The organism is Marinobacter profundi, from assembly GCF_002744715.1.
Lineage (GTDB): Bacteria > Pseudomonadota > Gammaproteobacteria > Pseudomonadales > Oleiphilaceae > Marinobacter > Marinobacter profundi.
In genome coordinates, this window is sequence record NZ_KZ319368.1 from 171,193 (window position 1) to 228,636 (window position 57,444).

Annotated in this window: 54 protein-coding genes and 1 tRNA gene (1 of these 55 only partly in view); 12 read left to right on the forward strand and 43 right to left on the reverse strand. The window is 58.0% G+C overall.

Annotated features, from left to right (window positions below; all coding sequences use genetic code 11):
- Together CLH61_RS18280 and CLH61_RS03740 are read left to right on the forward strand one after the other, a co-directional pair.
- Positions 1–228, forward strand: the final stretch of a protein-coding gene (locus tag CLH61_RS18280; RefSeq protein ID WP_143752069.1) for a hypothetical protein. The gene continues 816 nt to the left of window position 1, outside the view; 228 of the gene's 1,044 nt are visible here — the last part of the coding sequence; its start codon lies off the left edge, out of view; its stop codon occupies positions 226–228.
- A 143-nt stretch (positions 229–371) separates the two neighbouring features.
- Positions 372–1,547, forward strand: coding sequence for a glycosyltransferase family 4 protein (locus tag CLH61_RS03740; protein ID WP_099613378.1), 1,176 nt, complete (start codon positions 372–374; stop codon positions 1,545–1,547).
- A gap of 4 nt (positions 1,548–1,551) precedes the next feature.
- On the opposite strand, the gene CLH61_RS03745 is transcribed toward CLH61_RS03740, so the two are convergent.
- From CLH61_RS03745 to CLH61_RS03870, 27 genes are all read right to left on the reverse strand, one after another.
- Entirely contained in the window at positions 1,552–2,667 is a 1,116-nt protein-coding gene (locus CLH61_RS03745) for a CapA family protein (RefSeq protein ID WP_170003592.1), read from the reverse strand.
- On the reverse strand, positions 2,660–3,817 hold the full coding sequence (locus CLH61_RS18285; protein WP_170003595.1) for a phenylacetate--CoA ligase family protein: 1,158 nt from the start codon (positions 3,815–3,817) through the stop codon (positions 2,660–2,662). The genes CLH61_RS03745 and CLH61_RS18285 overlap by 8 nt, the downstream gene beginning before the upstream one ends.
- Positions 3,818–3,979: 162 nt before the next feature.
- Positions 3,980–4,975, reverse strand: a complete 996-nt coding sequence (locus tag CLH61_RS03750; RefSeq protein ID WP_099613380.1) for a polysaccharide deacetylase family protein — start codon at positions 4,973–4,975, stop codon at positions 3,980–3,982.
- A gap of 12 nt (positions 4,976–4,987) precedes the next feature.
- The gene (locus CLH61_RS03755) at positions 4,988–5,881 is read right to left on the reverse strand and encodes a glycosyltransferase family 2 protein (RefSeq protein WP_099613381.1); all 894 of its coding nucleotides are present in this window, start codon (positions 5,879–5,881) and stop codon (positions 4,988–4,990) included.
- A 3-nt stretch (positions 5,882–5,884) separates the two neighbouring features.
- Positions 5,885–7,225: a phenylacetate--CoA ligase family protein gene (locus CLH61_RS03760; RefSeq protein WP_099613382.1), complete on the reverse strand. Its 1,341-nt coding sequence runs from the start codon at positions 7,223–7,225 to the stop codon at positions 5,885–5,887.
- Positions 7,222–8,337 carry a glycosyltransferase gene (locus CLH61_RS03765; RefSeq protein WP_099613383.1) on the reverse strand — a complete coding sequence of 372 codons (1,116 nt, stop codon included), beginning with the start codon at positions 8,335–8,337 and terminating at the stop codon, positions 7,222–7,224. Before CLH61_RS03765 ends, CLH61_RS03760 begins: the two co-directional genes overlap by 4 nt.
- Positions 8,334–9,464 carry a glycosyltransferase gene (locus CLH61_RS03770; RefSeq protein ID WP_228152515.1) on the reverse strand — a complete coding sequence of 377 codons (1,131 nt, stop codon included), beginning with the start codon at positions 9,462–9,464 and terminating at the stop codon, positions 8,334–8,336. Before CLH61_RS03770 ends, CLH61_RS03765 begins: the two co-directional genes overlap by 4 nt.
- Before the next feature lie 10 nt (positions 9,465–9,474).
- Positions 9,475–10,152 (reverse strand): FkbM family methyltransferase, encoded by a 678-nt coding sequence (locus CLH61_RS03775; protein WP_099613384.1) that lies wholly within the window; start codon positions 10,150–10,152, stop codon positions 9,475–9,477.
- Between the two features lie 3 nt (positions 10,153–10,155).
- On the reverse strand, positions 10,156–11,313 hold the full coding sequence (locus CLH61_RS03780; protein ID WP_099613385.1) for a glycosyltransferase family 2 protein: 1,158 nt from the start codon (positions 11,311–11,313) through the stop codon (positions 10,156–10,158).
- A 20-nt stretch (positions 11,314–11,333) separates the two neighbouring features.
- Positions 11,334–12,281, reverse strand: coding sequence for an XrtA system polysaccharide deacetylase (locus tag CLH61_RS03785; RefSeq protein WP_099613386.1), 948 nt, complete (start codon positions 12,279–12,281; stop codon positions 11,334–11,336).
- Positions 12,282–12,316: 35 nt separating this feature from the next.
- A complete protein-coding gene (locus tag CLH61_RS03790) occupies positions 12,317–13,558 on the reverse strand; it encodes an outer membrane beta-barrel protein (RefSeq protein WP_099613387.1) in 1,242 nt (413 codons plus the stop codon).
- A gap of 79 nt (positions 13,559–13,637) precedes the next feature.
- Positions 13,638–14,561, reverse strand: coding sequence for a P-loop NTPase family protein (locus CLH61_RS03795; protein WP_228152516.1), 924 nt, complete (start codon positions 14,559–14,561; stop codon positions 13,638–13,640).
- Positions 14,558–16,090, reverse strand: coding sequence for an XrtA system polysaccharide chain length determinant (locus tag CLH61_RS03800; protein ID WP_099613388.1), 1,533 nt, complete (start codon positions 16,088–16,090; stop codon positions 14,558–14,560). Before CLH61_RS03800 ends, CLH61_RS03795 begins: the two co-directional genes overlap by 4 nt.
- A 54-nt stretch (positions 16,091–16,144) precedes the next feature.
- On the reverse strand, positions 16,145–16,789 hold the full coding sequence (locus tag CLH61_RS03805; protein ID WP_099613389.1) for an XrtA/PEP-CTERM system exopolysaccharide export protein: 645 nt from the start codon (positions 16,787–16,789) through the stop codon (positions 16,145–16,147).
- A 62-nt stretch (positions 16,790–16,851) separates the two neighbouring features.
- The gene (locus CLH61_RS03810; protein WP_099613390.1) at positions 16,852–18,267 is read right to left on the reverse strand and encodes a TIGR03013 family XrtA/PEP-CTERM system glycosyltransferase; all 1,416 of its coding nucleotides are present in this window, start codon (positions 18,265–18,267) and stop codon (positions 16,852–16,854) included.
- A gap of 205 nt (positions 18,268–18,472) precedes the next feature.
- On the reverse strand, positions 18,473–19,234 hold the full coding sequence (locus CLH61_RS03815; RefSeq protein ID WP_099613391.1) for a PEP-CTERM sorting domain-containing protein: 762 nt from the start codon (positions 19,232–19,234) through the stop codon (positions 18,473–18,475).
- A 209-nt stretch (positions 19,235–19,443) separates the two neighbouring features.
- Positions 19,444–20,163: a lytic transglycosylase domain-containing protein gene (locus CLH61_RS03820; RefSeq protein WP_407657549.1), complete on the reverse strand. Its 720-nt coding sequence runs from the start codon at positions 20,161–20,163 to the stop codon at positions 19,444–19,446.
- 192 nt (positions 20,164–20,355) lie between these two features.
- Complete coding sequence (gene prpF / locus CLH61_RS03825; protein WP_099613392.1) at positions 20,356–21,534, reverse strand: 2-methylaconitate cis-trans isomerase PrpF; 1,179 nt, start codon at positions 21,532–21,534, stop codon at positions 20,356–20,358.
- Entirely contained in the window at positions 21,531–24,155 is a 2,625-nt protein-coding gene (gene acnD / locus CLH61_RS03830) for a Fe/S-dependent 2-methylisocitrate dehydratase AcnD (RefSeq protein ID WP_099613700.1), read from the reverse strand. Before acnD ends, prpF begins: the two co-directional genes overlap by 4 nt.
- 5 nt (positions 24,156–24,160) lie before the next feature.
- Entirely contained in the window at positions 24,161–25,291 is a 1,131-nt protein-coding gene (prpC, locus tag CLH61_RS03835) for a bifunctional 2-methylcitrate synthase/citrate synthase (RefSeq protein WP_099613393.1), read from the reverse strand.
- A 33-nt stretch (positions 25,292–25,324) separates the two neighbouring features.
- Positions 25,325–26,212, reverse strand: a complete 888-nt coding sequence (prpB, locus tag CLH61_RS03840) for a methylisocitrate lyase (RefSeq protein ID WP_099613394.1) — start codon at positions 26,210–26,212, stop codon at positions 25,325–25,327.
- 49 nt (positions 26,213–26,261) lie between these two features.
- Positions 26,262–26,942, reverse strand: a complete 681-nt coding sequence (locus tag CLH61_RS03845) for a GntR family transcriptional regulator (RefSeq protein ID WP_099613701.1) — start codon at positions 26,940–26,942, stop codon at positions 26,262–26,264.
- Positions 26,943–27,077: 135 nt separating this feature from the next.
- Positions 27,078–28,661: an OpgD/OpgG family glucan biosynthesis protein gene (locus tag CLH61_RS03850; protein ID WP_099613395.1), complete on the reverse strand. Its 1,584-nt coding sequence runs from the start codon at positions 28,659–28,661 to the stop codon at positions 27,078–27,080.
- A 66-nt stretch (positions 28,662–28,727) separates the two neighbouring features.
- Entirely contained in the window at positions 28,728–30,755 is a 2,028-nt protein-coding gene (gene mdoH, locus CLH61_RS03855; protein WP_265734784.1) for a glucans biosynthesis glucosyltransferase MdoH, read from the reverse strand.
- Between the two features lie 46 nt (positions 30,756–30,801).
- Positions 30,802–31,062 carry a hypothetical protein gene (locus CLH61_RS03860; RefSeq protein ID WP_099613397.1) on the reverse strand — a complete coding sequence of 87 codons (261 nt, stop codon included), beginning with the start codon at positions 31,060–31,062 and terminating at the stop codon, positions 30,802–30,804.
- A gap of 62 nt (positions 31,063–31,124) precedes the next feature.
- Positions 31,125–32,678, reverse strand: coding sequence for a glucan biosynthesis protein G (locus tag CLH61_RS03865; protein WP_099613398.1), 1,554 nt, complete (start codon positions 32,676–32,678; stop codon positions 31,125–31,127).
- A gap of 96 nt (positions 32,679–32,774) precedes the next feature.
- Positions 32,775–34,082, reverse strand: coding sequence for a ShlB/FhaC/HecB family hemolysin secretion/activation protein (locus CLH61_RS03870; protein WP_099613399.1), 1,308 nt, complete (start codon positions 34,080–34,082; stop codon positions 32,775–32,777).
- A 58-nt stretch (positions 34,083–34,140) separates the two neighbouring features.
- On the opposite strand from CLH61_RS03870, the gene CLH61_RS18530 reads away from it, so the two are divergent.
- Complete coding sequence (locus CLH61_RS18530; RefSeq protein WP_228152517.1) at positions 34,141–34,593, forward strand: hypothetical protein; 453 nt, start codon at positions 34,141–34,143, stop codon at positions 34,591–34,593.
- Entirely contained in the window at positions 34,475–35,308 is an 834-nt protein-coding gene (gene galU, locus CLH61_RS03875) for a UTP--glucose-1-phosphate uridylyltransferase GalU (RefSeq protein WP_228152542.1), read from the forward strand. The genes CLH61_RS18530 and galU overlap by 119 nt, the downstream gene beginning before the upstream one ends.
- A 40-nt stretch (positions 35,309–35,348) precedes the next feature.
- Here the strand turns inward: galU and CLH61_RS03880 are convergent, their stop codons facing one another.
- Entirely contained in the window at positions 35,349–35,765 is a 417-nt protein-coding gene (locus tag CLH61_RS03880) for a helix-turn-helix domain-containing protein (protein WP_099613401.1), read from the reverse strand.
- 234 nt (positions 35,766–35,999) lie between these two features.
- On the opposite strand from CLH61_RS03880, the gene CLH61_RS03885 reads away from it, so the two are divergent.
- Positions 36,000–36,959, forward strand: coding sequence for a DMT family transporter (locus tag CLH61_RS03885; protein WP_099613402.1), 960 nt, complete (start codon positions 36,000–36,002; stop codon positions 36,957–36,959).
- Positions 36,960–36,990: 31 nt separating this feature from the next.
- Here CLH61_RS03885 and CLH61_RS03890 read toward each other — a convergent pair whose 3' ends face one another.
- Entirely contained in the window at positions 36,991–38,739 is a 1,749-nt protein-coding gene (locus tag CLH61_RS03890) for a bifunctional protein tyrosine phosphatase family protein/NAD(P)/FAD-dependent oxidoreductase (protein WP_099613403.1), read from the reverse strand.
- Between the two features lie 281 nt (positions 38,740–39,020).
- Between CLH61_RS03890 and CLH61_RS03895 the strand changes: the two genes are divergently transcribed.
- A tRNA-Val gene (locus tag CLH61_RS03895) sits at positions 39,021–39,097 on the forward strand.
- 66 nt (positions 39,098–39,163) lie between these two features.
- Here CLH61_RS03895 and CLH61_RS03900 read toward each other — a convergent pair.
- Positions 39,164–39,685, reverse strand: coding sequence for a lipocalin family protein (locus CLH61_RS03900; RefSeq protein WP_099613404.1), 522 nt, complete (start codon positions 39,683–39,685; stop codon positions 39,164–39,166).
- A gap of 129 nt (positions 39,686–39,814) precedes the next feature.
- Here CLH61_RS03900 and CLH61_RS03905 point away from each other — a divergent pair, with 129 nt between their 5' ends.
- Positions 39,815–40,636 (forward strand): RluA family pseudouridine synthase, encoded by an 822-nt coding sequence (locus CLH61_RS03905; protein WP_099613405.1) that lies wholly within the window; start codon positions 39,815–39,817, stop codon positions 40,634–40,636.
- Here the strand turns inward: CLH61_RS03905 and CLH61_RS03910 are convergent.
- The 5 genes from CLH61_RS03910 to CLH61_RS03930 form a co-directional block, all read right to left on the reverse strand.
- Positions 40,630–41,400, reverse strand: coding sequence for an HNH endonuclease family protein (locus CLH61_RS03910; protein ID WP_228152518.1), 771 nt, complete (start codon positions 41,398–41,400; stop codon positions 40,630–40,632). The two genes, CLH61_RS03905 and CLH61_RS03910, sit on opposite strands and share 7 nt — an antisense overlap.
- Before the next feature lie 217 nt (positions 41,401–41,617).
- A complete protein-coding gene (locus CLH61_RS03915) occupies positions 41,618–42,166 on the reverse strand; it encodes a winged helix DNA-binding protein (RefSeq protein WP_099613406.1) in 549 nt (182 codons plus the stop codon).
- A gap of 66 nt (positions 42,167–42,232) precedes the next feature.
- Positions 42,233–43,537, reverse strand: coding sequence for a TRAP transporter large permease (locus CLH61_RS03920; protein WP_099613407.1), 1,305 nt, complete (start codon positions 43,535–43,537; stop codon positions 42,233–42,235).
- Between the two features lie 4 nt (positions 43,538–43,541).
- Positions 43,542–44,081, reverse strand: coding sequence for a TRAP transporter small permease (locus tag CLH61_RS03925; protein ID WP_099613408.1), 540 nt, complete (start codon positions 44,079–44,081; stop codon positions 43,542–43,544).
- 38 nt (positions 44,082–44,119) lie between these two features.
- A complete protein-coding gene (locus CLH61_RS03930; protein WP_228152519.1) occupies positions 44,120–45,094 on the reverse strand; it encodes a TRAP transporter substrate-binding protein in 975 nt (324 codons plus the stop codon).
- A 344-nt stretch (positions 45,095–45,438) separates the two neighbouring features.
- Here CLH61_RS03930 and CLH61_RS03935 point away from each other — a divergent pair, with 344 nt between their 5' ends.
- From CLH61_RS03935 to CLH61_RS03945, 3 genes are read left to right on the forward strand one after another with little or no spacing between them, the layout of a single operon-like run.
- Complete coding sequence (locus tag CLH61_RS03935) at positions 45,439–46,176, forward strand: 5-oxoprolinase subunit PxpA (protein ID WP_099613410.1); 738 nt, start codon at positions 45,439–45,441, stop codon at positions 46,174–46,176.
- Entirely contained in the window at positions 46,176–47,012 is an 837-nt protein-coding gene (gene pxpB / locus CLH61_RS03940; RefSeq protein ID WP_099613411.1) for a 5-oxoprolinase subunit PxpB, read from the forward strand. The genes CLH61_RS03935 and pxpB overlap by 1 nt, the downstream gene beginning before the upstream one ends.
- Entirely contained in the window at positions 47,009–47,968 is a 960-nt protein-coding gene (locus CLH61_RS03945) for a 5-oxoprolinase subunit C family protein (RefSeq protein ID WP_228152520.1), read from the forward strand. The genes pxpB and CLH61_RS03945 overlap by 4 nt, the downstream gene beginning before the upstream one ends.
- A 25-nt stretch (positions 47,969–47,993) precedes the next feature.
- Here CLH61_RS03945 and CLH61_RS03950 read toward each other — a convergent pair whose 3' ends face one another.
- The 5 genes from CLH61_RS03950 to dapA are packed head-to-tail and all read right to left on the reverse strand — an operon-like array spanning position 47,994 to position 52,603.
- The gene (locus CLH61_RS03950; protein WP_099613412.1) at positions 47,994–49,001 is read right to left on the reverse strand and encodes an NAD-dependent epimerase; all 1,008 of its coding nucleotides are present in this window, start codon (positions 48,999–49,001) and stop codon (positions 47,994–47,996) included.
- A 45-nt stretch (positions 49,002–49,046) separates the two neighbouring features.
- Positions 49,047–49,784 (reverse strand): TIGR04219 family outer membrane beta-barrel protein, encoded by a 738-nt coding sequence (locus tag CLH61_RS03955; protein WP_099613413.1) that lies wholly within the window; start codon positions 49,782–49,784, stop codon positions 49,047–49,049.
- A 53-nt stretch (positions 49,785–49,837) separates the two neighbouring features.
- Positions 49,838–50,551 carry a phosphoribosylaminoimidazolesuccinocarboxamide synthase gene (purC, locus tag CLH61_RS03960; protein ID WP_099613414.1) on the reverse strand — a complete coding sequence of 238 codons (714 nt, stop codon included), beginning with the start codon at positions 50,549–50,551 and terminating at the stop codon, positions 49,838–49,840.
- A gap of 44 nt (positions 50,552–50,595) precedes the next feature.
- Positions 50,596–51,672: an outer membrane protein assembly factor BamC gene (gene bamC, locus CLH61_RS03965; RefSeq protein WP_228152521.1), complete on the reverse strand. Its 1,077-nt coding sequence runs from the start codon at positions 51,670–51,672 to the stop codon at positions 50,596–50,598.
- A gap of 55 nt (positions 51,673–51,727) precedes the next feature.
- Entirely contained in the window at positions 51,728–52,603 is an 876-nt protein-coding gene (gene dapA / locus CLH61_RS03970; RefSeq protein WP_099613416.1) for a 4-hydroxy-tetrahydrodipicolinate synthase, read from the reverse strand.
- A 74-nt stretch (positions 52,604–52,677) separates the two neighbouring features.
- Between dapA and CLH61_RS03975 the strand changes: the two genes are divergently transcribed.
- Complete coding sequence (locus CLH61_RS03975) at positions 52,678–53,145, forward strand: peroxiredoxin (protein ID WP_099613417.1); 468 nt, start codon at positions 52,678–52,680, stop codon at positions 53,143–53,145.
- A gap of 82 nt (positions 53,146–53,227) precedes the next feature.
- Here CLH61_RS03975 and CLH61_RS03980 read toward each other — a convergent pair whose 3' ends face one another.
- On the reverse strand, positions 53,228–54,301 hold the full coding sequence (locus tag CLH61_RS03980; protein WP_099613418.1) for an AI-2E family transporter: 1,074 nt from the start codon (positions 54,299–54,301) through the stop codon (positions 53,228–53,230).
- Positions 54,302–54,331: 30 nt separating this feature from the next.
- Complete coding sequence (locus CLH61_RS03985; RefSeq protein WP_099613419.1) at positions 54,332–54,559, reverse strand: sulfurtransferase TusA family protein; 228 nt, start codon at positions 54,557–54,559, stop codon at positions 54,332–54,334.
- A gap of 171 nt (positions 54,560–54,730) precedes the next feature.
- Here CLH61_RS03985 and CLH61_RS03990 point away from each other — a divergent pair, with 171 nt between their 5' ends.
- On the forward strand, positions 54,731–56,164 hold the full coding sequence (locus CLH61_RS03990) for a M48 family metalloprotease (RefSeq protein WP_211289060.1): 1,434 nt from the start codon (positions 54,731–54,733) through the stop codon (positions 56,162–56,164).
- A 15-nt stretch (positions 56,165–56,179) separates the two neighbouring features.
- On the opposite strand, the gene nadA is transcribed toward CLH61_RS03990, so the two are convergent.
- Positions 56,180–57,241 (reverse strand): quinolinate synthase NadA, encoded by a 1,062-nt coding sequence (nadA, locus tag CLH61_RS03995; RefSeq protein WP_099613421.1) that lies wholly within the window; start codon positions 57,239–57,241, stop codon positions 56,180–56,182.
- Positions 57,242–57,444 lie beyond the last annotated feature (203 nt).

Sequence of the window (57,444 nt, forward strand, 5' to 3'; positions counted from 1 at the left end):
GTTGAAATATCAGACTCGCCTACTTGGAACCCAACGAGCCATCGTGAGGTTCTGAATGTAAATTCGTGGTCTGATCAGTCAATTGATGTAACCTTCAATCTATACGCTCATAAGGCCAGCTCTTCCCTATATCTCTACGTAATTGATAACAATGGAAGCGTGAACGCTAATGGATTCCAGCTTTGCGAAAAATGCCCAAGTCAAGTTCAATCCATTACGATAGAATAGAATAGTACGCTAAGATATTTATACGAACCATAATTTGGCTATTGTCAGATTTTTTGGATACAATCCAATAATTTCTGGGCTAACGTGCCTAGACGAATCACACCTATTTCTTCAGCTGGATGTAAAGGGAAAGACGCGAAAAGATGAGATGCAATATCGTTTACAAGGAGGATTATCCATGGGACGTAAGAGTCGAGAAACTGGCGAAAGCCTTATCTGAAAATGGGTACGACGTTACGATTACGTGTCAGAATAAAAAGCAGAACAAACAGAATGAAGTTATTGATAATATATTTGTTTCGCGTCTGCCACGGACACATTTTTTGCCACCCTTCATGCAAAGATTGGTCAACTTTCCAGTATGGTTTAACCCGATTTGGATATACTCAATATATAAAAATAGCCGAAATCTAAAAGGAGGTATTATCATTGTTAGAGACCTTCCTTTAGTATATTCGGGAGTCATTGTAGCCAAATTGGTAAAGGCAAAATTAATTTTTGATATGGCTGAATGCTATCCTGAGATGTATGCATCATCTCAGAAATTTTCTAAGCCCTCTTTTTTGGAAGGACTAATCAAGAATCCAAAGCTCGCAGCCAGGTATGAAAAATCATCACTAAGAAACGTTGATCAGACACTAGTCATGATTGAAGAATCCAAGGTGAGAGCAACCAAGATTGGAGCGCCCGCAGATAGGATCACAATTGTTAGTAACACCCCATTCTTAAATAAATTCCAGGGAATTTTACACCACCACTCGGGAACAAGACTGAAGATCGTTTACGTTGGCTTTCTAACAAAACTTCGCGGCCTGGACATTCTTATTCGGGCAGTATCAGAATTTATTAAAAATGGACATTCTTCTGATGATATTCAAGTAGATATTGTTGGTACTGGTGGAGAGAAAAACAACCTAATAGAACTATGCGAGCAATTGAATGTAACATCATCCGTAAGAATTCATGGATGGCTGGACCAAAGCGACGTCGATAGGTTAATGCAAGAATCAAATGTTGGTGCGCTAACTTACAGAGTTTGTGGCCATTGGAACAACACGATACCGAATAAGATATTTGATTATATGCTTGCCGGTATACCAGTCTTAGCGACGCCGGTAATTCCTATTGAACGTATAATAAACGAAACTGGTTGTGGGATCATCTGTATAGACCAGGATCCTTTCGATATTGCTTTAAAATTAGCTCAACTTAGGGATTCTAATGTAAGAGAAGACTTAGGTAAGAAAGGCTATCAGGCGATCTTAGAAAAGTATAATTGGCAAAAAGATATAGAACGCCTAATCAAGGCAGTTCAGTAAGCCGTTAATTTCCAGACAGCCTCCTAATCAATGTTCTAAACACTGACTGAAATAGGAATATTAACGGATATTTATAAGAGTTCCTAATGAAATAACGGTAGCTCGAATACCTGAATTTATTTTCTTCATTACGGTATCGTTGCGTATATTCTTCTTTAGATAAATGCACATAATCGTGATCCAGATAGCGTTGCCATGATAAAAGCCCATCGATAGTTTTTGTTTCATTCCCTGATGCAGTCCGGACACAGCCGTTTTCATTCACAATTACCGGAACATAATCAAATCTGGGCTCATCCTTTTTGGAAAGTACAACATTCGCTATAATGGAGTACTTGGTCTTTCTAGACCAGAGATCAAAGATAAAATTTCCCAACGAGTAAAAAATCAAACCATTTTTATAACGTTCAACTGGCTGTAAAACGTGCGAATGATGACCAAAGACAACGTCTACACCATTATCAATAAGGTTGTGTGCTAACTGAACTTGGTCCAAACTCGGATAGTCGAGGAACTCCAATCCCCAGTGAATTGAGCATATCAAAAATCCGGAACAACTAGCTCGTAATTTTTTTACTTCCTCTAATAAAGACTTCGGATCTGAACGCAAACTATAGGGAACAAGCCCGTCTACCCACTCTTCCGGTCGTGTAGATACTGCAAAAATGAAGCTTTCATTTCCATCACCATGCTTATGTATATAAGGTTTAGTTATACCCTTGCCATCATCAACACCAATTGACGGAATTCCAGAATCCTCGAGCTCAATTAACATATCATTAAATGCGTCCACTCCATGCTGCATGGAATGATTATTTGCTACACCTAGCAGATTAATACCAGCCTTCTTTAACAAACTAAGATGCGCGGGATTTCCACGCATCTCGTAAGATGGAAGCCAATATTTTTTTAGGCCTTTGTCTGAGGTAACAGTTTCTAAATTACCAATAGTTATCTCGGATTTCCTTAAGTGACTGGAAACGTCTGAAATCACCTTATCTAGATGCCGAGAAAAAATACTTCGCATTCCGTGACCGGCACAAACAGGGTGGTCACCTAAGGAAATATCGCCTACCGCAGAAATTTTCAAGGTGCTTTCAGATATGGTTTTATCAGTCATTTTTCTGCGCCAGACGCTGAATAAAATAGCTCTTTTTCTTTGCAACGATATTTTCATCGAGATCAAAAATATACTCTGCATCAATATCTAAGTTAACTTTGTCATAGAGAGCTTTCTTCAGATAACTACAAAGATCCTCAGTACCAAGCTTCGGCGAAGGGTCCGTAGTTATTAACACTTTTCCAGCTTTTTCCTGAATAACCTGGAAATTGAAGTATTCATTTCGCTCTCTGAGATATCTGTCAAAAATATAAGCGAACTCAACACTATGAAAGCGTTCACCATTTTTTGAAAACACAAATTGATTAGCTGAACGCCCCTCAATTCCTGTAATCACTGATTTACTTCCAAAAGTTCCGCAGTTCTCGGATTGTAATTTTATGATGTCACCTAATTTGTACCTAACAAGTCCTTGTGACGCTCTGGATATATCAGTAACTAGGCAACCATCATCAGACTCTTCTACGACAAGCCATGGATTCACGAGATGTCGGTGCCCCATTCGACAGTCAAATGCTATGACGTCAAATTCTGTAGACCCATATTCTTCAATTACCGGACAATTAAACGCTTCCGAAACCATAGCTTTTTGGAAAGGAGTTATATTCTCTGCAGTGCAAATAACACATTTTATTCCCTTTGGGCTCAACTTCAATTCAGATAACGCCTTGGACGCCTCTATAACTAATGATGAGTAACCATAAACATAGTCCGGACACCATGCTATCAATCTTTTAACAACCTGATGTGAGTTTTCTCCCTCAGGCGTGAACAATTTACGATTCAATAAGAAATTCTTTAGTTTTCCTTTAATATCGGCGTTCCCTCGCCCCCATATTCTTGCTTCTCTGTGGCCCAGACTTATTCCATGATGATTGAAACAGTACTCCCTAACGGCTAACATTCTCTCAAGTTCATTACTAGAAAGTGTGATGAAAGTAGGTTTTCCTGTTGTTCCTGACGTATGTCGTGAAAACCCCTTCCTTAAAGAACCCCTTGAAGATAGGTCCCGTTTCGAAAATATTTCCTTGCCCATTACAGGGGCAGATCTTATATCTTCCAGTCTTAAAATAATATTAGTTGAATTATCATGATTTGCCTTCGCGATCAGCTCTTGGTTAAGAATTTCGTTCCTGGATACTTCATTCATGCTCCAATATTTATCGACGATCTTACGATAACGATCAATATTAAGCCCCATGACCTTATAAGTAGTTTTAGTGAGATAATATCTTAAATTCCGGAGTAACCTTCCCACAAACCAACCTCTGATACCACTTGTTTCTAGATTTATATATTAGGTAAATGGAATCTAAATATAAAACTTCAATGCAGAACTAAGATAGGTCATTCCATATAAATTCTTTTCAAATTGCTCACTATCTGTCGATGCAGCATATCGCGTCACTTCCCAACGATCAGACAGCGGATCTTTGCTTGTGTAAGCCGCCAAAGCAAACTCATACCCCGCTATAGCCACTTCAGACTTTATCTCTGAATTTATATCTATACTTCGTCCATTGGGATAACAGAATGACTTAGGGGACAAATTGAGATTCTTTTCTATTAAACTCTTTGATAATATTAGTTCGGCCCGCAATTGAGCACGACTTAGCTTTGTCAGAATGGGGTGACTATGTGAGTGGCTCCCAACCTCTAATCCTTCAGAAACCATACCACTTATTTCCCCCCAACTCAGTGGCCGATATTCAGCAGGAGGTTTTTCAGGCTTCTTGATTCCAGCCTGGGAAAAAACCGAATCAATTAATCTCAACTTTTCATCATTTGATATTGACAGACAGTAATCTGCTATCCGATCCCACGCCTGAAGTCCATCATCGCACAAAATATATTTATCCGACATTCCTGGAACATCAATCCGGAAACCTTTCGGCACTTTCTGCAAAACATACTTTAACTGGTCAGGCCATAACCAGATATCATTGTTAATAAAGCCCGTCGTAACAAACAGCGTTGCCGGAGCGTTCTCCTCTTTCAATATTGGAAATGCATAATCAAGGAAATCATGATAGCCATCGTCAAAAGTTATTACTGCAGAGTAATTTGGTACTTCACCTCGGTCACTGAGATGAATTAGCTGGTCCATCGAAAGAAGGCTAAAAGATTTTTTTATAAGCCTAACCTGTGATCTAAACTGCTCTGCTGACAACTTTCCGTGATCGCCATCTCTTGAGATTCGGTGATACATAAATATACGAGGGTGTTTCCTTGTCAGATACCGCGAAACGGAAAACCCACCTATATTGCGAGTCAATAGATATATAATTTTATTAATTCTTTTATTCATATCTGACGACTTCTAAGACCGAGCTCTATTTAACAGAAGCTTCGCAAGACTCTTCCATCCAAAGGTATATCTCCAATCATACTTCATTCCTGTAATTATATCTTTTAAAGGCTCTGAAAATGCATTTTCTGCAGCAGCGATATGCATACCCCGACTGATATACATATCTGATTTCGCTCTTGCCAATGTGTGTTCTGGTAGAGCTTCAGGATTGTTTTTAATAAATTTATTAAGGACAAGGAAGGCATTCTCATATCGCCCTCGATAGTTTCGCGACATTTGTCCAGGCCATACTCTGTATTTATAGGTTCTCCGCGGAACATAGAGGAATTTCCAGTTTATTGAATATCTCAACCATAAATCCCAATCGATCCCCATTGGTAGATTTTCGTCAAAGCAACCATCGTTATCGACGCAGGACTTACGTATGACGGCTGTTCCGAATGGGACGAAATTCTTTATTATTAAATGCTTTGTGACGTTCCCGCTATGCCGCTTATACGGCTGCGCTTTAATTAAGGGACTTCCGAGGTTGTCAATGTAGGAGACGTCGCTATACACAACGCCGACTCCGGGATCGGAAAAGTATTCCATCTGTAATTGCAGCTTATCGGGGGTCCACAGATCGTCTGCATCACAAAAGGCAATAAATTCTCCAGCAGCTTCATGTATGCCGCGATTTTTTGCCCTAGGCTGACCTCTATTTTCCGTTGATATATAGCGCACCCGACTATTATCAGCGAAACTCTTCATTTTTCGGGGTGTATCATCGGTAGACCCGTCATCTACAACAATAATTTCGAGGTTTTTCCATGTTTGAAACAACACTGAATCAATTGCTTCCGGGAGATACTGCCCCATGTTGTACGTTGCAATAACGACGCTTACCAGCGGTTCACGGTCCATAGGCTAAATCCTGCATATCGAAAACCGATATTTTCCGGAAGGGTCTTGTTCAATTCGCGTTACATCCCTAATGGTCACCTTAGTCTTTTCCCCAAAGACGCCAGTCATAGCGCCTCGCAGTTCAAAGTCGGTTTGTTCGTTGTAATCCCTGCCCCTTACTCGGTTAATTACAACCTCTTGTTCGCTTTCCTGAATAAGCTGCATCTGCTCAATGCCCGGGACTTTCGTAAGGGTCCGTTCCACCAATGATATGCCGGCGACCTGCCCCCCATCAGGAAGCTTCAGAAAATCAGCCACCCTCCCCTCAAGGCGTTCGAGGATGGGTAGCCCACGGCCACAACTACATGCCCTCTCGCGGTATACCCCGACATCCTCCACTCGATACCGAATGAGCGGCATCGCAAAATTATTAAGGTCCGTCACCACGATCTTCCCCGGCTCACCAGGTTTGACCGGTTTGTTATCACCGTCCAAAAACTCCACGTACACATGGGGAATATTGAGATGCATGCCATCGTGTCGCTCACACTCACACGCAATCAGCCCCACCTCTTCACAGCCATAGCGGTTGGTTACTGCGCAATCGAACACCTGTTCAATCACCTTGCGTTCGTGGTCCAGCAACATCATTGAGGTGGCCACAATTCCCTTGGGTCTGAGGTCGGTTATGCCCTGATCGCGGAGGTAGCAGGCAAAGATAAAAATTGAATGGGCGTGTCCGAACACGGCTCCGGGTTGCTCCTCTCGCCAACGCTGAACGAAATCGCCCATGGTGGTGTTGTTGAGGTTCATGGTGTCCAGGTAGATCGTGCGGTCCAGCAGGTGATGGCGAAGCTTCTGTTTCAAGGTCTCCGCGACCGGTGGATTGCCCCACACGGCAGCTTTTTTCATTCCCAGATCCCACCCTGACCAACGATCCGCCAGCAGCTGAGCTGCGTTTCTGCGTTCCTGGCAGGCTTCGTCGAAGAACAACTGCAAGGAGACGCCGGTTGAGCCGCCCGTTTTTGCGCTTACCAGTTGGGCTCGATCGAATTCATCGCTTATGAACCGATCCAGGTTGTTTCGGATATCCGATTTGGTGGTGACCGGAATCCGCAGCAGGTCATCGTGATTCTGGAATGTGGCCGGCGATATTCCGTGGGCGTGGAATAGATCCCGGTAAAAAGGGCTGTGTTCAGCTGCATAAGCCAGCAGCTTCTGCAGTCGCTCCCACTGCAGCATTCGCAGACGATCAGTGGGCCACCATTGTTGTTTCTCGAGTGCCTGCCATTCTCTCAGCCGCTGGCTGCGGTCTTTGATGTCCCACAGAGGGTAGAATAGGTGGCGGGACAGTGACTCCATCATGCTTCGGCCACCCTTGGTTCAACGTTTTGATACAGTCGGATGTGTTGATTCAGCATTGCTTCCAGCGAGTAACGCCCAAACATTTGCTCCCTGTTAGCTCGCCCCATGGTTTCTCGCTTGATCGGGTCGTCAACCAGGGTAAGGAGTCGATCCGCTAATGAGGTGACATCTCCAACATCGTACAGATAGCCATTTACGCCCTCGGCGATGATTTCCGGGTTACCGCCAGTGTTACTGCAAACGACAGGCTTTCCGCAGCGCAGATACTCGATGATGGCGTTGGAGAATCCCTCGGTTTCAGAGCAGAGCGCGGCAATATCGAACTCACTGATATAGCGCTCCGGCTCCGGCTGGCTTCCGAGAAATCTCACCAGATGAGCAATGCCCAACTGCTCTGCAATTTGGAGATAAGGCGCCTGATCGCCGCCGCCCACAACCCGCAGTTCCACGTTGCGGCCTAACTCGTTGAGCCGTGCCACGGCTTCGATCAGATCGCCAATGCGCTTGATGGGCCGCAGGTTGGCAACGATGCCTATGACGCAAGGTTGCTCCTGTGCGGCCAAGCTCGTTAACTCATCCTGGTTGGACGCATCGGTTTGAATGTCGTTTGGGTAGCCGTTGTAAATGACGTGAAGCTTGGATTCAGGCACACCTTCAAGCCGCGCTGTAATTTCAGCCACCGCCTTGCTATTGCAGACCACGCCATGGACAAACCGGTCCGTCAGCCTCAGCGCTCTCAGGTAAAGTCCCGAGTACCAGAACCCCATATCACGCCGGGATATCAGGGATTTGACACCCGCGAGGCGCATCATGGGTGGGCAGATCACGGAAGCGTCGTTGAAAAAAACATGCACAACCCGGTAGCCATCCTCTGCCAGACCGCGGGCATAGCGGTAGACCGTCCACCAGCTGCGGGGATTGGAAATACTGGCAACACCCAGGTGTTCTATTTCAACCGGGAAAGCATCGCTCCTGCTGTAATCGGTCTCCCTGAAGACCGCGAAGCGTACGTCCCACCCTTTTTCCTGCAGGCCTTCCAGCAGCTTGAGTACCTGGCTTTCGGTGCCGGCGTAAGGGTTGTCGTAGCGGTCCATGATGATGGCGAGTTTCATGCCAGAACCTGCTGGTAGATCTGCAAGTATTTCTCGGCCATTGCTCGACTTGAATAATTCTGGCTGATGCGCTGCGTCGACCACGTGACTTGCTCACTCACATTGATGGTATCCGCAAGTACCTCTGTGAGCTCTTTTGTCAGCGATTGGGTCGCATCAATCCGTAATACTCTTCCCCCCAGGCCGTCACCCAGTACCGCTCGGATTTCGCCAACATCGGACGCAACAATTGGAAGTCCCACTGTCATCGCCTCCAGCAAGGTTATCGGCAACCCCTCGGTGAAAGAGGGAATGCACAGAACATCACAACGTTGCATGATCGCAGGAACATTCTCCAGGTAGCCTGGCATCAACACAGCTTCTCGTAGGTCCAGGTCCGCTATTCGGTTCTCGAGGGCTTCCCTCTGCTGGCCTTCACCAACAATCAGGAGACCGGATCCGGGGAATACTTCGCGAATCTCGGCAAAGGCATCCACCAAGCGATCAAATCCTTTTTCACGGGATAACCTGCCAACACCGAGAATGACGGGCTTGTGACGTTCAAAGAATGAGGTCAGGGTCTCCCGCAAAGGTTCTGAAGATCGTCGTCGAATGGATGCGGGATCCAGCCCGTTGGGGATAACACACGTACGAGAGGAGTTAGCGATCGCGGTTGGAACCTGTGTTTTCATTGCACCTGAAACCATTACCACCTTTCTCATTTGTCCAAGAACCAGCCGGTCTACCAACTCATAGAGCCATGCCTTGGTGAATCTGGGCGCTCGAACGTATCCATGAAGCGTCGTAACCAGCGGAATCTTTCGTATTGCTTCCGGCCAAAGTCCCATCAAAACGTTGAATTTGTAGCCGTGAGAATGCATCAGTTGGAACCCTTCGGCCTGGGCCCATTGATATATTTCCCTCGCCCCCATAAGGTTAAAACCCGATTTCATCCGCCAGTTAACAACTGGAATACCTCGCGCCCGTGCTTCGCTTTCGAGTGGCTTTTCAGACTGGCCCATCTCCCCGGCACTCAAGATCAGCGGGGATATACCACGGTTCATTTGTTCCTCGGCCAAGGCAAGTAGCATCTTCTCTGCCCCGTAAAGCCCGCCACTGTCGATAAGGTGCAACACTTTGAGTTCCAAAATTGCGGTCCTACAGAGGAAACAAGTCCAGCTTTTCACCGGGAACAAAAAATTTGTTGTGAGATCCCTCGATAAACCTGAGGCTGTAATTCTCAAGCACACCTACCAGCGCCCAGGCTTTCTCTTGTGAAAGCTCGGCCATTACAAAGGGGCGATGGGCATTGATGACCCCAATCGAACTTTTGATGATCTCTTCATCACACCCTTCGGCATCGATCTTCAGAAAATCCAGGCTCCAGCTTTCAGGCAGAAAACTACGCAAGGGGAACGACATCACATGAATGTCACCTTCCGGAACCATATGGGATTGAAAGAGATTCTCTTCCGGAATTGTGAAGTCCACTTCCTGTGTATCAGTTGATACTGCGCCGTTAACCAACGTGACATTCTGAGCGGCACTGGCCGTGACATTGTTCGACAGCAGGTCGAATGTTTCCGGTATTGGTTCAAACGCAATTACGCGCCCCTTTGAGCCCACCAAACTGGAAAAGAGAAGCGTGTAATAGCCGACGTTTGCTCCGATATCGACGACTTTTGCCCCTGGCGGGATAATGTTTTTCAGGACGTCGTACTCGAGCTCTTCCGAACGGAATTCCCCCTTTCTGATCTGCCGGCGGTAGTAGTTAATCTTTAAAAGGCGTACTACTCCCTTGGGTAAACGCTTTGCTTGTTCCCTCAACATGCCCATCAACTACCCCTTCCTCGGCTTCCAAACCACCCGCTTCTCCCCCCGCAAGAACGCCAGCACCGCTTTCAGCGACGCCACGTTCAGCAGCAGGAAGTAATAGGGCACGGAGTACAGCGGGCCGAAATTGCGGCCGGCGCTTTCGTTTTTGCTGCCGATCCACGCCAGCCCGTAGAGGGCTACCAGGCCGAGGAATGCCAGCGGGTAGATGCCGCCGCGCGGCATCAGTAGCAGGGTGGCCAGGGTGAAGGTGGCCAGCGGGATGAAGGCCAGGTAGCGGAGCAGCTTGTGGGAGATGAGCTGGAGGGCGAAGAAGCCGTGGCGGAGCGGGTTCATCAGGGCGGCCATGTCTTTCAGTGCCCAAAGTGCCCGCAGGCTGACCCTTACCCGCATGCTGAATTCGCTGGTGCTGTCGCTGAGCGCGGGCTCTTTCAGCAGGGCGCGGGGCTCGTACACCACGCGGTAGCCCTGCTCCACCACTTTGAGGGGCTGGACAAAGTCGGGCAGCTGGTCGGGGTTAAGGGGTCGGTACAGGGCTTTTCGCATGGCGTCGATGCCGCCATCCACACCGATGATGGAGCCGGTTCGGGTTTCCTGTTCCCGCAGCCAGTTCTCATACTTCATATAGGCGCTACAACCATCGCCGACCAGGTTGCCCGCGTCGTTGACGTAGACCATCTTGCCGGTGACGTAGCCGACCTCCGGATCGGCAAAGTTGCTGACGAGGTAACGGATGGCGTCCGGATCCCACTGGGAATTGGCGTCGGAGAACAGGAGGATTTCGCCGGATGCTTCGGGGACCAGGGTGTTCAGTCCGGCGGTTTTGCCCTGGCGGGGCACCTGGCGGAACAGGCGGACCGGGATGGCGGAACCCGCGGCAACGTTGCGCACGATGTCGTCGGTGCCGTCGTCGGAGTCGTCGGAGATCACCAGGAGTTCGAGCCGGTCGGCGGGATAATTCTGGGCCAGCTTGTTGCGGAGGGTAGCTTCGATTTCTGCGGCTTCATTGAAGGCGGCAATCAGCACCGATACCCGGGGTGTCTCGCCATCGTGTGCGCGCACCGGCTCCGGGGCCAGGCGCGCGGCGAGCCGCACGAGCAAGGGGTAGCCGGCGTAGATGTACACCAGCAGAATCAGTGACATCCAGAACAACGCGTACAACATGGTAAACCGTCCCTGAGGCGTTACAGCGTCTTGAGTAGGTGAGAGTCTGAGCGCGGACGATCCTGTCCGTGCTCCTGTGTCCGAACTTGAGGCGCCCTTTCCGCCTGCGGTTCCTCAGCATCCAGCACGCCGTACCCCCTCAGTACCTCGCTCATGGTGGTGAAGGAGAAACGCTGCAGTAACCGGGTCAGGCGCTGCTCACACACTTCGAGGTTGTTATAGTGGCGGAACCGGGACAGCCACTTCACCTTGAGCCGGGGCTGGCCGGGGTCGACTTCCCAGGGGTGCAGATAGAACACAAAGGGTTGCCCCTGGCGGTTGATGGAGCCCAGCCCCCACTGGCTGAACCAGTAGGGAAACAGGCGAAAGTACCCCCCGCCGGCGATCGGTAAGGTATAGCCGGGCAGTTTCAGGGTACTGAGGGGAAATTCCGCCAGCTCGTAACCGTTATCGGTTGTCAGGCGGTACGGCCAGCGGGGGGCATCGGGCATGCCGTAGCGGTCGTGGTGGACCGGGAAGATGGAGGAATCCCAGGTGAAGCCCTCTTCCCCCAGAATATCCAGCGCCCAGCGGGATTGCGCTGTAATCGAGTAGCTCGCCGCCCGGTAACCGGTGACCGGCTCACCAAGGATATCTTCCAGAATTGCCTTGGCCCGGTGGGTTTCTTCCCGGAAGACGTCCGGCGCCTGGTTGTAGATCAGTTGATGGCTGTAGCCGTGGCTGGCGACTTCATGACCGGCCGCCCGGATTCGCCGCACCAGTTCGGGGGAACGTTCAGCCACCCAGCCCAGGGTGAAGAAGGTTGCGTGGGTATCGAACCGGTCGAGCAGTGCCAGCAACCGGTCAGTGTTGGCCTCTACCCGGTACTCCATGGACTCCCAGTCGTCCCGGCGCACGGCTTCAGCCAGCGCCGCCACCTGGAAGTAATCTTCCACATCGATTGTCAAAGCATTGCGGATGCTGTCCATTGCGCCCTTCCCTGGCCCGGTTTGTCTGTTCCGTATCAGCGGAACTGGTAACTCAGGCCGAGCAAAATCCAGTTTTCGTCATAGTCACGGGTCGTGGTTTCGCTTTCCCGCCGCTCGTGACCGATACTGCCATTCGCGGTCAGTTTCTGGCTCAGCTGATAGTCCAGACCCACTGTCGCCTTGACGAGATGGTCGTTGGAATCGACCTCGCCACCGTAGTCATAGAAGTCGTACCCCAGGCCCGCCGTGAAGCCGACAAACTGGGTAACCGGTCGGCGGTAGCGGCTGCTGACGCCGGCACGGTAATCGGTAAGGTCGGTCAGGATGTAATCGGTGCGGGCCCCGTAGCCGGTCACCCCCACGGTACTGCCGTCACTGAACTGTTTGTCCAGGGAGCCGCGAATCGCGGTTACTTCCACCGGTGCGGTCTGTTCGAGATTGAACACAAACGGCCCGAAGCGAATGTCGTAGTCGGAGGTCTGGTCGGTCAGCTCCCGACTCGCCTTGAGTGAAGCGCGGGTGGTGGGGTTGATGTCACGGACCAGCTCCAGATCACCAACTATGCCGTCGCTTTTGCGGGTGATGTTGTTCAGCCGGCTTTCCAGCTGGCTCATGCCCAGGGAACCGCTCACACGGGTTGCCGCCCACTGCTTGGCAAAGGTAGCGGACAGCGTATCGCGGTCTATTTCCTCGCCGGTATCCAGCTCTGCACGGTCGGCCGAGGCCGACAGGCCTGCCGTCAGGGTCGGATCAATCAGGTGGTTCCAGGCCGCCGAGGCAACATAGCGGTCACTGTCCGGCTCTGTGGACTCGCTGTAATCGGTCTGTTCGTAGTGAGCACGCAGCACCATTTCATCGACCTGGCTGAGGCGGAAGTTCAGCACCGGTCCGGTGCGGAAAATATTCTTGCGGGTGCGGTTCTCCGGGGTGTCGCCGGCGCGGGAATCTTCGGTGACGTCCCGCAGGTGGTCGGTCAGCTCCCACTTCAGGTTATCGTTGATCTCACAGTCACCAAGAAAATCCATATTGGTGTAGGTTTCGTTGTCGTAGGTATCATCCATCCAGATGCCGTACCCGAAACGCGAGGCCAGTGAGGCATTGCAGGTCCCAGGATCGCTTTGGTAGGCAAGCCCGATGTTTACCCGGTTCTCGATGTCGCTGGTTTCATTGGAGGACGACAAGGTGGCGTTGTCGGAATACCGGCTTTCGAGGCCCCCGGTGATACGCAGCGGCTCCGCAGCTGCCAGCCCCGGGACGCTAGCGACAACCCCGGCCATCAACGCCGGCCATGACCCGACTCTCAGGGCCCGCCATGAAAAGAGGCGCAACGAGCACAAGCTTACAACTCCCGTTTGGCTAACCATTGATCACGGCTCCCACGAATTTTTCCGGATGAAAGGCAACGGCCGCCTCTTCTGCCATCCCGGGCGTGACCTTGCCATGAGGTACGACCAGCATGGCGTAATCGCACAGTTCACTGAGGATGCGGGCGTCCGGGGATTCGCTGATCGGCGCGGTATCGAGAATGATGAAACGGTCCGGGTACCGGCGCCGCACCGCCTGGATGAACTGTTTCATCCGGAACGAGGTAAAGAACTCCGCCGGAATCTCCCGCCGGCTGCCAGCGGGAATCAGCCGCAGCCGCGGGATTCCCGTAGGGTACAGAATGCGGGCAATGTCGTAATCCGGATCATCGAGGAAGTCCGTCAAGCCGTGTTCCGGCACAATATCCAGGGTGGAATGCAGCGTCGGCTGGCGCAGATTGCAGTCAATGATCACCGCGGTTTTGGCCTGGTCAAAGGCGAACGCAGCGGCAAGGTTCAGCGCCACGAACGAGCTGCCCGCCCCGCTGGTGGCGCCGCTGACCACCAGGGTGAAGTTGTTGCCGCCTGAGGCCTCCAGCAGCCGGGTACGCAGGTCGCGAAAGCGGTTGACCAGTTGCCGGTTGGACGACTCCGGATAGATGATCCGGCGTTCATCCAGGTCGTCGCGGGTCAGCTTGCGGGGCTCCTGCATCCGCACGATCTGCTTGCTGATGACAAAACGGTCGACGGCGCCGGGACCGAGTTCCAGCGAGCTGGGCACCAGCATGCGCGAATCGTCCCACTCCGAATAGGGCACGCCATCGCCACCAACGCTGCCGTTCACCTCTTTCGAAGGTTCATCCTTGCGGCGCACCCAGTAATTACTTTCCCGGCTGCGCCCGTTGGTCTCGTCCCGGCCTGCCACTTCGCCCACGCTGGCGCTGCCCGCGCCATCCTGCTTCTTTTGCCCGGTCATCCGATGACTCCCATCATTGAGCCCACTGCTATGGCGATGTATACCGCCGCCACCAGAACCACGCAGACGATCACCATACTGGTGACCCGGCGTTCGCGCCGTCGCTCGAACGGTGTTTTTACCTCGGGAAGGCGTACCAGCACTGGCAGCCCGACCGTTTCTTCCAGCTGCTGACGCGCCCTGACCCGTGGGTCAATCTGCAGCAGACCGGCAATCAGCCCAAACGGCGCAAGCAGGCCGAGAAACAGGCCGCCCACGGCGAAGGTGGCGAACTTCGGCCCACTGGCACCGCGGGGGAACTGGGCAGACTCGTTGATGCGGTAATTCAGGCCCTGGCCTTCCACGTCCAGGTGCATGGAGACCCTGGCCCGTTCCCGACGTTTCAACAGGTCGTCGTAGATCTGTTTGTTAACTTCCATGTCGCGGGTCAGCTCGGCGTATTCCGTCTTGTTACCCTGGATTCGCTCCATTCGCAGGATCTGTTCGTTGAGCAGCGCCCGCAGGGCGCGGATCCGGGTATCCCTGGTCTGGATCGCGGCGCGGGTTTCCGCCAGCGCGGTGCGCACATCCTGGTACACCGGGTTTGATGACCGTTCACCGGTAGTGATGACCCGGTTAGGGTCGGCATTGGCCGCGGCCCGGTCCCGCTGCCGTTGCAGTTGTTCAATCTGCTGGCGGAGGATCACGATATCGGGATAGGTGTCGTGGTAGCGCAGGCGCAGGTTATCCAGTTGCTCCTGCAAGCTGTTGATCCTGTTCTGGTAGACGTCCACCGTGGCGCCACCGGATGAAACCATCGGATTGATGCCGTTCAGCTCCGCCTCCAGGGACTGGGCCCGGGTAAACATCTCCTGGCGCTCCAGCTCGGCCAACTCAATCTGGTTGCGCAGGCTGGCCATGCGCTGGTTAGCGTCGCCCTCGGTGCCGTCCACATTTTCGGAGAGGAAGTTCTTCAGCCGTTCCTCGACTTCGGCGAGCTGGGACTCGTATCCCTTGACCTGCTTGTCGATAAACTCGTAGGCGCTGCGGCTTTCCTGGCGTTTGCGCTCGTTGTTCTCGGCAATGAACAGCTGCCCGAGTCGCTGGGCCACCTGGAAGGCCTGGTTTGGCGATTCGGAGGCATAGCCGATACTGAAGTAACTGTCGCCGCGGGGCCTCACAAACAGGTTGGCCCGCAATTCGGCAATGCGGTTTTCAAGGACAACCGGGTCCGTATTTGCGCCATCGGATCCGAAGATCTCCGGGTCCGTCGCTACCTGCTCCACCACACTGCGACTCCACAACAGTTCCTTGGCCGCGGAAGTGCGGTCATTGATCTGGGTGGTGACCGCACTGCCCTCCATCAGAGGTCGGATAATGTTGCGGTCGTCCACAAAGATGACCACCTGGGATTCATACTTGTACGGCCAGAGAAAGCCCGTCACCAGTACCGCAAAACTGACAACGGTGAACAGCAGGAGTGCCAGCCACTTGCGGGCACGCACTTCCCTCAGGATTTCCGCTGGCATTTGAGACAGAGGCATGGCCATAACACACTACCCATTCAGTATTTACAGATCGCGTTCCGTGCGCCCGGCAACCGCTCAGAATACCCGCTCGGGCACACTGAGAATGTCGCCGGGACGTATGGCGTAGTTGGTCTTGATATCACCCCGGGAAAGAATATCCCCGAGTCGCACCGGGATGGCGACCACGTCGTTGCCATTAACCCGGTACAGCATGGCGTTGTTCAGCGCGGCAAAGGGTGTCGCCCCGCCGGCCTCCAGCACCACGTCGAGCACCGTCATGCCGGCGCGGTGTGGAACCGACATCGGCTGGGTTACAGCGCCGGTTATCCGCACCCGGTCGCTGAATTCGTGGCTGCCCATACTGGTTACCACAACACTGACCTGGGGTTGGCGGATATAGGCCGAGAGCCGCTCTTCGATATCATTGGCCAGACCTTCCGGAGTTTTTCCGGCGGCCTGCACATCGCCTACCAGAGGCACCGAGATCTTGCCATCCGGTCGCACCGGAACGGAGATGCTGAGATCGTCGTTACGCCATACCGAAACGCGGACCACATCGGTGGCACCGAGAACATACTGGTCGACACTGCGTGAGTTATCGACGTTGAGCGCCTGCCGGATCTTGTCCGGCGACGAAGCGGAGGGAGCGGCGCAACCTGAAGACATGGCTACCGCCAGGAGGGTGAAGATCAGCCCCAGGAACGTGTACATCCGTGACATTTTTATTCCTCGCAGAGGTCCGTGCTTTTATTCCATGTTCCGGAGACAGCGCACTCCCGGAACTACCTTGATCCTTTTTTGAACAATACCACTTCCACTGTTTGAATTATAATCAACAAATCCAGCAGCAAACTCTGGTTCTTGATGTAATAGAGGTCGTACCGGAGTTTCTCCCGGGTGTCCTCCTCGTTGTCCGCATAGGCAAAGCAAAGCTGTGCCCAGCCGGTGATACCGGGCTTGACCCGGTGCCGTTCGTTGTAAAACGGAATTTTTTCCGCCAGTTGCTGCACAAACACCGGCCGCTCCGGCCGCGGCCCCACAAAGGCCATGGTGCCGTTGAGTACGTTGAAGACCTGTGGCAACTCGTCGATGCGAACCTTGCGGATAAACTCGCCCACCCGGGTCACCCGGCTGTCATTCTTGCTCGCCCAGACGGCACCGTTCTTCTCGGCGTCGGTAACCATGGAACGGAATTTGTGAACCCGGAACACCTGGCCGTTAAGCCCGACCCGCTCCTGGCTGTACAGCACCGGCGCCCGCATGCCATCCTCAACCTTGATAGCCAGTACCGTCAGCACCATCAGGGGCAGGCTCAATAGCAGCAAGCTTCCGGACGTCAGCAGATCGAGGGCGCGTTTGCCGAAACCGGAGACCGAGGACAGCGAGAACCCGTCCGAAAATACCAGCCAGCCACGGGTAATCATCTCCAGGGCCACCTTGCGGGATTCCCGTTCGTAGAAGGTGGCGCCCTCCACAATCCGGATTCCGTCCATCTTGCATTCAAGCAGGTCATCCATGGGTAACCCCTTGCGGCGATCGTCCACTGCAACCACGATTTCGCTGATGCGACGATGGGAGCGTACGTACTCGAGCAGCGTCAGGGGCGGATGAATCAGCAGTGACCGGGTAACTTCCACCGGCTCTCCCGGCAACGGGACAAACCCTTCCAGGATGAAGCCCTTGCGATTGAAGGGGGTAGTCAGGTCTTCGAGCATCTGGCGCGCCCGCAGCCCGGCACCCAGTACCAGGACTTTGCGTTTGAAGGCATCCTTGCCCACCAGGGCGAAGAACAGGGTGCGGCCGATACCCAACAGAAAGAGCGCGAACACGGATGAGGTGGTCAGTACCCCGCTCTGCCCCAGGTACCAGAGCCACTCCCCGGCCAGTAGATAGGCCGTTCCCGACAGCGGCAGACTCACGATCAGTGCCATCAGGGTCCGCAGCATCATGCCGGACATGCCCTCTTCCAGCCGCGACTGGTGAACCCCCAGCGCTACCATCACCAGCAGGTTCGCCAGCCCGAATACCAAGGCCGACGGCAAGACAAACGGGGTGCTTTCGAGAAAAAAAGACAGGTCGCCGAAAAAGCGGAAGAACACAGTAAGGCTGAAGGCCGCGATCAGGATCAGCAGGTCGATCAGACCGAGAATGACAAACGGCAGATGAATGTAGTGTCCGAACAATCTGACGTGGGCCACGTCGACTCCTTGTGTTTCTCACACCGTAATTCCCCGCTGCGTCCTGTGCAGCCAGTTACAAAACATTTACAAAGTGTAATCCAACTTTACAAAAATTCAATTGGCCCGCTCCGCAATCTTTACATGGAATCTGTAAAGAATTTCGACAACAAAAACCCCGGAAACCCGGGGTTCTCGTGACAGCCGAAACAGCCTCGGGTCAGGCTTACGCAGACTTGCGGCGGCGCATAGCGCCAATCCCTGCCAACCCCAGTCCGAGCAGTGCGAGGGTACCCGGTTCTGGCACCGTTCCCACCGTTACGTTGTCAATCCCGAAGCCATCGTTCTCGTCATTACTCCGGAATACCAGCGACGTTATCGCCATGTCGCTCATAAACCCCAGGTAGTAGGCTCCGCCACTGCTGTGGGCGCCGGTGAAGACGTTGCTGAGGTCAAAGGTTGCGCTGCTTGCGTCAGCGAACACAATGTCCATCAGCCCGCCCACATCGTTGGGATCGGTCAGATAGAAGCCGACAGCGGTAAACAGGCCTGCAAGGCTGAACTGCACCTCTTGGGAGTCCATGCTGTCGAGCCAGTTGGTATTGGCTGCATCTGTTGGCATCGGGAACCGACCGTCAAACGGCGAGGTGTCCTGATTGAGAATAGCCAAGCCACCGAGACAACTGAAACCGTCTGCATTACAGGATTCCGACGCATAATCGCCACCGGTCATCAGCTGCTCGAAGCTGCCAACGCTGGTATTGATAGTGACGGACTGGTCTGCAGAGCTGGTCGCAGCGGTAAAGCCCTCGAATGTTTCGGTGGTGGTGTCTTTCAGAAATGAGAGGAAGGTGGCTTCGGCAGCTTCCGCCGTTGCCGTTCCGGGGCCACTTACCGTGACGTTGATCAGTGCTGCATGGGCAGCAGACACCGACAGCGTCGAGGCAACAGCAAACCCCGCGAGTTGTTTCACGAAACCCTTTTTCATTTGTCACTCCTTTGGTTTTTTCTACGGGTGTTTCGGCACCCGAACCAAAAGCAAATAAAGGGCCACTTTCCTTTTCTTTGGGATATCATCAGGTTAAAAAATCACCACCCGACAAGGTGTAAAACAAGCTGACGGGTGCACATGCGATACGGGGACAGACTTCTACGGAATGGGGACAGACTTAAGATCTGTCCCCTTACTGCTAACTCTTAGTTCACCGCTTCGTTGCGATAGCGCTGATGAAGGATGCCCACCCGTTCCACATAAGCGCGGGTTTCAGCATAGGGGGGAATGCCACCGTGGCGGTCAACCGCGCCGGGACCGGCGTTGTAGGCGGCCGTGGCCAGCTTGATGTTGCCATCATGCAGCTGGAGCATGCGGGCCAGGTAATTGACACCACCACGGATATTCTGGGCGGCATCCAGCGCATTGCTGACACCAACCTCACGTGCGGTGCCCGGCATGAGCTGCATCAGCCCCTGGGCTCCCTTGGAGGATACCGCTTGGGGGTTGAATGCAGACTCGGCATGGATGACCGCTCGGACCAGTGCCGGATCGACACCGAAGCTGCGGGCCGCAATGCGGATTTCATCCTGGTATGGTTCGAGAAACAACCGGGTTTTATGCCAGTTGATGGTGGAATTGGGCTTGCAGGCATAGCACTCGAAGCGGATCACATCGAATTCCGCATCCGCCGGCCGCATCTCACTGAAGGCGACCACACCGTTGCTGTCCTTGTAGCGGTACACGGTTTCCTTCTTGGTAGAAGGCTTGGCCCGGGCACCGGTTACGTTGGTGAACTCGACCGTGCCATCCGGATGGACGATACGACGCACCGAATCCGCCTGCACCGCCGCGGGTACCACCAGCGCGGCCATCAATACGGTCACCAGCAAAGTCGGTATCGCAAATTTTGCGGCAATGTTCATCCGGACCTCATGGTGACTGCAGCATCGGTGCGCAAACGGTATTCGTGTTGTTGGTCAATGTCCGGGATTATAAAGCCTTCCCCGGCAAATTAAACCGAACGGTTCCACATACAGCAAAGCCGCAGCAACCGGTCATCGGCTGCTGCGGCTTCACAGGGGTGACTTGCCCAGGCGAGCGGGCAATGAGACTACTCAGAAGCAGTCGCCCGGCACCCTCACCCAACCTTCCATGATAATCCGCGCACTGCGGCTCATGATGGCTTTGGTGGCGGTCCACTCTCCGTCGACCGCCTTCGCCTCGGCACCCACCCGCAGGGTTCCGGACGGGTGGCCAAAGGTAACGTGGTTCCGCTCACCGCCGCCCGCTGCCAGGTTCACCAGGGTTCCGGGAACCGCCGAAGCGGTGGCGATCGCGACCGCCGCCGTACCCATCATGGCGTGGTGCAGCTTGCCCATGGACAGCGCCCGCACCAGCACGTCGATGTCAGCTGCGTTAATCTGCTTGCCACTGGAGGACACATAATCCACCGGCTTGGCCACAAACGCCACTTTCGGCGTGTGCTGCCGGTTCGCGGCTTCGCTGACATCCTTGATCAGCCCCATCCTGACAGCACCGTGGGCGCGGATGGTCTCGAACATCGCCAGCGCCTTCGGGTCGCTGTTGATGTCGTTCTGCAGCTCCGTACCCTTGTAGCCGATGTCTTCCGCATTCACGAAGATGGTCGGGATACCGGCGTTGATCATGGTCGCTTGCAGGGTGCCGACACCGGGCACCTCCAGCTCATCCACCAGGTTGCCGGTGGGGAACATGGCCCCTTCCCCATCCGCAGGATCCATGAACTCGATCTGCACTTCCGCCGCCGGGAAGGTGACGCCGTCCAGTTCAAAGTCGCCGGTTTCCTGCACTTCACCGTTGGTAATGGGGATGTGGGCGACAATGGTTTTCCGGATATTGGCCTGCCAGATCCGTACGGTGCAGATGCCATTGTCCGGAATGTGCTCTTTGGCGACAAAACCGCTGTTGATGGCGAAGGCGCCGACCGCCGCCGTCAGGTTGCCGCAGTTACCACTCCAGTCCACAAACGGCCTGTCGATGGCAACCTGGCCAAACAGGTAGTCTACATCGTGATCCGGCTGGGTACTCTCGGCCAGGATCACCGTCTTGCTGGTGCTGGAGGTGGCGTTGCCGAGGCCGTCGATCTGCTTCTCGTAAGGATCGGGGCTGCCGATGACCCGCATCAGCAGCTTGTCCCGGGCCTCACCCGGGACCTGGCACGCTTCCGGCAGATCCTGCAGGCGGAAGAACACACCTTTGCTGGTGCCGCCACGCATGTAGGTGGCGGGCACTTTTATTTGTGGGGCGTGCATCATGCCGCCCCCTCAGACGCCAGGAAGTTCTGGGCAAAGCGCTGCAGGACGCCGCCGGCGGAGTAAACGGTGACTTCTTCCGCGGTATCCAGTCGGCAGATGACCGGTACCCGGTCTTCTTCACCGGTCTTGCGATGGATGACCAGCTCCAGCTTCGCACCCGGTGCCGGGGTACCTTCTACGTCGTAAGTTTCGGTACCGTCCAGCTGCAGGGTCTGGCGTGTGGTGCCTTCCTCGAACTGCAGGGGCATTACACCCATGCCGATCAGGTTGGTACGGTGAATACGCTCGAAGCCTTCGGCCACGATGGCTTCCACACCTGCCAGAGCGACACCCTTGGCGGCCCAGTCACGGGAAGAACCCTGACCATAGTCGGCGCCGGCCACGATAATCAGCGGCTGCTTGCGTTCCATGTAGGTTTCGATGGCTTCCCACATGCGCATGGTCTTGCCTTCCGGCTCCACACGGGCCAGGGAGCCCTGCACCACTTCGCCGTTTTCGTCCCGAACCATTTCGTTGAACAGCTTCGGGTTGGCCAGGGTGGCACGCTGGGCCGTCAGGTGGTCACCGCGGTGGGTTGCGTAGGAGTTAAAGTCTTCCTCCGGCAGGCCCATCTTGTGCAGGTACTCACCGGCTGCCGAGTCCATCATGATGGCGTTGGACGGCGACAGGTGGTCGGTGGTGATGTTGTCCGGCAAGATCGCCAGCGGGCGCATGCCCTTGAGCTGGCGCTCGGCGGCCATGGTGCCTTCCCAATACGGCGGACGACGGATGTAGGTAGACTGCGGGCGCCAGTCGTACAGCGGGCTCTTGGCCTGCTCGGCAGCGTCCAGGTTGAACATCGGGATGTACACCTGCTTGAACTGCTCCGGCTTCACAAACTCACCGACGATGCGGTCGATTTCTTCATCAGACGGCCACAGGTCTTTCAGGGTGACCGGCTTGCCATCCTTGTCGTAACCCAGGGCATCCCGCTCGATATCGAAACGCACGGTACCGGCGATGGCGTAGGCCACGACCAGCGGCGGCGACGCCAGGAAGGCCTGCTTGGCGTAGGGGTGAATCCGGCCGTCGAAGTTACGGTTGCCGGACAGCACCGCGGTGGAGTACAGGTCGCGGTCGATGATTTCCTGCTGGATTTTCGGGTCCAGCGCGCCAGACATACCGTTACAGGTGGTGCAGGCGTAGGCCACGATACCAAAGCCCAGCTTTTCCAGTTCCGGCAACAGACCCGCTTCTTCCAGGTACAGGCGGGCGACCTTGGAACCCGGTGCAAAGGACGACTTCACCCAGGGCTTGCGGACCAGCCCCAGCTCGTTGGCTTTCTTGGCCAGCAGGCCGGCAGCCACCACGTTGCGGGGGTTGGAGGTGTTGGTGCAGGAAGTGATCGCCGCGATGATGACCGCGCCATCGGGCATCAGGCCCTTTTTCTCTTCTTCCAGCGCCTTGTCCAGGTTCACGGCAATGCCGCGGTCGTGCAGATCGGATGTTGCGACACGGCGATGCGGGTTGGACGGGCCAGCTACGTTACGCACCACGGTAGACAGATCAAACTCCAGCACACGCTCGTACTGGGCTTCCGCCATTTCTGTGGCCCACAGGCCGGTTTCTTTGGCGTACTTCTCGACCAGGTCAACCTGCTCCGGCTCGCGACCGGTCAGCTTCAGGTAATCGATGGTCTGTTCGTCGATGTAGAACATCGCGGCGGTGGCACCGTATTCCGGAGTCATGTTGGAGATGGTGGCACGGTCGCCGATGGTCAGGCTGGAAGCACCTTCACCGAAGAACTCGAGATAAGCACCGACCACCCGCTCCTTGCGCAGGAACTCAGTAATGGCCAGCACGATGTCCGTCGCGGTGATGCCCGGCTGACGCTTGCCGGTGAGCTTCACGCCGACGATGTCCGGCAGACGCATCATGGAGGGCTGGCCCAGCATCACGGTTTCGGCTTCAAGGCCGCCCACGCCGACGGCGATAACACCCAGGGCATCGATGTGCGGGGTGTGGCTGTCGGTACCGACACAGGTGTCCGGATAGGCAATCTGATGGCCATCCTGATCAGCACGGTTCTGAATCACCGGAGACATTTTCTCCAGGTTGATCTGGTGCATGATGCCGTTACCGGCCGGAATCACGTCTACGTTGTGGAACGCTGTGCGGGTCCAGTTGATGAAGTGGAACCGGTCTTCGTTACGGCGGTCTTCGATGGCGCGGTTCTTCTCGAAGGCATCCGGATCAAAGCCCGCGGCTTCCACCGCCAGGGAGTGGTCCACGATCAGCTGGGTCTGCACCACCGGGTTCACCTTGGAAGGATCGCCGCCCTTCTCCGCGATGGCATCGCGCAGGCCCGCCAGGTCTACCAGGGCGGTCTGGCCGAGGATGTCGTGGCACACTACCCGCGCCGGGTACCAGGGAAAGTCCAGGTCGCGCTTGCGTTCGATCAGCTGCTTGAGGGAATCGGTGAGGGATTCCTTGTCGCAGCGGCGAACCAGCTGCTCAGCCAGGATCTTGGAGGTATACGGAAGCCTGGCGTAGGAGCCGGCCTTGATGGCTTCCACCGCCTGGCGGGTGTCGTAGTATTCCAGGTCGGTACCCGGAAGCGATTTGCGGAATTCGGTATTCATGGTGGTCACTCTCTGTGCTCAATCGGCGTCCAGTCCTGGTGTTCCGGGCCGGTATACTCGGCGCTCGGACGGATGATCCGGTTGTTGGCGCGCTGCTCCATGACGTGGGCGGTCCAGCCGGCAACCCGCGAGCAAACGAAGATCGGGGTGAACAGCTCGGTGGGAATGCCCATGAAGTGGTAAGCCGAAGCGTGGAAGAAGTCCGCGTTACAGAACAGCTTCTTCTCCCGCCACATGACCGCTTCAACCCGCTCGGATACCGGGTACAGCACGGTGTCGCCAACCTGCTCGGCCAGCTTCTTCGACCATTCCTTGATAATCGCGTTACGGGGATCGGAGGTGCTGTAGATCGCGTGGCCGAAGCCCATGATCTTGTCCTTGCGTGCCAGCATGCCCATGATCTTTTCTTCCGCTTCGTCGGCGGACGTCCAGTTCTCGATCATTGCCATCGCGGCTTCGTTGGCGCCACCGTGCAGCGGACCACGCAGGGAGCCAATCGCACCGGTCACGCAGCTGTGGATGTCAGACAGCGTGGAGGCACAAACCCGGGCGGTAAAGGTGGAGGCGTTGAACTCGTGCTCGGCGTACAGGATCAGCGATGCGTGCATGACCTTGACGTGCAGCGGGTCCGGCTGCTTGTCGTGCAGGGTCCACAGGAAATGCTCGGCAATGGAGTCGGCAGCGGTCGCGGTATTGATGCGTTTGCCGTTATGGGCAAAGTTGTACCAGTAGTTGATGATGGACGGGAATACCGCCAGCATCCGGTCGATGTGGTCGAGCTGCTCGGAGAAATCCTGCTCGGTTTCCAGGTTGCCCAGCATGGAGCAACCCGTCCGCATCACGTCCATCGGGTGGGCGTTGGCGGGAATCTGTTCCAGCACGGCTTTCAGGGCTTCCGGCAGTTCACGCAGGCCGCTGAGCTTCTGTTTGTAGTCCGCCAGCTCCTGCTGGTTGGGCAGCTTGCCGCGCAGCAGCAGGTAGGCCACTTCTTCGAACTGGGCGTTATCCGCCAGCTCTTTGATGTCGTAGCCACGGTATGTCAGACCGGCTCCGGTCTTGCCAACGGTGCACAGTGCCGTCTCGCCGGCCACCTGGCCGCGGAGACCTGCGCCCCCGAGTTTCTTTGCTTCAGCCATGGGTCTTCTCCCTCGTTTCCGGATGTTGTTGTATCAAGCTTTTTTCTGCTGGAAGAGCTGGTCCAGCTTCTGTTCGAAATCGTGGTAGTTGAGGAAATCGTACAGTTCCATGCGGGTCTGCATCAGATCAACGACGTCCTTCTGGTCACCTTTCTCCAGGATGTTCTGGTACACCGTCACCGCGGCCTTGTTCATGGCACGGAAGGCGCTCAGCGGGTACAGCACCATACCGGCACCGGCCTCGGCCAGCTCGCGCTTGTTGTACAGCGGCGTGGCGCCGAACTCGGTGATGTTGGCCAGGATTGGCACATCCAGCGCCTCGGAGAAGGCCTTGTAGTGCTCCAGCTCGGTTACCGCTTCGGCGAAAATACCGTCGGCACCGGCTTCAATGCACGCCTGGGCGCGCTCGATGGCAGCCTCCAGACCTTCTTTCTGGAAGGCGTCGGTACGGGCCATGATGAAGAAATCGTCGTCCTGGCGGGCGTCAACGCAGGCCTTGATACGGTCTACCATTTCGTCCTTGGAGACAATTTCCTTGTTCGGCCGGTGGCCGCAGCGCTTCTGGGCAACCTGGTCCTCGATATGGACGGCAGCGGCTCCGGCGCGTTCCATTTCTTTGATGGTACGGGCGATGTTGAAGGCCCCACCCCAGCCGGTATCGATATCCACCAGCAACGGCAGTTCGGTTGCAGCGGTAATGCGGCGGACATCTTCGATGACGTCGTTAAGGCTGGTCATGCCCAGGTCCGGCAGGCCGTATGACGCGTTGGCAACGCCGCCACCGGACAGGTAAATGGCCTGATGACCGACGCGCTCTGCCATCATGGCAGCGTAGGCATTGATGGTGCCAACAATTTGCAGCGGCTGGTTTTCTTTCAGGGCCTTGCGGAAGCGGGCACCCGGGGAGAGCTTGGCAGTCATGAGGCAGTTCCTCTTCGGTTGAATGGGTTAAAGCGTGTTGTGATTGTTGTCAGATGGTCAGACCACCTTCCTGGATTTTCTTTTCAATATTCTTGCGGGCCGCGTTGATGTGGCGCTTCATCAGAAACTCGGCCAGTTCACCATCCCGCTGGGCAATGGCTTCGACGATGCTGCGGTGCTCACCCAACGCCATATGCGGACGACCGGCGGACGTGCTGAGCCGGTAACGGTACATGCGCACCATGTAGTACAGATCCCCCAGCAGCATTTGCGCGAGCTTGGTGTTGCGGCTGCCGGTGGCAATGCGGTGGTGGAAGTCGTAATCCCCTTCTGCCTGGTAGTAGGCCTGGCCCTGGGCTTCTTCAATCATGGTTTCGTGGCTGTCGAGGGTGGCGTAGAGATCCGCGATTTCCGCCTCGGTCATTCGCTCGGCGGCCTGGCGGGCGGCCAGTCCTTCCATGACTTCGCGGATGCGGTACAGCTCCATGAGCTCTTCGGCGCTGACCGAAACCACCTTAACCCCGGCATGGGGACGACGCACCAGCAGGCCTCGGGACTCCAGCCGACCAAGGGCCTCCCGCAGAGGGCCCCGCGTCAGGTTGAAGCGGGAACACAGCTCCACTTCGCCGATTTTCTCACCGGGGGCAAGATCCCCTTTCACGATGGCCGTTTGCAGACAATCAAACGCCTCATCAGCTCGGGTATAGGATTGCGGGGTCACGTCCAGCATATTTTTGTCAACAATAATGACTTCGATGGGCCGAAATTTACGCCCCATTGGTATTATTGTCAACAATCAGCCGGAGTGCCCCTTAGATATTGTCGACATAAGAACGACGATTAATACAAGCCGCGCTGATAGGGGTTAATAGAGTGTTCTCTCGCCAACGGCCGGTGGCGTGTACTGGTAAACCCAGGTTTCGGTCAGTGGCTGCTCACCCAGCCGCAGGTAAAGGCGCAAATCCACAGGCTCCGTGGACTCATCGGGAACCAGATCAAACATGGCACGGTAGCCGCGCCCGCCCGGCAAGGGCCGGGCCGAGGTGATCTCGACGCGGCCGCGACTGGCACTGATCACCGGCACCACCCCGGCATCTTCCGCCAGCATATTCAGGGCCCCGCCGGCAAAATCCACCGCAAAGCGCCAGGAAAAATACTCCCGCTGCTGGCCCACCACCCCACCGAGACCGGTGCGGGTGGCGCGGGCAGTGGCCAACTGCCGCGGAGCCACCGGGGGCTCGCCACCCCAGGTCAACCGGTAACTGAACAGGTGCTCCTGGCCCGGCTCCAGCGGACGCTCCGGATTCCAGAAGGCAACGATGTTGTCGAAGGTTTCGTCCACCGTGGGAATTTCCACCAGCATCACTGCGCCCCGCCCCCAGTCGCCCCGTGGTTCCACCCAGGCGCCCGGGCGGCGGTCATAGAACACTCCGTCATCCTGGTAATGCTCAAAATCACGGTCCCGCTGCAGCAGCCCGAATCCCCGCGGGTTTTCATCCTGGAAGCTGTTCACCCGCACACCAACAGGATTAACCAGTGGGCGCCAGATCCACTCACCGGCCCCGCTCCACAGTGCCAGGCCGTCGGAGTCGTGGATTTCCGGGCGCCAGTCGTAGCCCATGCGGCGATGATTCTCGCCCACCTGGTACATGCTGGTGAGAGGCGCGATGCCAATGCGGTCAATCGCCTGGCGGGGATAGAGCGCCGCGTCCACCTCCATCACCATGTGTTTGCCGGGATGGAGGGTGAACGCATAGGCACCGGTGACCGACGGCGAATCCAGCAGGGCATGGACTACCAGGCGGTCACCGTCCGGAGCGGGCTTCTCAAGCCAGAAGGCACTGAACCGCGGAAATTCCTCTTCGCGGTTCATCCCGGTGTTGATCGCGAGCCCCCGGGCAGACAGACCGTACTGCATCTCGTCACCGACCGCGCGGAAATAACTGGCGCCGAGAAACGCCGCCAGGTCCAGTTTGAAGTTGGTGTGAAAATGCACCCGGAAGCCGGCAAACCCAAGGTCTGCCGGCAGCTCGCCCAGGGGCTGCTCACCTTCATAGCTGAAATAATCCGGATCATAAGCCAGCTCGCGGGCCTTGCCGTCTTCCACCTGGTAGATCCGAACCGGTGCCTGGAAATACAACCCGAGATGGAACAGCTGCACCTGGAAGGCCCCGTCGCTGCCCTTCCACAATGCCTGGTCGGCGTTGAAACGGATGGCCTGGTAATCATCCCAGGACAGCGTCTTCAGGGACGGCGGCAGCTCCCCCTCATGGGACACATAAGGCTGCCGGGACAGGCTCCGGGCGTGACCTTTGAGCCAGGCATAACTGAAGGGCGTTGCACTGCCCCGGGGCTCTGCCCGGGTGAGTGGCGCCAGCAGCAGCCCGGCAGGCAGTGCGCCCATGCCGGCGGCAGCGGCCAGTGTCTTCATGACGGATCGGCGATCCATAGATCCTTCCTCCTTTCTGTTGGCTCGTTTTCCTGCTGTTGACTCGTTATCCTGGCGGTCAGTGGATCAACGGCTTCCGTCACCCAGAGCCTGGATCCGCTGCCCCCACCAGGATTCCGGTCCGGCACGCCAGGCCTGGGTATGCAGGCGCGCCAGGCAGTCCCGGTCTTGCAACAGGCGGCACAGCTCCTGTCTCGACAAGGCATCGGGGCCGGCCTTGATAAAACGCCCGGTCAGCTCCGCCGGGGCGCGACATCGGCCGTGATGGCCGCGGGGGCGGGCCAGCTGACAATGCAAACGGTTCAGCACCGGATTCAGCACCGCCTCCGCTACCGCGCCCAGGGATGTCCCGCCACCGGTTTCACTGCGGAAGCGGGCGGCATCGTCGAGCAGGGGAAGCCCCTCCTGCTCTTCAGGGATCACCAGTAACCGGCGCTTGCGCAGCGCCGTGCCCGGCCCGGTACGGCTCAGCAGGACGTGGGTCGGCGCCGCCAGTACCAGGGGAATGGCAACCGGGAGCGACCAGAAGAAGAACATCGGGTCAAGAGTGAACGCAAAGGCGGACCAGCCGGCGCCGATCACCATACCGGGCAGCTGGGTTACCAGCGCCTGTCGCCAGGTTGCCTCGCCGGTCCGGTTCTGCCCCGCCCAGCGCACCGTCACATTAAGCAATGCCTGAATCACATGTCGGCTGTGGGTCAACATCCGGACCGGCGCCAGCAGTACCGAAATAACAATTTCCAGCAAGACACTGGCCAGCATGCGCACCGCACCGCCAAAGCCACGAGCCGATCCCCGGATCAGTTGATCGGCCACCGCCAGGAACTTTGGCAGGAACAGTAGCATCAAGGTACTGACGGCAAGGCCCAGGGCCCATTCCGGTCGCCACTCCGGCCACAACGGGATCAGGCCCTGATGCCCTTCCGGAAAATAATCGATCGGCAGCAATGTCATCTGCACCGCCTCGATGGTGGTCAGCACCAGGAAGGCCAGCCACAGGGGCGAGGCCAGGTACGACATAATGCCGTTCATGAAGGCCATGCGGTGGGCAAATCTCAGGCCCGGCTCAAACAGCATGATGGCGAGGTGCTGCAGGTTGCCCCGCGCCCAGCGCGCATCCCGTGACAGCTCGTCTGCGAGGGTTGGCGGCGATTCCTCAAAACTCTGGCTCAGGCCAGGCTCCAGCCAAACCTCAAAGCCGGCGCGCCCCATATAGGCTGCCTCGACAAAATCGTGGCTCAGGATCGGTCCGCCAAACAGCCCCCGGCCCCGCAACTTGCGCAGGCCGCAGTGCTTCATAAAGGCATCGGTACGGAGGATGGCATTGTGACCCCAGAAGGCGGCATCGCCCATCTGGATAGCCGCAAGCCCGGTGGCGAACAAGGGCGAATACAGCCGGTTGGCAAACTGCTGGAGGCGGGCGAACAATGTGCGACCGTTGATGATGGCGGGGTTGGTCTGCAGGATACCCACCCGGGGTTCCCGCTCCATCAACTGCACCATACGGACCAGGGTCTTGCCACTCAACAGGCTGTCAGCATCCAGTACCACCATGTATCGGCAACGTCGCCCCCAGCGCCGCAGGAAATCCGCCACATTGCCACTCTTGTAGTTGAGATTGACCGTGCGACGGCGATAGAACAACCGCCCGTCGGCGTCCAGTTCCCGGCACAGCCGGCGCCAGGCGGCCTGCTCTTCCAGCCAGACTTCCGGATCCCGGCTGTCGGACAGAATATAGAACTCGAAATGCTCAAGCTGCCCGGCCCGCTCAAGGTCCCGGAAAACGGCCTTCAGACCGCTGAAGGTCCAGTGCACCGGTTCATGGTAGACCGGCAACACCACCGCGGTTTTCTGCAATGGCGTCTGCGCCAGCACCTCCGGAGGATGCCGGCGCAACAATGACTGCCGGTCACCGCCGGTCAGCCGCAACACAAAACCGAACACCGCCGTCCAGAAACCCACCGCTATCCAGGCATACAGGACGGCGAAGAGCCCGAGCATCCCCAGCTCCACAATCGTGCCGCCGTGATACGGCAGCACCCAGAGCAGGTAATAACCGGCCACCAGGGTCTGACCAAAGACAAACGATGCCATCAGCCATCGCCGGACGAGGGCCCGGCGACGCCAGGCGGGACTCCGCTCAGTCATGGCGATAACCGATGCTGCCGCGGGCCAGCGGCGGCCAGGGTGTGGGCGCTGCCGGTTGCGGCAAGTCGAAATAACCCGGAAGCCGGTCCATCGCCGCTTGCAGCACATCGCCGCCGCAGGTCCGGGCCTCCAGCAAGGCCGCATCCACCAGGTTAAGGGCGCGCCGGCAAACATCGTCGGAAAGCGCAACCCCGGCCTGGTCCAGGTAGGTCAGAACACGGTCCAGGGCCTGCTGACAAACGGTATCCGGCATCGTTCCCTCCTTGCGGTTCCGGTACTTGCTACGGGACGGGGTTGAGGATTGAAGGTTGAAGGCTACTCAGTTTCCCTGCGCAGATCGGAACCATGGGGCAGCTCATAGTTCCAGGTTTCGGTGAGCGCACGGCCGTCCTGGGACAGAAAGCCTCTCAGCGCCAGGACCTTTTCGCCCTGGGGCCGGGCGAGAATGGAGAGCCGCCACGAGTCGCTCGCCGGCAGGTACTCCACGAAGTGTTCGATGACCTCGGTATCTTCCAGACCTGTCACCTGGCTGACCACCGGCGCATCCGCAGCGAGTCCCTCCAGCGGGCCGCCGGCAAAGTCCACAATCAACCGGATCGCCCCGGCAACGTTACCGCCGCCCACCCGGTCGCCCAGGCCTACAAAGGTATTCCGAGCGTAAGCCAGGGGCTCCCCGGCAATGGCGGGGTTGCCGAAAGTCAGGGTGTACTCGAAGGTACGCTGGTCACCGCTGCGAACCTCGCCCTGGGGTTTCCAGAAGGCCACAATGTTGTCGTTGGTCTCTCCCCGGGTAGGGATCTCCACCAGCACGACATGCCCCGGGCCCCAGTCACCCTCGGTGCGGACCCAGGCCGAAGGACGCTGGTCGTAACGGGCCTCGGCATCCTCGAAGCGGTCAAAACCGGTATCCCGCTGCAGCAGGCCAAAGCCACCGAGCCCGGTCACCGAGAAATAGCTCAACCGCAGGTTTGCGGGATTCAGCAAGGGCCGCCAGAGCCATTCACCGGAATGACTGTCGTGCAGCAGCAGGCCGTCGGAATCGTGGACCTGCGGGCGCCACTCGCCGACCGGCCGCGGGGTATTCTCGCCGTAATAGAACATCGAAGTGAGCGGCGCGATACCAGGTTGCTGAATGTTGTCACGGAAGAACAACTCCGCCTTCACCCTCACCTCGGTAGCCGCTCCCGGCTGAATGTCGAAGCGATAGGCGCCGGTAACCCGCGGTCCGTCCAGCAGCGCGTATACCCGCATCGACTCGCTGCCAGCCGCAGGCTTCTCCAGCCAGAAATCGGTAAAGGCCGGGACCTCTTCCCCGGACGGCAGCCCGGTATCGACCGCCAACCCACGTGCGGACAGTCCAAACCGGTTGTCACGCCCGACGCCTCGGAAATAGCTGGCACCACCAAACACCAGAAACTGGTTGGCAGTGGCCTTGTCGTGCAATGGGAAGGTTAACTTGAAACCCGCGTAGCCCAGGTCTGCCGGAATCCGCTTGGCGAGTTCCGGGCCAGGATAGTCGAACACGGACTTATCGAAGGAGACCGTGGAAACCCGGTCACCGTCGACTACATTGAGCCGCACCGCATGGCCGTAGTAGCTGCCGGGAGACATCAACATGACCTGGAAGGGCGACGCGGAATCCCGCCAGAGACTGGCTTCCGGGCGGAAGCGAATGGCCTGGAACTCGCTGTAGTCCAGATTGCGGAGGAAATCGGGCACGGGCTTCGGAGCAGACCAGGCGGACGCTGCCCGCTCCCTGGCCCGTTCTACTACATCACTGTAGTCAAAAGCCCAGGCTGCTTGCGCAAAGACCAGCGCCGTAAGCAGAATGAGCAGCCTCTTCCCTGAACCAATGCTCCCTGAAACCATGGTTCGCCGACCTCCCTGTGTTGCTGAGTGCCCTATGAAACACTGGCAACGCCGCCGCCCTCAAGTGACAACTTGGTAAGCGCGGGGAAAGGTCAATTATATGCCCATGGTGAGCGACAACGAAAGATCGGGAGAATCCGGCACCACGGCCGCGACACTGGAGGAATCCAGCAGCTGGCCCACACTGAAGTCCGCACTGAACGCCTGGCCACTGAATTGCAGCGAAAGCTGGCCGGCACTGGTCTGGCCATAGCGGTCTGACTGGGAACGGGAATACGGAACCCAGCCCCGCAGCAGCGACATCCGGAGGTGGGACCTCAGGCCATTGATATAGGGCACGGACCAGCCCGGGCTCCGGGCATCCAGCCGCAACCAGCCACCCTCTGCCGCAGACAGGGACTGGCCATTGAATCCGGACACCAGCGAGGAGGAAGCGACCAGCAAATGCTGGGACTCGGGCAGATCGTCGGGCGCGAACTGGTACCGTCCGTCCACTCCGATCCGCCAGCTCTGCACTTCCCTCGACAGCGAGGCCGACAGCAGCAGCTTGTGGAAGCGCTCCTCTTCCGTTGCTGTCTCAAAACCGTAATCGGCGCCCTGGAATTCCAGTCCGCTGACAGCGGTAAAGCTGGTGTTCAGGTCAATGTCGGCCATCAGTTCACGATGACCGGCCCCCTGCAGCCCGAACGTGGACAGCTGACGGGAGGAGTCCTCCACCCACTCGGACTCTTCATACAATTCGCTGCTGCGCGTGGAGTGACTGAACAGGCTGTTGATGTGAACGCCGTGAAAATCGAACAGCGGCCGTCGCCCGGACAATTCGAAGGTGCGGTGGCTGCCACTGGTATCGTAGCGGATCCCGTTGCGGGTGCCGGAATTCTCGAAGTCGGCATTTTCAACCCGCACGGTAATCCGCTGCCGGCCAACCGGGAACGCGTAGCGAAACGCCAGGCGTTTGTGGGCTTCGCCTTCCCGATGGGAGGCCGAGTTGTTGAAATTGACCCCGAGGGCATGTTGCGACCAGATCAGGTTCTGGCTGGCAAGCTGCAGGCGGCCGTTGACACCCTCCCGGGTATGGCGCGAGTCCCCGGATAATTCCAGGTGGGAAAGCAACCAATGATGTTTGTTACTGCCCGACTCACTGGCCGGGATAAACAAAACGTTCTCGAGGTCCGCCAGGGAGTTGTTGCCGGAAGGTCCGGCCACCGGGTCGCTGTCGCTGTCCGCTCTGGCGTCCAAGTCGTTGACATAGGCGATCGCCGAATCCAGCAAATTGGCGCTGCTGCCTTGCCAGTTCGCGGTTCCGGCCTGCCAGGGCCCGAAAGTGTCGGTCGGGGGCTGGGCAGCGGCAGTCACGCCACTCAACACGCACCACAACAGTGCATGTACCAGTCTGTTTGTCACGAATGATCCTTCCCTGCAGCCGGTAACGGCGGGCAGAGCTGCTGTCGGGATTAAAAAGATGGCTTGGCTAACGGCTTTCAAGGTATATGAACAACCGGTCACTCACCAGTCAAAGTTGCCAAACTTTACATTTTTAATCTTCGCCAAAACAGTCTATTACAGCGACATTCGCAAGTTGTTTCTGAATATTTCCCAGCGCAACAAAAGGTTAACAAATGTTCATTCGCTGACAAAAGACCGGGATTCCGCCTCTGGCACTCCATTTACGGCAGCAACTTGGTTAAACTCGGCACACTTTATGATTCATTCCGTGCAACTGACCGTGCGGAACACGACTTTTCTGTCACCAGGCCGGTGGCAGCGCACCAAAAAACCTAAGGACGAACGCTATGATCAAAAAGTGCCTCTTCCCGGTAGCCGGCTATGGCACCCGCTTTCTCCCGGCGACCAAGGCCATGCCCAAGGAAATCCTGCCGATCGTCAACAAGCCGCTGGTGCAGTATGGCGTTGAAGAAGCCTCGGATGCCGGCATCCACGAGTTTGGCTTCGTTACCGGCCGGGGCAAACGCGCCATCGAAGACCACTTCGACATCAGTTATGAGCTGGAGCACCAGATCGCCGGCTCCGGCAAGGAAGACCTGCTGACGTCGATTCGCGAGCTTATCGACAACAACAGCTTCGCCTTCACCCGGCAGAATGAAATGAAGGGCCTCGGTCATGCCATCCTGACCGGGCGCAACCTGATTGGCGACAACCCGTTCGCGGTCGTGCTGGCCGACGACTTCTGTGTTGCAACCGACGGCGGGGACGGCGTGCTGACCCAGATGGTCAAGCTGTACAACCAGTTCCGCTGCTCCATCGTGGCGATTGAGGAAGTACCGGAGAACGAAACCCACAAGTACGGGGTGATCGCCGGCGAATCCATGAAGGACGGCCTGTACCGCATCACCGACATGGTGGAGAAGCCGGCCCCGGAAGATGCCCCGAGCAACCTCGCGATTATTGGCCGCTACATCCTGACGCCGGATATCTTCGATATCCTCGAGCGCACCGAGCCCGGCAAAAACGGTGAGATCCAGATTACGGACGCGCTGCTTCAGCAGGCGAAGAACGGTTGCGTGCTGGCCTATAAATTCAAAGGCCGTCGCTTTGACTGCGGCAGCATCGACGGCTTCGTCGAGGCCACCAACTACGTTTACGAGAACATCTACAAGGCCGGGCTCTGACCGCCGGCCTGCCGGTGGGTGCCTGGACAGGCCCCGCCGGTTATTGCCCCAGCAACTGCAGTATCATGCGGCGGTTCTCGCTGGATGCCCTGCGAAACCGCCGTAACAGTTCATGCTCCTCGGACGTCAGTTGCAGGCGCTCGATGACGCTTTCCAGCTCCGCCAGTGCAACCGACAGGTCGGTGCTGTCACTGAACGCCAGGCCCGGCAATTCAAGCTGGCACTGATCGCCCTCCAGCTCCAGATCCAGCAACTGGTCCAGTGGTGTGCCGGTTTGCAGGCAGAGGTCCATCAACTCCGCCACCGCAGGGTAGCTCCGCAGCCGGGGATCGGTGTGCTCCCAACCGGCTACCCTCGCCTCATCCACACCGCAGATTGCTGCCACGTCCCGCCGCGATAACTGCCGGGACTCCCGCAATTGCGGCAGCCGCCGGTTAAACGTTTGCATGTATCGCATCGCTGGAGCCTCTCCAAGTACTGCAATAATTCCTCATCATTACAGCCGAGCAAGCTGGATTTGGCAATTGCAGGGCGCAGCCGGACACGGAACCCCTAATCCACGCTGAGAAGCATTCGTTCGCAAACTATATACTTTCGGCTTGCCCTGATCTTTTTCCACTGCCCTCGTGATAAACTGCACACCCAACCTGTCCAGAACAGTCGCCAATTCTTCACTGCGGTTTTCCATTTCATGTCTGACGCCACTAAATCCGATCTGTTTCTGGTCATCGTCACCGTTCTAGCGGCCATCAGCTGGATGTTTTCCAAGGAAGCTGTCGCGCTGATGCCGCCGTTGCTGTTCATGGCGGTTCGCTTTCTGCTGGCAGGACTGATTCTGGCGATTGCCGCCTACCGGCCATTACGCCGGCTCAGCCGCGATCAGATACTGCGGAGCATTTCGGTGGGCCTGGTCTTCGGTGTTGGCATGACGTTCTGGGTGATGGGGCTGTTCCATGGCACTCACCTGGGTGAAGGGGCCTTTCTGACCAGTCTGGGTGTGGTGATTGTGCCGGTACTGGCACGTCTGATTTTCCGGGAGGCTCAGCCCTTCAGCACCTGGCTGGCTGTGCCCATCGCGGTCAGTGGCCTGGCGCTGCTGTCGCTGGAGAACGGCTTCCGTCCGGAAGCTGGCCAGCTGTTCTTCGTGGCAGGAGCCTGCACCTTCGCCCTGTTCTTCACCCTCAATACCCGGACCGCCAACCAGCGCACGGTGGTTAACCGCCGCGGTGAAACCGTGGAGAAACACAAGGTGCCGGCACTACCGCTGACCGCCATCACCCTGCTCACCGTCGGTGCCGTGACCCTGGTGGAATCCTTCGTTATGGAGGCCTGGCAGCCGACGCTAGATTCCGTCTCCGCCGAACTGGTCTGGTGGGTGGTACTGAGTGCTGTGATCGGCACCTCCGGTCGTTTCCTGCTGCAGACGTACGCCCAGAGCCTGTCGGCTCACAGCCACGGGGTGGTGATTCTGGTCCTGGAACCGGTGTGGGTCGCGCTGTTTGCCGCCGGCTGGTTTGGTGAGTCGATGACGCTGGTGCAGCTGGGCGGCTGCGGGCTGATTTTCATGGCCTTGCTGGTGAACCGCTGGGGCGCACTCAGCAAGGCCCTGAAAGGCTGGCTGAACCGCAGGACTCACCGCGGGGCCCTGTAATTCTTCCCGGCAACCATCGTTAAGGCTTGCGTTACGGCTTGCGACCGCCGAAATCACACGCCTCCCCGACCTCATGGTCGGCGGGGCGGTGGGCCAGAATCTCCGGCCCGGCCATCCACTCATGCCCCTTGAGCATCGCGTTCCAGTAAATCCACGGCAGCATCTTCTCTTTCAGCAACCAGGCAAACCGGCTCGGCCGGGTACCTTCGACCAGCCAGGACGGGAAGCTGGGCTGCAACTTGCCACCATAGCCAAACTCCGCCAGCACAATCTTGCCGCGCTCCACCGTCAGCGGGCAGGAGCCATAGCCGTCATAGATCGCCTTGGGGGCCTCGCCCTTAAGCGCCAGCAGAACGTTCTCGGCCACCACCGGCGCCTGTTTGCGCACCGCTGCAGCGGTCTTTGCGTTCGGGGTATTGCCGGCATCACCGAGACCGAAAATGTCGCCGTATCTGGCGTGCTGCAGGGTTTCCGGATTGAGATCAATCCAGCCGGCGGCATCCGCCAGCGGGCTCTCGCTGATAAACTTGGGCGCCCGCTGGGGTGGACACACGTGCAGCATATCGAACGTCTTCTCCACCTCGGAGGTGTTGCCTTCTCCATCGGTGACCCGGAACACCGCCGTCCGGGCGTCGCCATCCACTTTGATCAGGTTGTTCTGGAAATTCACGTTGATGCCGTACTTGCCGACATATTCCTGCAGGGCCGGAACATAGTCCGCCACCCCAAACAGGGCGGCACCGGCGGTGCAGAACTCGACGTCGAGGTTATTCAGCCACCCTTTGCGGTTCCAGTGGTCACAGGACAGGTACATCGCCTTTTGCGGAGCACCCGCGCACTTGATAGGCATGGCCGGTTGGGTGAAGATCGCCCGGCCCTTGCGGGTGTTCTGCACCAGCTCCCAGGTATACGGCGCCAGATCAAACAGGTAGTTGGAGGTAACCCCGTTGCGACCCAGGGTTTCCCGCAGGCCCGGAATGGCGTCCCAGTCGAGGGTGAGCCCCGGAGCCACCACCAGGATGCGATAGCCGATCTTTTCACCGTCTTCCAGCACCACCTGACGCTGCTCAGGCGTAAATGCCGACGCCGCCGCCTGGTACCAGTGCACCTCCCGGGGCATCACATCCACCATCCGTCGCATGGTTTCCGCCCGTTCGAATACGCCCCCCCCGACGAGGGTCCAGCCGGGCTGGTAATAATGCTCCGAGCGGGGCTCCACGATGGCAATGTCCAGCCCCGGCTGCCGCCGCAGCAGACTGCCGGCCACGGACTGGCCCGCGGCGCCACCACCGATGATCAACACGTCATGCAGCTTGCCCGACCCGCCGCCTGCCCTGCCCGCGCCCTGCTTACCGGGCGAGGTGGCCAGACCCTGAATCCGGTCGCGCTGGGCCGTCAAATCATAGCCGGCTGCTGCCGTCGCTTTCAGAATCGCTTCCACATCCAGCCTGGGTGCTTCCGCAAGCGCCCACAATGTGCTGCATCGGGAGCCGGTACGGCAGAACGCCAGCACCGGACCATGCAGGGTCTGCATCATCTCGCGGAAACGGGCCACATCCTCATCGGTAATCTGGCCGGAAATCACCGGCTGGTAATGCCATGCCAGACCATGACGCTCCGCCGCCGCGCGAATCTCGTCATTTGCGGGCTGATCATGGCTCTCCTGGTCAGGACGGTTGCAGATAATGGCTTTGAAGCCCATCGAAGCCGCCAAGCCAACGTCCGCCGCCGTCATCTGGGGGCTGACACTAAGGAACGGGGTAAGTTGACGAACGTCCATCGGGAGCACTCCTCGTGGTAGTTTGTTGTTGTCGCTGATACCTGTCGTTGCCACCCGGCTTGCTGATCATTTTCCGGGCAATGTTATTTCTTTTTATTCTTAGCTTATAACTTTAACAGATATCCTAGACCCGGCACGCCAAAATGCCAAGCCCCAATTGACAACAATCAACCAACGAAACGAACACGAGACGCCCGCCGCAACCGAATTTCAGTAATGGCGACAAAAGAAGTTGACCACGCTCATCCGAATCAGTATATTGCGTCCCCGTTGCAGGACACAGGACCATAGCTCAGTTGGTTAGAGCGCTACCTTGACATGGTAGAGGTCCCCGGTTCGAATCCGGGTGGTCCTACCATTCCTGCGAAAGAAGTCAGTTACTTGCGGCGACGTGAGAACTGGCTTTTTTTGTGCCCTTATTTTCTTATTTCGGCCCTGACTGCTCCACCACAATCAACTCACGAAGCTCAAACCCTTCCGCCACCGCCCGCGCTTTGAACGCCTCCAGCACCTCCTCACTCACCACCGGCGTCCGTGACATCAGCCAAAGATAGTCGCGCTTGTAACCGGTGATGTACGCCGTTGAGTAATCATCATCCAACTCAAAGACCACGTAGGATGCGTAGAACGGTCCGAAGAAGGACACCTTCAGGTGCCCCACATCGCGGTCACCCACGAAAACTGCCCTGCCCTCGGCTTCGTTCCATTCTCCGGCTTCGGCGTCATAGCCGCGGTTGATCACCCGGATGCTGCCATCGTCATTCAGGGTGTATTCAGCGGTCACCTGGCTCAGGCCACGCTCAAAGGAGTGATCAAGGCGGGCAATTTCATACCAGGTACCCAGATAGCGCTCGGCGTCGAAGCCGGTGACGGGCTCGATGCGGTCGGGGATACCGGTACAGCCGGCAAGGGCCAGCATCAGGATTCCGGTCAGCAAACCTTTCATGGGATAGTTACCTGTTCTGTTGATTCCACAATGATACTAGCCGGCAGCCGCAGAGTTTTGCCCGGCGACTATGCGATTTCCAGTATAATCCGCAGAATTTCTAACCCGGCCAGAGCCCAGCCTTACACCATGCGAACCACCACTGACCTCACCCTGCAACATGACCAGACCGCCGTCGACGCCCTTGCAGAGGCTTCGGGCTTGCCCAAGCAGCGCATCAAAGATGCCATGGCCAAGGGCGCCTGCTGGTGGACGTACAAGGGCAAGCAGGTGCGGCTGCGCAAGGCCAAGCGTGAGGTGAAGGCGGGAACCCGGTTACAACTGTTCTACGACGACGCCGTGCTGGCCCGCAAACCGGAGGCGGCGGAGCTGCTGGAAGACCGTGGTCGCTACTCGGTGTGGTTCAAGCCCCACGGCTTGCTGGCCCAGGGGTCCCAGTGGGGGGACCATTGCAGCCTGCTGCGCTGGGCCGAGGTGGAGTTAAAGCGGGACTGTTTTCTGGTCCACCGGCTCGACGGGGACGCCGCCGGGCTGATGCTGATCGCCCACGATGCCCGGGCCGCCGGGGCGCTGTCCCAGCTGTTCTCCGGCCGGACCATGACCAAGGTGTACCAGGCCCGGGTCGCCGGCCTGCTCGAGGCCACCGACCGGCTGATCGATGCTCCGGTAGACGACAAGCCCGCGCTCAGCCGCGTCACCACGCTGAGCCTTGACGAGTCCGGCCCCACCAGCCTGTTGCAGGTGACGATTGAGACCGGCCGCAAGCACCAGATCCGCCGACACCTTGCCGGACTTGGTCACGCCATTGTCGGCGACCGGCTGTATGGCCAGCCCGCCCCGGTGCCCCTGCAACTGCTGGCCGTCCACCTGGCGTTTGATTGTCCGCTGAGTCGCCGGCGGGTCAGCTTTGACCTGCCCCAGCGGCTGAACGATCTCACACCGGGTCAGTGATCCGTAGCCGCTTGCTGCTCTGAGCGCGACAGCCGGCAGGCGCTTTGTTTGATCTGCTGGTAAGCCTGCGTCTCCGCGTCTGCCAGGGTCAGCCCATAGGTACGCGCCACCCGCAGGAAACGGGCAATGTACTGGCATTGGCCGGCCGGAGGGAGCCATTCGTCCGGCCCCTTGGCGCCTTTCTGGCGATTGAGGCTGGCCTCGACGCTGAGCAGATTGACGGGATCGTTGGCGAAGCGGATGCGTTGTTCCCGGCTCCAGTTGCTGGCGCCGCGGTTCCAGGCCCACTTCAGCGGCACCACATGATCGATGTCGATGGCGGAAGGGTCGTGAATGACGTTGCCGGTAAACGGCGATATCCAGCGGCCGGCACTGACCTGACACTCCGCGCCCTGCCCTTTGAAGCGAACCGGCCCTGTGGATTGTGCCACCAGGGCCTCCTGCCGCGAATCCCGGCAGTTGCCGTCTTCGTCCGCCCAGCCACTGCCGAATTCACTGCGCTGGTAGCCCGCATTGCCATCGTCGGCGGCGTTGGCCGCCGGTGTCTGGACCGGCTGGTAATTGGCCGGCAGGCGGCCGCCACTGTTCAGGCACTCCTGCAGGGTCGGGTGGGGGGTGTAGCTACGAAGGCCGTCGTAATACCGGCTTTCCGGAGGATGGCAGATGCCGGAACTGGTCTGGCGCACAGCCGCAACGGCAGGCAGGGCCGGACCCAGACTGAACAACAGGGCGACAACCGCACCAAATACAGCTCTGATGCACACCGGGAGGAACCTTTTGACTCAGTGGAAGATACTGCCCGACGCGTCTCTTCACTGAGTGTCGTGTTCCATCCCGGGATTGCAGTTGCCAAGGCGCTATCCTAACCGAGGCCGGCAGGTCACCATAGTGGCCAAAAGGATGAGGTAGCCCTCTGATTACACGATAGTTTTGATGATCAAGGTGTCAATGGCCAGCACGCCAACTGCGATACTGGCGGTGTTACAGGGACGCCGCCGAACGAGCCGCCTGATCGTAGAGCCCGGAGATCCCCCGCAGGAAACTCGCGATGGAGCCCAGGTCAGTATTTGAGAACCCGAGGGTGCGGAGGGAATCCACCAGGCAGTTTTCCCGGATCTCAGCGTAGGTCCGGCAGATCGCCTCGCCCTTCCCGGTAATCGAATAGAAGGTTTCCTTGCCACGCCGCTCGGACGCCACCACCTCTTGTTTCAGCAGTTTCTTGAGTGCGTAGGTGACGGTGTGGGTGTCTTCGACATTCAGCACCAGGCAGATATCCGCGGATTTCTTGGATCGGCCCCGGTGGTTCACGCTGTGCAGCACCAGGATATCCAGGGGGCTGAGATCGGCGAGCCCGGCCGCATTCATGCAGCGTACCATCCAGCGATTGAAGGCATTGCCCGCAACAATCAACCCGAATTCGAGCTCCGAGAGCTCCGCTGCACGCCCGGAAAGATGAGAGGAGGACACAATCGGCCCTACCGACCTCCCGGGCGCAGGTACGCCTGGTTCGATGTCTGGAATCTTGCTCATACGCCTACCACCATCCTGTTCGGTATCTTAAGATCCGGCCTGGCGGGCCGGGCCGGCGTGAGTCTATCAATTCCCCATTTGACCGGGTAGGTAGGTCACGATCTCCGGGAACACGGTAATCAGCAGCACCCCTGCCAGCAGCAGCAGGAAATAAGGCAGCGCGGCCATGGCCACCCGGAAAATGTTCTCACCGGTCAAACCCTGAATCACAAACAGGTTGAACCCGACCGGTGGGGTAATCTGGCTCATTTCCACCACAATCACCAGATAGATTCCAAACCACAGGGGGTCGATGCCCGCCGCCTGCACCATGGGCAGGATCACCGAGGTGGTCAGTACCACTACGGAAATGCCGTCCAGAAAACACCCGAGGAGGATGAAGAAGACCGTCAGCGCCAACAGCAGCATGTAGGGCGACAGCGACAGGGTGTTGATCCAGCTCGCAAGCTCACGGGGAATTCCGGTGAAACCCATCGACACCGTCAGAAAATGGGCGCCAACCAGAATGAAGGCGATCATCGTGGAGGTTTTCACCGTGCCCATCAACGCCTCCGCGAAGGTACCGCGGTTCAGCGACCCGCCGCGCCAGGACAGCAGGTGGGCCAGCGCCACACCAACCGCGGCGGACTCGGTGGGAGACGCCAGGCCGGCATAAATCGAGCCAATTACCCCGACAATCAGGAGCACCACCGGAATCAGCGGCCGGCTGCGGCGGATCTTCTCGGCCAGAGGCAGGGCCTCTTCCGCTTCCGCCGGAACACCGGCGGGATTCAGCTTGGACCAGATGCCCACATAGCTGGCAAATAACAGCATCAATAACAGCCCGGGCAGAATACCCGCCACAAACAGGCGGGCAATCGATTGTTCCGTGGCAACGCCGTAGACAATCAGGATAATGGAGGGCGGGATCAGCAGCCCCAGGGTAGCGGATCCGGCCAGGGTGCCCAGTATCTGCTTGCGGTCGTAACCACGGCGGGTCAGCTCCGGCACCGACATTTTGCCGATGGTTGCGGCAGTCGCTGCCGACGAACCGGAAATGGCCGCAAAAATGCCACAGCCGATAATATTGGTGTGCAGCAGGCGTCCCGGCACCCGGCCAACCCAGGGCGCAATGCCGGTGAACATTTGTTCTGAGAGACGGGAACGGAACAGCACCTCCCCCATCCAGATAAACATCGGCAGGGCGGCCAACTCCCAGGACACGCTGGCGCCATAGAAGGAAGTGGCCAGGCTATCGCCTACCGGAATGCTGCTGAAGAACGCAAGAGCCGCAAGACCGGTGGCCGTCAGTGCGAAGGCAACCCAGAGCCCGGCGCCAAGCAGAATCAGAAGCCCCGCGAGCAACACCAGGCTCATCCAGATCATATCCATGGTATTACTCCTGAGGGGCTTCGTCTTTGAGGTGACTGATACGACCGGTTGCCAGCCCCACCAGCGCATCGAGCAGCGCGATGAGCAGGCACACCAGGCCAGCCACCATCACCACTTGCGGGATCCAGAGGGGCACCGGAACCATGCCAATGGACACATCACCGAAGTCATAGCTGTCCCAGGCAAGCAGCGCGCAGTACCAGGTTCCGTAACCGGTGATAGCCAGCGCCATCACCGTTACCAGCAGGTCCAAGCCTTTCTGCACACTGGCCGGCATGGCGCGGTGCACAATATCAACCCGGATATGACCGCCGACCGACAGGGTGTAGGCCAATCCGCTGAACGTTGCTCCCAGCAACAGAAAACCCGCCAGTTCGGCCAGCCCCGGGACCTGAAGCCCCAGGGAGTCGAACCCGACCGCGAGCAGGACCAGGTCGATGAGGCGGCCCAGTACCTGCAGCACGATCATGACCATGATAGCGATCAGCTGTAACGCCGAAACAAAACCACCGAAGCGGTACAGTGAATCCAGTAGTCTGCGCATCGACAGGCCCCCTGCTTTACGATTGGAACGAGTGGTTATCAGCGGGCCCGGTAGGCCTCAATCAGCGCCTTGCCGTCTTCACCAGCCCGCTCCAGCCACTCCTGTTCCATGGTCGCGCCCACTTCCTGTAACCGCTTGACCAGCACCTCGCTCGGCTCGGAAACCTCAATGCGGTTTTCACGCATGATGGCGATCTTGGCATCGGTTTCTGCCTTGCTGGCATCCCAGCCGCGCTTTTCCGCTTCTGCAGCCGCCGACTCAATTGCCTGCTGGACAGACTCCGGAAGCCCCTCGAAAACACGGGTGTTGACGATCACCATATTCTTGGGCAGCCAAAGCTGGGCATGATTGAAGTGGCTCAGGTAATCCCAGGCACGGGTGTTGGCGCCGGTGGACGGCGAGGTAATCATGGCATCGACACGACCAGTGCCGAACGCCGTGGGGATATCCGGTACTTCGACCTGGGTCGGGATGGCACCAAACAGCTCAGCCAGCTGTTCGCTGGATTTGTTGTAGGCACGCATCTTCACACCCTTGAGCTCATCGCCGGTTTCCACCGGAAAGCGGGTGTAAATGCCCTGGGGCGGCCAGGGTACGGCAAACATCAGCTTCAGGCGCTGTGCCTCAAGACGCTGTGCCAGCACATCACGGGAGGCCTGCCAAAGATCCCAGGCTTCGTCATAGTTGCTGGCAAGGTAAGGCACGGAATCCACTTCAAACAACGGGTCTTCGTTGGCGAGACGGGACATGATCAACTCGCCGATCGGAACCAGGCCACGGCGCACGGAATTCTTGATTTCGGGGTGCTTGATCAGCGAACCGCCACTATGAACCGTAATACTGAGCTCACCATTGGTGGCGGCACTCACGTCTTCCGCAAACTGGCGAATATTAACGGTGTGGAAATTGGAATCGCCATAGGGCGTTGGCATATCCCACTTGGTCTCTGCCTGGGCGCTCCCCAGCACGGCAGACAGCATCACAGCAGCAAAATACCTGGCTTTTATTTTCATCTTTTTCTCCTTACTTCCGGGCAACATCACATCGCCGCGGACCGTTATTGTTTGTTTTCCGGGCGCATTCATCGGCACCACACGCACACTCGCTCCGCACAGACACGTCAGATCTGTGCTTTATTTAACCAAAAGTAGCCATTGCCAGCAGGCATGTCAAACGTTTTATCTAAAAACAATACGTATTTTACCGTTGTCTTCCGAACGTTTTATCGATAAATTGTCTCCATCGGATATTTTTCAGCCACTGTTTTACAATAAGGCTCACCATACAGTGCTCACCTATAGCGCTCACTAAGAGTGCTCACCAATAGAGCTCACTAACGACAAATCCGGAGGCGGCCATGTTATTGAATTGTGATTTAGGCGAGAGCTTCGGCGCCTGGACGATGGGCATGGATGAACATGTCATGCCATTCATTGACCAGGCAAACATCGCCTGTGGTTTCCACGCCGGCGATCCGGTGACCATGCACAAGACCGTGCGCCTGGCCCTGGAGCACGGTGTCGCCCTGGGCGCACACCCGTCTTACCCTGACCTGCAGGGCTTCGGCCGCCGCTCCATGACACTTCACCCGGAGGAGATTACCGCCCTGGTCAGCTATCAGGTGGGCGCACTGAGCCACATCGCGGCCTCCGAAGGTGGTGAGCTTAGCTATGTCAAACCCCATGGCGCGCTGTACAACGATATGATGCGCAGCGCTGCCATCCTTGATGCCGTACTGAATGCGATCAGCCGCTCGCCCCACCCGCTGGCGCTGATGGCCATGGCCACCGCCGACAACCGCAACCTCAGGGCCGCCTGCGAGCGACATAATGTGGAACTGCTGCTGGAGGCCTTCGCGGATCGGGCGTATGACTGCCAGGGCTTTATCGTGCCCCGCAGCACTCCCGGCGCCGTTCACAAGGATGACACGGTGATCATTGCCCAGGCCCGCAACCTTGCCAGCGGCAGCCCGATCCAGACCATCGACGGACAACCTCTGCGGCTCGAAGCCGATACCCTGTGTGTTCACGGGGACAATGCCGACTCCGTTGCCGCCGTACGGGCCATTCGCGATGCCCTCAAGGAACTGCACTGATGCTCTGGCGTTACGAAATTACCGGTGCCGACACCATCACCCTGCATTTTGGCGAGCGAATTGATGTGGCACTGGTGACGCGGATCCAGCATGCCTCCACGCTCCTCCGGGAGCAGCTCGGCCCGCGGCTGCTCGACCTGGTTCCGTCCTACACGACACTGCTATTGCGTTACGACCTGCTGACGGACGACCTGGCCAGCCTGCTGGCAGACGTCAAGACTGCGCTGACAGCGTTGCCCGAGCCACTGTATGCCGGCGAACCAAGTTCCGGGAATAGCGCCGGGGACCAGCAGGCAGACATTATCGAGATCCCGGTGTTCTATGATGTCAGCGTGGGGCCGGACCTGGACTCCATCGCGGCCCGCGCGGGCCTTTCCGTTGATGAGGTCATCGCCTGCCACTGCGGCGCCACCTACAACGTGTTCGCCATCGGGTTTGCCCCGGGCTTTGCCTACCTCGGCGAAGTGCCACGGGAACTGGCAGCGCCCAGACTGGACACGCCCCGGGCAAAGGTACCGCCGGGCGCGGTCGGCATTGCCGATACCCAGACTGCCATCTACCCCCTCGCCTCCCCGGGTGGCTGGAACCTGATCGGTCGCACGCCGCTGCAGATGTTCGATCCCGACCGGGAGCGCCCCTCCCTGCTGGATGCAGGACAACGGGTCCGTTTTCGCGCCATCGGGCGGGACGAATACCTTGAGCTCGGGGGACGACTGGACGACCTGCCCTGGGGAACAGCCGAGGGGCAGAAAACAGCGCGCAAGCAAACGGAAAGCAGGGATCTGGTGAGCAGTGAGCCGGAGACCCGTGACCTGAAGAACGGAGACCGCCAGTGACGTCGCAACCGGGCCTTACCTTTCGCAAACCGGGATTCCTCAGCCTGCTGCAGGACAGCGGCCGGCGGGGGGCCATGCACATGGGACTGGCCACCGGCGGCGCCATGGATCGCCACGCCTGGGCCTGGGCCAACCGTTTGCTCGGCAACCCGTATGGAACGACAGCCCTGGAGATCACGTTCGGGGGTGTTGAGTTTACCAGCACCCTGGAAACCCAGATTGCCGTCACCGGTGCCGCGGTACCCTGCCTGGTCAATGGCACGGCGCGGTCGTTGTGGACCACCATTCAGCTGCACCCGGGCGATACCGTCACCCTGGGCACGCCGAAAAGCGGGCTGCGGTCCTACCTTGCAGTGCTGGGCGGCTTTCAGGTAACGCCCGGGCTTGGTGGTAGTTGTGCGACCTTTCCCCGGGAAGGTACCGGCGGCTTGCACCACGATGGCAGACCGCTGGCCGAGGGCGATCACCTGCCCTGCACTCCGGGCCTGAAACCAGTGCCCAACCGCAAAGTACCGGAACACTGGCAACCGGATTACCGGAGCGAACTGGAGCTTGCGGTGATTCCCTGCGCCCAGATTGAGCGCTTCCCCGCCTCGGCACTGGAAGCTTTCTTCAGCCAGCCCTATACCCTGACACCCCAGACCGACCGGATGGGGGCCCGGCTGGAAGGTCCGGCTCTCGAAGTAATTGGCAAAACGCTGATTTCAGAAGGCACCAGCCTGGGCTCGATCCAGGTACCCGCCAATGGCCAACCGATACTGCTGCTGAACGATCGCCAGACGATCGGCGGTTATCCCAAGCTCGGCGCCGTCACGCCCCGCAGCCTGGATGACCTCGCCCAGCGCCAGCCCGGCACCCGGCTGAGGTTCCGGCCGACTACCCTGCATGAGACCCAGTTTCAGGAGCGGCGGTTTCTGACGTTCTTTGCAGCCGGGCAGCCAGCCAGGCGCAGCTGATGCGGACTGGCCTGGCGGAGGGAGATCACACCTTGTAGAAGTCGCGATACCAGTCCACAAACCTGGCAATACCATCTTCCACGGTGGTAGCGGGCTTGTAGCCGACATCGCTGATCAGGTCGTCAACGTTGGCGTAGGTGGCCGGGACATCGCCCGGTTGCAGAGGCAACAGGTTCTTCTCGGCTTTCTTGCCGACCCGGTCTTCAATAATTTCGATAAAACGTGACAGCTCCACCGGGTTGTTGCTGCCGATGTTGTACAGCCGGTACGGCGCCTTGCTGGTGCCGGGATCCGGCCGGGCACCACTCCAGTCACCGTTCGGCTCGGCGACGTGGTCCAGGGTACGGATCACGCCTTCGACAATGTCGTCAATGTAGGTGAAATCGCGCTTGTGATGGCCGTGGTTGAACACGTCAATCGGCTCACCGGCGAGAATCTTTCGGGTGAAGATGAACAGCGCCATATCCGGTCGCCCCCAGGGGCCGTATACGGTAAAGAACCGCAAGCCGGTGGTGGGCAGGTTGTACAGATGGCTGTAGGTGTGGGCCATCAGCTCGTTGGCTTTCTTGGACGCCGCGTACAGGCTCAGCGGGTGGTCGACGTTGTCATGGACGCTGAACGGCATGGCCTCATTGGCGCCGTACACCGAACTGCTGGACGCGTAGACCAGATGTTTGACATCGTTATGGCGGCAACCTTCCAGAATGTTCATGAAGCCGACCAGGTTGGCGTCCACATAGGCATGGGGATTTTCCAGCGAGTAACGGACCCCGGCCTGGGCCGCCAGGTGGACCACGCGCTCCGGTTTGTGCTCGCGGAACACTGCCTCCATCGCGCCACGGTCGGCAACATCCTTCCGCACCTCGGTAAAGCCCGGATTGCCTGTCAGGCGTGCCAGGCGGGCCTCTTTGAGCTTGACGTCGTAGTAATCGTTTACGTTGTCGACGCCAATCACTTCATCACCGCGATCCAGCAGGCGATGGGCCAGGTGTGAACCGATGAATCCGGCGGTACCCGTAACGAGGATCTTCAAGGTCTGGTCTCCATCTTGTTCATCATCCTGTCCCGAACCCGCAGGTCAGAAGGTCAGGCCAACACTCGCGAAGGGCCCGGACAACTCCACATCCATCTTGTCGTCGTCATCTTCGTAGTCAATGGACATCTGACGGTATCCCGCGCGCAGCTGCAGCAGGGAGATCTCATACTGGCCATACACGTTGAAGTCATGGAGTGAGTCGCCACTGTAGCTGATCAGGTTACCTTCACCGCCGACGGACACACCGGTAAACGGCAGATCAAAACGGGCAGCCAGGTAGCCCATCGGGATAACCGCATCGACGGTGGTTTCACTGACCCTGCCACCAACAAAGGTTTCGCGCACAATCAGTTCGCCATCCAGCTTGCGGGCGGTCAGGCCCAGGTCCAGGTTGACCCAGTTATCGAGCACTTCGTAGTACAGGGTGAGGTCCAGCTGGTCGATGTCGAGTTCGGAATCGACATCGGTTCCCGGCAAAATCCCGTCGAAGGCTTCAAGGCCAATCTGGCCGCTGCCGTTCTGGGAAATCGAGGCGTAATTCACCCGTACGTTCGGCAGCACCGGAACCGGGTGCTCAAAGTAGGCGGTAAAGTTGGCGTTACTGTCGCTGCTCAGGTTCAGGTCGTTCTCGATGTCTACCGCAGAGCCCTTGTTGACCACGTCACCGGACAGCTCGGAATCCCAGTAACTGACGTTGGCACCCACGCCGAGGACATCGGCAGAGGCCAGCGGCGCCGCCAGTACCATCGAACCACCGAATGCAAGGATCAGTTTACGCATAAGTTACCCTTCTGATGATGTTGTTATCGTCGTTGTTTGTGTTGCTGCATCGGTCAGTCGAACTGGATGCCCAGACGGCGACCAACTTCCTCATAGGCTTCGATGACGTCACCAAGGCCCTGACGGAAACGGTCCTTGTCCATCTTTTTGCGGGTTTCCTTGTCCCAGATCCGGCAGCCGTCGGGGCTGAACTCATCACCGAGCACGATCTCACCACCGCAACGGCCGAACTCCAGCTTGTAATCCACCAGCAGCATGCCGGCGTCGTCAAACAGCTTTTTCAGCACGTCGTTGACCTGGTAGGTCAGCTCTTTCATCCGGGCCAGCTCGTCGGCAGCGGCCCAGCCCAGGCTGATGGCCAGGGAGTCGTTAACCATCGGGTCGTGCAGCGCATCATTCTTCAGAAACAGCTCGAAGGTCGGCGGATTCAGTTCCTTGCCTTCTTCGACACCGAGGCGACGGCACAGGCTGCCCGCAGCCACGTTACGGACCACACACTCCACCGGAATCATGTCGAGTTTCTTGACCAGGGACTCGGTGGGCGACAGCAGTCCCTCAAAATGGGTGGGCACACCTGCCGCTTCGAGCTTTTCCATGATGAACGCGTTAAAGCGATTATTCACCATGCCCTTGCGGTTCAGCTGCTCGACCTTCTGGCCGTCAAATGCCGACGTATCGTCGCGGAACACCAGGACAAACCGCTCGGGATCATCGGTACGGTAAACAGACTTGGCCTTGCCGGCATACAGCTCTTCGCGCTTTTCCATTTCAGCTCTCCGCAAGTGCCGGAAACCGTCCGGCACTTCGTTGGTTAATAGAGGTAATCAAACAGTTTGGACAACAGTGCGGACGACCGGTCACTGCCATCGTAATCCGGCGCCCTGGCGGCCGTTACCAACAGGCTACCGTCGCGCTCCGCAAGGCGAACATTAAAGGTGTACTCCGGCTTGGGGTCATCCGCAAACCAGCTGAAGAAACCCGGCTTGCGCTCATCTTCGCTGCGGAAATCCACGTAGAACTGGCCTTCGCTACGGTCGAGGTCAACTACCGGCACTTCGGCTTCGGCGAGGGCACGGCGCAGCTCGGCCCAGGCACGGTCGTATTCCAGATCGAGCCGGATTGCCACCGGCTGTTCGTTCTCGCTGATCAGCCTGACCCGGGGATCGCTGGTCATGCCCAGGGCAGCACGGGAATAGGACTTGGTGTCATCCCGGTTACGCATGAAGTCGCCCAGATCCGCCAGCAGCCGCTTGCTCAGGGCCAGTTGTTGCTCCGTGCGGTCAGCGTCATCCCAACCCAGCAGCCCGCTATCTGCTGACGACAGCTCACGGCGTCGCAACTGGATCTCGGTGGTTTTACGGCGCACGCCCGGGGTTATCCGCGCCTGCACCAGCACCTTCGCTTCACCGGCGTTGGCGTCGCTATCCAGTTCAACCAGTTGCCGGGCCCGCTTGCTGAAGTTGACGACTTCACTCTGCATCAGGCCAAGCTGCGCATTATCGTCAGCGACACCCAACCCCCGCTCGTTCATCCATGCCATCACCACCGGCCAGACCCGCCCGGGGACGTCGTTGACTAGCAACCAGGCCTGGTCATCCAGTTCCTCAACAACGTAATTCTCGTCGAGGATTTCCGCGGTCATATCCGGAGGCTTGGGGATTTCGGAACTGAACATGCGCTGGGCGCTGGCCGGACGAACGTCCCGTATTGCCAGCGCCTGCCCCAGACGGTCATCATCCAGGCCCTGCGGTACTTTCAGTGGGTCACGCTCGGGCGCATCCACGTAACGCTCCGAGCGATCCTCGACAAAACTGCAGGCCGGCAACGCCAGAACGCACATCAGGCCCAGTGCGGGCCCGACGATTTTTTTTGCTTTCACAGACTTCATCCTGAACGGCAATACCATCAGGCCACTCCAGTGGTTGAACGTCGACGCACGCAGATCAGAGAATGCCTGCGGCTCTCAGGGCTTCTTCCACTTCGCCGTGGAACTTATCACTCAGCGGGGTCAAAGGCAGACGAATGCCCTCGCCGATCAGCCCCATGCGCTGCAACGCCCACTTCACCGGAATCGGGTTAGCCTCGAGGAACAGCTTGCGGTTCAGCGGCATCAGCAGCTCGTTTAGGCGCTCGGTTTCTTCCCGGTCGCCGGCCATCGCCGCTTCACACAACTGGGACATGGCTTTGGGGGCCACGTTGGCGGTCACCGAAATGTTGCCGTTGGCGCCAGCGAGCATCAGGTCCGCCGCCGTTGCGTCATCGCCGGAATAGACTGCCAGACGCCCCTTGACCGCCTCGATCAGTTCGGCGCCGCGGGGGATGTTACCGGTCGCATCCTTGATGCCCACAATGTTGGGAATATCGGCCAGCCGCTCGACAGTCTCGTTGAGCATATCGCAGGCCGTGCGTCCGGGGACGTTATAAAGAATCTGGTCAACCGGAACCGCTTCCGCAATGGCACGGAAGTGCCGGTATAGGCCTTCCTGGGTCGGCTTGTTGTAATACGGCACAACCAGCAGACAGGCGTCGGCACCGAGCTTGTGGGCTTCGGTGGTCAGTTCAATGGCTTCCCGGGTGCTGTTGGCACCAGTGCCGGCAATCACCGCGATGCGTCCGCTGACACGTTTTATGATATGCCCGATAACCCGGCAATGCTCATCCGGATCCAGCGTTGCGGATTCGCCGGTGGTTCCCACGGCGACAATTCCGTGCGTCCCGTTGTCAAGATGAAAGTCCACCAGTCGGTCCAGATGCTCCCAGTGGATGCTGCCATCCGGGTGCATGGGTGTAACCAGTGCGACGAGGCTACCCGTAATCATAAAGACTCCGTCCAGATAAAACCGATATGGTAATGTTGGGGCGGTACTGACACAAGGGAAATAGAGGAGAAGCCATGCCCGCAGTTGAACTTAACCAACCGGTAGCAGATTTCGAAGCCGCGGCCACCGGTGACCAGACGGTGCGCCTGTCCGAATTAAAAGGCCGCAATGTGGTGATTTATTTCTACCCGAAAGACAACACCCCGGGCTGCACCACCGAAGGTCAGGATTTCCGCGACCGCTTTGACGAGTTTGCCGCCCTGGATACGGTCATTTTCGGGGTTTCCCGCGACGGCATGAAAGCCCACGAGAACTTCCGCGCCAAACACAGCTTTCCTTTCCAGCTGATTTCCGACAAGGACGAGTCGGTCTGCAATCACTTCGATGTGATCAAACTCAAGAAGCTCTATGGCAAGGAGTACATGGGCATAGATCGCAGCACCTTCCTCATCGACAAGGACGGCGTACTGCGACGGGAATGGCGCTCGGTCAAGGTCAAGGGCCACGCCGACGAGGTTCTGGAAGCGGTCCGCGCACTTTAAGGCTGGCTTTGCCCCGATAGCAAAACAGCCGTCCGGTGAATCCGGGACGGCTGTTTTTCATGGGTCAGAGGCGACGCGGGCGCTAGCGCTCGGTCATCTCGTACCCGTTGTCCTTGACCGGCCAGGCCGAGAAGACCGCCTTCAGCATGGTGGCAAGGGGAATTGCAAAGAACACACCCCACAGCCCCCAGATGCCACCGAAGAACAACACCGCAATGATGATGACCACCGGGTGCAGATTGTTGACCTCCGAGAACAGCACCGGCACCAGCACGTTACCGTCCAGGGCCTGGATGATGCCGTAGACCACCATCACCCAGATAAACTGGCTGCCCCAGCCAAAGGCAAACAGACCAATCATCGCCACCGGCACGGTGACGACCGCCGCACCGATGTACGGAATGACCACACTCAGCCCAACCAGCAATGCCAGCAGCGCTGCGTAAGGCATCCCCAGGAGTTTGAACGCGACATAGGTCACGCCCCCCACGATCAGGATTTCCACCGCCTTGCCACGCACATAGTTGGCACACTGCAGGTTCACTTCGTGCCAGATCTGCAGCATCATCGGCCGCTGGTTCGGCAGCAGGCGCCCGATCGAACCCAGCAGCAGGCGGCGGTCCTTGAGGAAGAAAAACACCAGGATCGGCACCAGCACCATGTAAATCAGCAGCGCAACCACGTCGGGAATACTGGACAGGGAGAACGATACCAGCCACTGGGTGATACGGCCCGCCTCGGTGGTTACCTGGTAGTAAATGGTGTTGACCGTCTCCATGGAGACCAGCGTCGGATACTGCTGCGGCAGCAATTCCAGGTAAGACTGCATTTCACGGAAGATCCGCGGCGCCTCTCCCGCCAGCGAGGTGACCTGGGTCCAGATCAATGGCAGTAAGCCGAACAGGAAACCCATCAGCACACCGAGGAACACCACGAACACGCCGACAATCGCAGCAAGCTCCGGCACACCGAGCCGGGTCAGCTTGGTCACCAGGCCCTGAAGGATAAACGCGACAATCAGCGCTGCAATGGCCGGCGCCAGCATATGGCCGAGGAAAATAATGCCGAGAATGCCAATCAGGATCAGCAGGAAAAGGATGACAGCTTCGTCATCTGAAAAGTATTTGTGGGCAAGACCGCGTAAAATCCGAACCATCAACGTCTCCGTGAACTCACAGGTGCCGGTTTAGCCACCGCACCTTATCACAAACCGGAACTGGCCACCGGACTCGGAGCTTTCGACCAGTTCATGGGCGGACAACCGGAGGAAGGCCGGAATATCCCGTGCGGAGCCGGCATCCGTTGCGATAACTTCCAGCTCCTGCCCCGGCTCCATGGAGTTGAGCTCAAGCTTGGTCTTCAACAGGGGCATCGGGCACCGCAGCCCCGAAGCATCAAGGGTTCTGTCTGCCATAGTCGTTCGGTTCCAGGACAACCCCGGTACGGGGCAAGAAAATTTTCGAGCCGGCATTATGCCGGCAGTGTTGCAGTAATGCACCACAAACCATATAGAGTAATGTACCAGAACTTTTTACACCTGCAGCCTGTCCAAAGGCACGGTGATTCAACCGGGAAACCGCACGCTATGAAGCAACTGCTGCTGGCACTGCTTGTTGTCATAACCGCCCTGCCCGCCACCGCCCAGGAGCGCGACCTCCCCTCCATCGGCGGCTTCGGTGGCGGACTGATTTCCGATCAGCTGGAGGCCGACATCGGCCGACAGGTCATGGGCTCACTACGGCGCTCGGCACCCCGGATCGCTGACCCGCTGGTGGTCGATTATCTGTCCACGATCGTCTATCGGCTGCTGCCGTCGGTCTCCCTGGCGGACCGCAACCTGACGCTGGTGGTTATCGACAGCCCGGACCTGAACGCCTTTGCGGTGCCCGGCAACATTGTCGGAGTGAATGGCGGTTTGTTCCTGAACGCCAACAGCGAACAGCAGTTTGCCTCAGTAATTGCCCACGAACTTGCCCACCTCAGCCAGCGTCATTTCGCCCGCCGGCTGGAGCAGCAGGAAACCAGCGCCCCACTGACGCTGGCCGGCATGATCGCCGGCATCGTGCTGTCTGCCGTCACCCAGTCGGACATCGGCATTGCCGCCATCGCCGGCACCCAGGCTCTGGCAGTCCAGAACATGCTGCAGTACAGCCGATCCCACGAGCAGGAAGCGGACCGCGTCGGCCTGGACATTCTTGCCGAATCAGGCCTCGAACCCCGGGGCATGCCCGAGATGTTCGAAATCATGATGCGGCAGAACCGCCTGCAGGGTAACCATGTGCCGGAGTACCTCTCGACCCACCCACTGACCCAGAGCCGGGTGTCCGATACGCGCAGCCGCGCAGAACAGTATCCCGAACAATCCGTTGAGGACGGCCTGGAGTACCACCTGGTGCGGGCCCGCCTCCAGGTGCATTATGCCCGCTCTCCCCAAGAGGCCGAGACTGTGTTCCGGAGCGCGCTCGAGCGCGCGGAAAACAAGGACAACGAGGCGATTCGCTACGGCATGGCCTACGCCCGACTGGAGGCCGGACAGGCCGCAGAAGCCGAGGCCGTCCTGCGGGAGTTGCTGGCCAGTCAGCCCGGCCGGATTACCTACCAGGTTACCCTGGCAGAGGCGCTGATTGCCCGGGACAAACATGCCGAAGCCCGCAGCCTGCTGACTGCTGCCCTCGACCGCAATCCGGGCAACTACCCGATTACCGATACGCTTGCCCGCCTGGAAATCGCTGCTGGCAACGGCACACGCGCGGCCGACTACCTTTCCGGCCTCACCCGCGACTACCCGCAGCGGGACGACCTGTGGCTACGGCTGGCGGAAGCGGAAGGCATGGCGAGGGATATTGTTGGAGTGCATCGGGCCAGGGCCGAGTACGACATCCTGCTCGGCGATCTGGAGGCCGCCCAGCGCCAGTTGCGCCAGGCCCAGGAAAAGATACCGCCCGGCGCACCTCTGCGCCAGGTGGTCACTGAACGGTTAAGCGAAGTTTCCGGCCAGCTGGCGCAACAAAACCGCTGACTGGCCGGCGGCCGATCAGGCGTTGCCTGCTGCCTTCAGATTCATACCCGCGGTAAAGTCGAGCATCCGCTGCAGGGGGCGCAGGGCGTCGTCGCGCAATGCCGGATCGACGGTGATCTCCTGATCGCCATGCTCCAGGACATGGAGCAGGTTCTCGAGACCGTTCATCGCCATCCACGGGCAATGGGCACAGCTGCGGCAGGTTGCCCCGTTGCCGGCGGTAGGCGCCTCGATCAGCGTCTTGTTCGGCGCCAACTGCTGCATCTTGTAGAAGATGCCGTTATCGGTAGCAACAATAAAGCGCTCATTGGGCAAGGTCTGCACAGCGTGAATGAGCTGTGAGGTGGACCCGACCACGTCCGCCAGCTCGACCACGGCATCCGGAGATTCCGGGTGCACCAGCACTGCCGCATCCGGGTACAGCGCCTTCAGGTCTTCCAGACCGCGATACTTGAACTCTTCGTGCACGATGCAGGAGCCATCCCACAACAGCACGTCAGCACCGGTGGTCTTCTGCACGTAGTGCCCCAGGTGTTTGTCCGGCGCCCACAGGATCTTTTCGCCCCGGGCATCCAGATCTTCCACAATGGCCTTGGCGCAGCTGGAGGTGACGACCCAGTCAGCCCGCGCCTTGACGGCCGCCGAGGTGTTGGCATAGACCACCACCGTGCGATCCGGGTGCTGGTCGCAGAACGCCGCAAACTCGTCCGCAGGGCAGCCGATATCCAGCGAACAGGTGGCCTCAAGTGTAGGCATCAGTACCCGCTTCTCGGGATTCAGGATCTTGGCTGTTTCGCCCATGAACTTGACGCCCGCCACAACAATCGTCGAAGCGCTGTGCTGGTTGCCGAAACGGGCCATCTCCAGGGAATCTGCCACACAGCCACCGGTTTCTTCCGCCAGTCGCTGGATTTCCGGATCGGTATAGTAGTGCGCGACGAGAACCGCATCCTGGTCCTTCAGGGCCTGGCGGATACGCGCCTCGAGGCCCGCCTTTTCTTCGGCACTCAATGGTTTCGGCTCAGCCTGGTGAGCGAGGTGTTCCTGGACCAGAATCCGGTCTTCAGCTCGTGTCATTGCTGCATCTCTGTATTTGCCGTTGGACGGGTTGAGTATATCACTTACGCCGGCAGATTCATGAGCAGTTCACCGGACCGACATCATGCGGTCATAACGTTGGACCAGCCCGCCGCCAGCGCCCGGGGTATAGGCAAAAAAGGGTACAGGCAAAAAAAAAGAGCCCGAAGGCTCTTTTTTCTGACAGCTTCCGCAGGACAGCT

Excerpts from the sequence above, each read along its gene's own strand:
- CLH61_RS03740 (WP_099613378.1), top strand. The coding sequence starts at position 372 with ATGAGATGCAATATCGTTTACAAGGAGGATTATCCATGGGACGTAAGA.
- CLH61_RS03745 (WP_170003592.1), bottom strand. The coding sequence starts at position 2,667 with ATGACTGATAAAACCATATCTGAAAGCACCTTGAAAATTTCTGCGGTA.
- CLH61_RS18285 (WP_170003595.1), bottom strand. The coding sequence starts at position 3,817 with ATGAATGAAGTATCCAGGAACGAAATTCTTAACCAAGAGCTGATCGCG.
- CLH61_RS03750 (WP_099613380.1), bottom strand. The coding sequence starts at position 4,975 with ATGAATAAAAGAATTAATAAAATTATATATCTATTGACTCGCAATATA.
- CLH61_RS03755 (WP_099613381.1), bottom strand. The coding sequence starts at position 5,881 with ATGGACCGTGAACCGCTGGTAAGCGTCGTTATTGCAACGTACAACATG.
- CLH61_RS03760 (WP_099613382.1), bottom strand. The coding sequence starts at position 7,225 with ATGATGGAGTCACTGTCCCGCCACCTATTCTACCCTCTGTGGGACATC.
- CLH61_RS03765 (WP_099613383.1), bottom strand. The coding sequence starts at position 8,337 with ATGAAACTCGCCATCATCATGGACCGCTACGACAACCCTTACGCCGGC.
- CLH61_RS03775 (WP_099613384.1), bottom strand. The coding sequence starts at position 10,152 with ATGGGCATGTTGAGGGAACAAGCAAAGCGTTTACCCAAGGGAGTAGTA.
- CLH61_RS03780 (WP_099613385.1), bottom strand. The coding sequence starts at position 11,313 with ATGTTGTACGCGTTGTTCTGGATGTCACTGATTCTGCTGGTGTACATC.
- CLH61_RS03785 (WP_099613386.1), bottom strand. The coding sequence starts at position 12,281 with ATGGACAGCATCCGCAATGCTTTGACAATCGATGTGGAAGATTACTTC.
- CLH61_RS03790 (WP_099613387.1), bottom strand. The coding sequence starts at position 13,558 with ATGGCCGGGGTTGTCGCTAGCGTCCCGGGGCTGGCAGCTGCGGAGCCG.
- CLH61_RS03795 (WP_228152516.1), bottom strand. The coding sequence starts at position 14,561 with ATGACCGGGCAAAAGAAGCAGGATGGCGCGGGCAGCGCCAGCGTGGGC.
- CLH61_RS03800 (WP_099613388.1), bottom strand. The coding sequence starts at position 16,090 with ATGGCCATGCCTCTGTCTCAAATGCCAGCGGAAATCCTGAGGGAAGTG.
- CLH61_RS03805 (WP_099613389.1), bottom strand. The coding sequence starts at position 16,789 with ATGTCACGGATGTACACGTTCCTGGGGCTGATCTTCACCCTCCTGGCG.
- CLH61_RS03815 (WP_099613391.1), bottom strand. The coding sequence starts at position 19,234 with ATGAAAAAGGGTTTCGTGAAACAACTCGCGGGGTTTGCTGTTGCCTCG.
- CLH61_RS03820 (WP_407657549.1), bottom strand. The coding sequence starts at position 20,163 with ATGAACATTGCCGCAAAATTTGCGATACCGACTTTGCTGGTGACCGTA.
- prpF (WP_099613392.1), bottom strand. The coding sequence starts at position 21,534 with ATGATGCACGCCCCACAAATAAAAGTGCCCGCCACCTACATGCGTGGC.
- acnD (WP_099613700.1), bottom strand. The coding sequence starts at position 24,155 with ATGAATACCGAATTCCGCAAATCGCTTCCGGGTACCGACCTGGAATAC.
- prpC (WP_099613393.1), bottom strand. The coding sequence starts at position 25,291 with ATGGCTGAAGCAAAGAAACTCGGGGGCGCAGGTCTCCGCGGCCAGGTG.
- prpB (WP_099613394.1), bottom strand. The coding sequence starts at position 26,212 with ATGACTGCCAAGCTCTCCCCGGGTGCCCGCTTCCGCAAGGCCCTGAAA.
- CLH61_RS03845 (WP_099613701.1), bottom strand. The coding sequence starts at position 26,942 with ATGCTGGACGTGACCCCGCAATCCTATACCCGAGCTGATGAGGCGTTT.
- CLH61_RS03850 (WP_099613395.1), bottom strand. The coding sequence starts at position 28,661 with ATGGATCGCCGATCCGTCATGAAGACACTGGCCGCTGCCGCCGGCATG.
- mdoH (WP_265734784.1), bottom strand. The coding sequence starts at position 30,755 with ATGGCATCGTTTGTCTTTGGTCAGACCCTGGTGGCCGGTTATTACCTG.
- CLH61_RS03860 (WP_099613397.1), bottom strand. The coding sequence starts at position 31,062 with ATGCCGGATACCGTTTGTCAGCAGGCCCTGGACCGTGTTCTGACCTAC.
- CLH61_RS03865 (WP_099613398.1), bottom strand. The coding sequence starts at position 32,678 with ATGGTTTCAGGGAGCATTGGTTCAGGGAAGAGGCTGCTCATTCTGCTT.
- CLH61_RS18530 (WP_228152517.1), top strand. The coding sequence starts at position 34,141 with ATGGCTTGGCTAACGGCTTTCAAGGTATATGAACAACCGGTCACTCAC.
- CLH61_RS03880 (WP_099613401.1), bottom strand. The coding sequence starts at position 35,765 with ATGCGATACATGCAAACGTTTAACCGGCGGCTGCCGCAATTGCGGGAG.
- CLH61_RS03885 (WP_099613402.1), top strand. The coding sequence starts at position 36,000 with ATGTCTGACGCCACTAAATCCGATCTGTTTCTGGTCATCGTCACCGTT.
- CLH61_RS03890 (WP_099613403.1), bottom strand. The coding sequence starts at position 38,739 with ATGGACGTTCGTCAACTTACCCCGTTCCTTAGTGTCAGCCCCCAGATG.
- CLH61_RS03900 (WP_099613404.1), bottom strand. The coding sequence starts at position 39,685 with ATGAAAGGTTTGCTGACCGGAATCCTGATGCTGGCCCTTGCCGGCTGT.
- CLH61_RS03905 (WP_099613405.1), top strand. The coding sequence starts at position 39,815 with ATGCGAACCACCACTGACCTCACCCTGCAACATGACCAGACCGCCGTC.
- CLH61_RS03915 (WP_099613406.1), bottom strand. The coding sequence starts at position 42,166 with ATGAGCAAGATTCCAGACATCGAACCAGGCGTACCTGCGCCCGGGAGG.
- CLH61_RS03920 (WP_099613407.1), bottom strand. The coding sequence starts at position 43,537 with ATGGATATGATCTGGATGAGCCTGGTGTTGCTCGCGGGGCTTCTGATT.
- CLH61_RS03925 (WP_099613408.1), bottom strand. The coding sequence starts at position 44,081 with ATGCGCAGACTACTGGATTCACTGTACCGCTTCGGTGGTTTTGTTTCG.
- CLH61_RS03930 (WP_228152519.1), bottom strand. The coding sequence starts at position 45,094 with ATGAAAATAAAAGCCAGGTATTTTGCTGCTGTGATGCTGTCTGCCGTG.
- CLH61_RS03935 (WP_099613410.1), top strand. The coding sequence starts at position 45,439 with ATGTTATTGAATTGTGATTTAGGCGAGAGCTTCGGCGCCTGGACGATG.
- pxpB (WP_099613411.1), top strand. The coding sequence starts at position 46,176 with ATGCTCTGGCGTTACGAAATTACCGGTGCCGACACCATCACCCTGCAT.
- CLH61_RS03955 (WP_099613413.1), bottom strand. The coding sequence starts at position 49,784 with ATGCGTAAACTGATCCTTGCATTCGGTGGTTCGATGGTACTGGCGGCG.
- purC (WP_099613414.1), bottom strand. The coding sequence starts at position 50,551 with ATGGAAAAGCGCGAAGAGCTGTATGCCGGCAAGGCCAAGTCTGTTTAC.
- bamC (WP_228152521.1), bottom strand. The coding sequence starts at position 51,672 with ATGAAGTCTGTGAAAGCAAAAAAAATCGTCGGGCCCGCACTGGGCCTG.
- dapA (WP_099613416.1), bottom strand. The coding sequence starts at position 52,603 with ATGATTACGGGTAGCCTCGTCGCACTGGTTACACCCATGCACCCGGAT.
- CLH61_RS03975 (WP_099613417.1), top strand. The coding sequence starts at position 52,678 with ATGCCCGCAGTTGAACTTAACCAACCGGTAGCAGATTTCGAAGCCGCG.
- CLH61_RS03980 (WP_099613418.1), bottom strand. The coding sequence starts at position 54,301 with ATGGTTCGGATTTTACGCGGTCTTGCCCACAAATACTTTTCAGATGAC.
- CLH61_RS03985 (WP_099613419.1), bottom strand. The coding sequence starts at position 54,559 with ATGGCAGACAGAACCCTTGATGCTTCGGGGCTGCGGTGCCCGATGCCC.
- CLH61_RS03990 (WP_211289060.1), top strand. The coding sequence starts at position 54,731 with ATGAAGCAACTGCTGCTGGCACTGCTTGTTGTCATAACCGCCCTGCCC.
- nadA (WP_099613421.1), bottom strand. The coding sequence starts at position 57,241 with ATGACACGAGCTGAAGACCGGATTCTGGTCCAGGAACACCTCGCTCAC.